The organism is Paenibacillus sp. SJS-P3 (assembly GCF_056711585.1).
In genome coordinates, this window is sequence record NZ_CM160043.1 from 742,672 (window position 1) to 799,889 (window position 57,218).

At 58.8% G+C, this 57,218-nt stretch carries 48 protein-coding genes and 2 pseudogenes; 33 read left to right on the plus strand and 17 right to left on the minus strand.

Going from position 1 to position 57,218, the window contains the following annotated elements:
• Window positions 1-158: 158 nt before the first annotated feature.
• Window positions 159-1,109 carry a DMT family transporter gene (locus tag AC06G8_RS03440; RefSeq protein ID WP_480284371.1) on the plus strand — a complete coding sequence of 317 codons (951 nt, stop codon included), beginning with the start codon at window positions 159-161 and terminating at the stop codon, window positions 1,107-1,109.
• Window positions 1,110-1,254: 145 nt separating this feature from the next.
• On the opposite strand, the gene AC06G8_RS03445 is transcribed toward AC06G8_RS03440, so the two are convergent.
• The gene (locus tag AC06G8_RS03445) at window positions 1,255-2,748 is read right to left on the minus strand and encodes a long-chain-fatty-acid--CoA ligase (RefSeq protein WP_480284372.1); all 1,494 of its coding nucleotides are present in this window, start codon (window positions 2,746-2,748) and stop codon (window positions 1,255-1,257) included.
• 350 nt (window positions 2,749-3,098) lie between these two features.
• Here AC06G8_RS03445 and AC06G8_RS03450 point away from each other — a divergent pair, with 350 nt between their 5' ends.
• From AC06G8_RS03450 to AC06G8_RS03475, 6 genes are all read left to right on the plus strand, one after another.
• Window positions 3,099-3,614 (plus strand): acyl-CoA thioesterase, encoded by a 516-nt coding sequence (locus AC06G8_RS03450; protein ID WP_480284373.1) that lies wholly within the window; start codon window positions 3,099-3,101, stop codon window positions 3,612-3,614.
• Between the two features lie 253 nt (window positions 3,615-3,867).
• A complete protein-coding gene (locus AC06G8_RS03455) occupies window positions 3,868-4,506 on the plus strand; it encodes an ABC transporter permease (RefSeq protein WP_447662312.1) in 639 nt (212 codons plus the stop codon).
• Between the two features lie 14 nt (window positions 4,507-4,520).
• Window positions 4,521-5,444 carry an ABC transporter substrate-binding protein gene (locus tag AC06G8_RS03460; protein WP_480284374.1) on the plus strand — a complete coding sequence of 308 codons (924 nt, stop codon included), beginning with the start codon at window positions 4,521-4,523 and terminating at the stop codon, window positions 5,442-5,444.
• A gap of 18 nt (window positions 5,445-5,462) precedes the next feature.
• Window positions 5,463-6,500 (plus strand): ABC transporter ATP-binding protein, encoded by a 1,038-nt coding sequence (locus AC06G8_RS03465; protein WP_480284375.1) that lies wholly within the window; start codon window positions 5,463-5,465, stop codon window positions 6,498-6,500.
• Window positions 6,472-7,104, plus strand: coding sequence for an ABC transporter permease (locus AC06G8_RS03470; protein ID WP_480284376.1), 633 nt, complete (start codon window positions 6,472-6,474; stop codon window positions 7,102-7,104). Before AC06G8_RS03465 ends, AC06G8_RS03470 begins: the two co-directional genes overlap by 29 nt.
• A 36-nt stretch (window positions 7,105-7,140) precedes the next feature.
• The gene (locus tag AC06G8_RS03475) at window positions 7,141-8,514 is read left to right on the plus strand and encodes a dihydrolipoyl dehydrogenase family protein (RefSeq protein ID WP_480284377.1); all 1,374 of its coding nucleotides are present in this window, start codon (window positions 7,141-7,143) and stop codon (window positions 8,512-8,514) included.
• Between the two features lie 393 nt (window positions 8,515-8,907).
• Here AC06G8_RS03475 and AC06G8_RS03480 read toward each other — a convergent pair whose 3' ends face one another.
• Complete coding sequence (locus AC06G8_RS03480; RefSeq protein WP_480284378.1) at window positions 8,908-9,441, minus strand: cysteine hydrolase family protein; 534 nt, start codon at window positions 9,439-9,441, stop codon at window positions 8,908-8,910.
• Window positions 9,442-9,762: 321 nt separating this feature from the next.
• Window positions 9,763-9,903, minus strand: coding sequence for a hypothetical protein (locus AC06G8_RS03485; protein ID WP_447662318.1), 141 nt, complete (start codon window positions 9,901-9,903; stop codon window positions 9,763-9,765).
• A gap of 84 nt (window positions 9,904-9,987) precedes the next feature.
• Between AC06G8_RS03485 and AC06G8_RS03490 the strand changes: the two genes are divergently transcribed.
• Window positions 9,988-10,587: a dienelactone hydrolase family protein gene (locus tag AC06G8_RS03490; RefSeq protein ID WP_480284379.1), complete on the plus strand. Its 600-nt coding sequence runs from the start codon at window positions 9,988-9,990 to the stop codon at window positions 10,585-10,587.
• A gap of 118 nt (window positions 10,588-10,705) precedes the next feature.
• Here AC06G8_RS03490 and AC06G8_RS03495 read toward each other — a convergent pair whose 3' ends face one another.
• A complete protein-coding gene (locus AC06G8_RS03495; protein ID WP_447662320.1) occupies window positions 10,706-11,344 on the minus strand; it encodes an NAD(P)-dependent oxidoreductase in 639 nt (212 codons plus the stop codon).
• Window positions 11,345-11,583: 239 nt separating this feature from the next.
• On the opposite strand from AC06G8_RS03495, the pseudogene AC06G8_RS03500 reads away from it, so the two are divergent.
• The 3 genes and pseudogenes from AC06G8_RS03500 to AC06G8_RS03510 form a co-directional block, all read left to right on the plus strand.
• A pseudogene (locus tag AC06G8_RS03500) lies at window positions 11,584-11,787 on the plus strand (SUMF1/EgtB/PvdO family nonheme iron enzyme); the annotation flags it as partial.
• Window positions 11,788-11,926: 139 nt separating this feature from the next.
• The gene (locus tag AC06G8_RS03505; protein ID WP_447662321.1) at window positions 11,927-12,622 is read left to right on the plus strand and encodes an RNA polymerase sigma factor; all 696 of its coding nucleotides are present in this window, start codon (window positions 11,927-11,929) and stop codon (window positions 12,620-12,622) included.
• Window positions 12,619-13,401, plus strand: a complete 783-nt coding sequence (locus tag AC06G8_RS03510; protein WP_480284380.1) for a DUF4367 domain-containing protein — start codon at window positions 12,619-12,621, stop codon at window positions 13,399-13,401. The genes AC06G8_RS03505 and AC06G8_RS03510 overlap by 4 nt, the downstream gene beginning before the upstream one ends.
• On the opposite strand, the gene AC06G8_RS03515 is transcribed toward AC06G8_RS03510, so the two are convergent.
• The 4 genes from AC06G8_RS03515 to AC06G8_RS03530 all read right to left on the minus strand — a co-directional run bounded on the left by AC06G8_RS03515 (window position 13,395) and on the right by AC06G8_RS03530 (window position 15,950).
• Window positions 13,395-13,700: a DUF1871 family protein gene (locus AC06G8_RS03515; protein WP_447662323.1), complete on the minus strand. Its 306-nt coding sequence runs from the start codon at window positions 13,698-13,700 to the stop codon at window positions 13,395-13,397. The two genes, AC06G8_RS03510 and AC06G8_RS03515, sit on opposite strands and share 7 nt — an antisense overlap.
• A 118-nt stretch (window positions 13,701-13,818) precedes the next feature.
• On the minus strand, window positions 13,819-14,298 hold the full coding sequence (locus AC06G8_RS03520) for a hypothetical protein (protein ID WP_447662324.1): 480 nt from the start codon (window positions 14,296-14,298) through the stop codon (window positions 13,819-13,821).
• Window positions 14,299-14,671: 373 nt separating this feature from the next.
• A complete protein-coding gene (locus tag AC06G8_RS03525; protein WP_480284381.1) occupies window positions 14,672-15,205 on the minus strand; it encodes an NUDIX domain-containing protein in 534 nt (177 codons plus the stop codon).
• A gap of 31 nt (window positions 15,206-15,236) precedes the next feature.
• Entirely contained in the window at window positions 15,237-15,950 is a 714-nt protein-coding gene (locus AC06G8_RS03530) for an MOSC domain-containing protein (protein WP_480284382.1), read from the minus strand.
• A gap of 480 nt (window positions 15,951-16,430) precedes the next feature.
• Here AC06G8_RS03530 and trpS point away from each other — a divergent pair, with 480 nt between their 5' ends.
• The 3 genes from trpS (at window position 16,431) to AC06G8_RS03545 (ending at window position 23,349) form a co-directional block, all read left to right on the plus strand.
• Window positions 16,431-17,417, plus strand: coding sequence for a tryptophan--tRNA ligase (gene trpS, locus AC06G8_RS03535; protein ID WP_480284383.1), 987 nt, complete (start codon window positions 16,431-16,433; stop codon window positions 17,415-17,417).
• Window positions 17,418-17,596: 179 nt separating this feature from the next.
• Window positions 17,597-18,544, plus strand: coding sequence for a ribose-phosphate diphosphokinase (locus tag AC06G8_RS03540; RefSeq protein WP_447662327.1), 948 nt, complete (start codon window positions 17,597-17,599; stop codon window positions 18,542-18,544).
• 1,586 nt (window positions 18,545-20,130) lie between these two features.
• Window positions 20,131-23,349 carry a glycosyl hydrolase family 18 protein gene (locus AC06G8_RS03545; RefSeq protein ID WP_480284384.1) on the plus strand — a complete coding sequence of 1,073 codons (3,219 nt, stop codon included), beginning with the start codon at window positions 20,131-20,133 and terminating at the stop codon, window positions 23,347-23,349.
• Between the two features lie 133 nt (window positions 23,350-23,482).
• Here AC06G8_RS03545 and AC06G8_RS03550 read toward each other — a convergent pair whose 3' ends face one another.
• Entirely contained in the window at window positions 23,483-23,758 is a 276-nt protein-coding gene (locus AC06G8_RS03550) for a YciI family protein (RefSeq protein ID WP_447662329.1), read from the minus strand.
• 135 nt (window positions 23,759-23,893) lie between these two features.
• On the opposite strand from AC06G8_RS03550, the gene AC06G8_RS03555 reads away from it, so the two are divergent.
• From AC06G8_RS03555 to AC06G8_RS03575, 5 genes and pseudogenes are all read left to right on the plus strand, one after another.
• Complete coding sequence (locus tag AC06G8_RS03555; protein ID WP_480284385.1) at window positions 23,894-24,919, plus strand: phosphotransferase enzyme family protein; 1,026 nt, start codon at window positions 23,894-23,896, stop codon at window positions 24,917-24,919.
• A 972-nt stretch (window positions 24,920-25,891) separates the two neighbouring features.
• The gene (locus tag AC06G8_RS03560; RefSeq protein ID WP_480284386.1) at window positions 25,892-27,655 is read left to right on the plus strand and encodes an ABC transporter ATP-binding protein; all 1,764 of its coding nucleotides are present in this window, start codon (window positions 25,892-25,894) and stop codon (window positions 27,653-27,655) included.
• Window positions 27,648-29,528, plus strand: a complete 1,881-nt coding sequence (locus AC06G8_RS03565) for an ABC transporter ATP-binding protein (protein ID WP_480284387.1) — start codon at window positions 27,648-27,650, stop codon at window positions 29,526-29,528. The genes AC06G8_RS03560 and AC06G8_RS03565 overlap by 8 nt, the downstream gene beginning before the upstream one ends.
• A gap of 189 nt (window positions 29,529-29,717) precedes the next feature.
• Window positions 29,718-29,869 (plus strand): annotated as a pseudogene (locus AC06G8_RS03570) (SDR family oxidoreductase); the annotation flags it as partial.
• A gap of 276 nt (window positions 29,870-30,145) precedes the next feature.
• Entirely contained in the window at window positions 30,146-30,427 is a 282-nt protein-coding gene (locus AC06G8_RS03575; protein WP_447662333.1) for a hypothetical protein, read from the plus strand.
• Window positions 30,428-30,580: 153 nt separating this feature from the next.
• Here the strand turns inward: AC06G8_RS03575 and AC06G8_RS03580 are convergent, their stop codons facing one another.
• Window positions 30,581-31,021, minus strand: coding sequence for a VOC family protein (locus tag AC06G8_RS03580; protein ID WP_447662732.1), 441 nt, complete (start codon window positions 31,019-31,021; stop codon window positions 30,581-30,583).
• 185 nt (window positions 31,022-31,206) lie between these two features.
• Here AC06G8_RS03580 and AC06G8_RS03585 point away from each other — a divergent pair, with 185 nt between their 5' ends.
• From AC06G8_RS03585 to AC06G8_RS03595, 3 genes are all read left to right on the plus strand, one after another.
• Window positions 31,207-31,593, plus strand: coding sequence for a VOC family protein (locus AC06G8_RS03585; protein ID WP_480284388.1), 387 nt, complete (start codon window positions 31,207-31,209; stop codon window positions 31,591-31,593).
• Between the two features lie 308 nt (window positions 31,594-31,901).
• The gene (locus AC06G8_RS03590; RefSeq protein WP_480285376.1) at window positions 31,902-35,330 is read left to right on the plus strand and encodes an OmpL47-type beta-barrel domain-containing protein; all 3,429 of its coding nucleotides are present in this window, start codon (window positions 31,902-31,904) and stop codon (window positions 35,328-35,330) included.
• Window positions 35,331-35,725: 395 nt separating this feature from the next.
• Window positions 35,726-36,121: an MmcQ/YjbR family DNA-binding protein gene (locus AC06G8_RS03595; RefSeq protein ID WP_447662336.1), complete on the plus strand. Its 396-nt coding sequence runs from the start codon at window positions 35,726-35,728 to the stop codon at window positions 36,119-36,121.
• A gap of 108 nt (window positions 36,122-36,229) precedes the next feature.
• Here the strand turns inward: AC06G8_RS03595 and AC06G8_RS03600 are convergent, their stop codons facing one another.
• Window positions 36,230-36,640 carry a VOC family protein gene (locus tag AC06G8_RS03600; protein WP_447662337.1) on the minus strand — a complete coding sequence of 137 codons (411 nt, stop codon included), beginning with the start codon at window positions 36,638-36,640 and terminating at the stop codon, window positions 36,230-36,232.
• A 231-nt stretch (window positions 36,641-36,871) separates the two neighbouring features.
• On the opposite strand from AC06G8_RS03600, the gene AC06G8_RS03605 reads away from it, so the two are divergent.
• From AC06G8_RS03605 to AC06G8_RS03620, 4 genes are all read left to right on the plus strand, one after another.
• The gene (locus AC06G8_RS03605; RefSeq protein ID WP_480284389.1) at window positions 36,872-38,701 is read left to right on the plus strand and encodes a LytS/YhcK type 5TM receptor domain-containing protein; all 1,830 of its coding nucleotides are present in this window, start codon (window positions 36,872-36,874) and stop codon (window positions 38,699-38,701) included.
• The gene (locus AC06G8_RS03610; protein WP_480284390.1) at window positions 38,698-39,684 is read left to right on the plus strand and encodes a LytR/AlgR family response regulator transcription factor; all 987 of its coding nucleotides are present in this window, start codon (window positions 38,698-38,700) and stop codon (window positions 39,682-39,684) included. Before AC06G8_RS03605 ends, AC06G8_RS03610 begins: the two co-directional genes overlap by 4 nt.
• A 315-nt stretch (window positions 39,685-39,999) precedes the next feature.
• Complete coding sequence (locus AC06G8_RS03615) at window positions 40,000-40,341, plus strand: DUF485 domain-containing protein (RefSeq protein ID WP_480284391.1); 342 nt, start codon at window positions 40,000-40,002, stop codon at window positions 40,339-40,341.
• A complete protein-coding gene (locus AC06G8_RS03620; RefSeq protein ID WP_447662341.1) occupies window positions 40,338-41,879 on the plus strand; it encodes a solute symporter family protein in 1,542 nt (513 codons plus the stop codon). The genes AC06G8_RS03615 and AC06G8_RS03620 overlap by 4 nt, the downstream gene beginning before the upstream one ends.
• A gap of 506 nt (window positions 41,880-42,385) precedes the next feature.
• Here AC06G8_RS03620 and AC06G8_RS03625 read toward each other — a convergent pair.
• Window positions 42,386-42,760, minus strand: a complete 375-nt coding sequence (locus AC06G8_RS03625) for a VOC family protein (protein ID WP_480284392.1) — start codon at window positions 42,758-42,760, stop codon at window positions 42,386-42,388.
• A 293-nt stretch (window positions 42,761-43,053) separates the two neighbouring features.
• Here AC06G8_RS03625 and AC06G8_RS03630 point away from each other — a divergent pair, with 293 nt between their 5' ends.
• From AC06G8_RS03630 to AC06G8_RS03650, 5 genes are all read left to right on the plus strand, one after another.
• The gene (locus AC06G8_RS03630) at window positions 43,054-44,031 is read left to right on the plus strand and encodes a C40 family peptidase (protein ID WP_480284393.1); all 978 of its coding nucleotides are present in this window, start codon (window positions 43,054-43,056) and stop codon (window positions 44,029-44,031) included.
• Window positions 44,032-44,916: 885 nt separating this feature from the next.
• Window positions 44,917-45,372: a MarR family winged helix-turn-helix transcriptional regulator gene (locus AC06G8_RS03635; RefSeq protein ID WP_480284394.1), complete on the plus strand. Its 456-nt coding sequence runs from the start codon at window positions 44,917-44,919 to the stop codon at window positions 45,370-45,372.
• A 97-nt stretch (window positions 45,373-45,469) separates the two neighbouring features.
• Window positions 45,470-46,414 (plus strand): VOC family protein, encoded by a 945-nt coding sequence (locus AC06G8_RS03640; RefSeq protein WP_480284395.1) that lies wholly within the window; start codon window positions 45,470-45,472, stop codon window positions 46,412-46,414.
• 8 nt (window positions 46,415-46,422) lie between these two features.
• On the plus strand, window positions 46,423-47,037 hold the full coding sequence (locus AC06G8_RS03645) for an alpha/beta hydrolase (RefSeq protein ID WP_480285377.1): 615 nt from the start codon (window positions 46,423-46,425) through the stop codon (window positions 47,035-47,037).
• 94 nt (window positions 47,038-47,131) lie between these two features.
• Window positions 47,132-48,109 carry a ring-cleaving dioxygenase gene (locus AC06G8_RS03650; protein ID WP_447662346.1) on the plus strand — a complete coding sequence of 326 codons (978 nt, stop codon included), beginning with the start codon at window positions 47,132-47,134 and terminating at the stop codon, window positions 48,107-48,109.
• Between the two features lie 71 nt (window positions 48,110-48,180).
• On the opposite strand, the gene AC06G8_RS03655 is transcribed toward AC06G8_RS03650, so the two are convergent.
• The 3 genes from AC06G8_RS03655 to AC06G8_RS03665 all read right to left on the minus strand — a co-directional run bounded on the left by AC06G8_RS03655 (window position 48,181) and on the right by AC06G8_RS03665 (window position 51,636).
• Window positions 48,181-49,167: an NAD(P)/FAD-dependent oxidoreductase gene (locus AC06G8_RS03655; RefSeq protein ID WP_480284396.1), complete on the minus strand. Its 987-nt coding sequence runs from the start codon at window positions 49,165-49,167 to the stop codon at window positions 48,181-48,183.
• A 101-nt stretch (window positions 49,168-49,268) separates the two neighbouring features.
• Window positions 49,269-49,733 (minus strand): RrF2 family transcriptional regulator, encoded by a 465-nt coding sequence (locus AC06G8_RS03660; RefSeq protein WP_447662348.1) that lies wholly within the window; start codon window positions 49,731-49,733, stop codon window positions 49,269-49,271.
• 1,192 nt (window positions 49,734-50,925) lie between these two features.
• Window positions 50,926-51,636 carry a FadR/GntR family transcriptional regulator gene (locus AC06G8_RS03665; RefSeq protein WP_480284397.1) on the minus strand — a complete coding sequence of 237 codons (711 nt, stop codon included), beginning with the start codon at window positions 51,634-51,636 and terminating at the stop codon, window positions 50,926-50,928.
• Window positions 51,637-51,797: 161 nt separating this feature from the next.
• Between AC06G8_RS03665 and AC06G8_RS03670 the strand changes: the two genes are divergently transcribed.
• On the plus strand, window positions 51,798-53,213 hold the full coding sequence (locus AC06G8_RS03670; protein ID WP_480284398.1) for an FAD-linked oxidase C-terminal domain-containing protein: 1,416 nt from the start codon (window positions 51,798-51,800) through the stop codon (window positions 53,211-53,213).
• Window positions 53,214-53,268: 55 nt separating this feature from the next.
• The gene (locus AC06G8_RS03675; protein ID WP_480285378.1) at window positions 53,269-54,633 is read left to right on the plus strand and encodes a (Fe-S)-binding protein; all 1,365 of its coding nucleotides are present in this window, start codon (window positions 53,269-53,271) and stop codon (window positions 54,631-54,633) included.
• Window positions 54,634-54,732: 99 nt separating this feature from the next.
• On the opposite strand, the gene AC06G8_RS03680 is transcribed toward AC06G8_RS03675, so the two are convergent.
• Window positions 54,733-54,828 (minus strand): putative holin-like toxin, encoded by a 96-nt coding sequence (locus AC06G8_RS03680; RefSeq protein WP_480284399.1) that lies wholly within the window; start codon window positions 54,826-54,828, stop codon window positions 54,733-54,735.
• Window positions 54,829-55,191: 363 nt separating this feature from the next.
• Window positions 55,192-56,964 carry a proline--tRNA ligase gene (locus AC06G8_RS03685; protein ID WP_480284400.1) on the minus strand — a complete coding sequence of 591 codons (1,773 nt, stop codon included), beginning with the start codon at window positions 56,962-56,964 and terminating at the stop codon, window positions 55,192-55,194.
• Window positions 56,965-57,218: the final 254 nt, after the last annotated feature.

Below are 57,218 nucleotides of genomic sequence, written 5' to 3' on the forward strand. Positions count from 1 at the left end.
CCTATGAAAGAGCAAGATAGCGAAAGAGAGGGCATGTTAGGATAGGAAAATATAATGCACGCCCATAATCAGTTCGCATTTACAAACGGTCCTCCAGCCCTTTTAATAGAAGGACCGTTCTATAGCCATACCGGAATTGCATTGCAGGGGGAGTTCATATGCCAAAATCGCTGTATGCCGCACTCGTCGCTCTGAGCCTGATCTGGGGAGGCTCCTTCTATTTCATCAAGCTTCTGCTCGAAGAGACGGGACCGTGGATGATCGCCTTCCTGCGTTCATCGTTCGGCTTCGTCACCATTACCGCCGTCATGCTGCTGCTGCGCAAGCCGTTCGGGCTTCGCTCCGTGCCCTGGATTCCCATGGCTGTCATGGCTCTCGTCAATACCGCCGTTCCATGGGCGCTCATCGGCTTCAGCGAAACGAGGCTTTCCAGCGGAATGGCGTCGGTTCTGAACGCGACGACCCCTCTGTGGACGATTATCGTCGGCACGCTCTTTTTCCGGAATGCGGCCGGAAGGCTGCAGTGGGCGGGAATGCTCGTGGCCCTCGCGGGGATGATGCTCCTGCTCGGCGTCAATCCATCCACGATCATCTCCGTCGACGGAATCGGCTTCGCCTGCATGCTGGCTGCGACGCTCTGCTACGGAATCGGCTCGCAGCTGTCCAGGCGCCTGAAAGGCTTGTCGATGTATCAGCTCACCTTCGGAACGCTGTTGTGCTCCGCTGCCGGGAGCGGAATCGCCGCCTTTTCCACAGAGCCTTTTCCGGCTGGAGCCTTCAGCTCAGGTTCGATCATCGGGGCTTTGGTCGGCATCGGCGTATTCGGCTCCGGCATCGCGTACATCATCTTCTACTACCTGATCCAGAAGGGGAGTCCGGAGTTCGCCACGATGGTCACCTATCTCGTGCCGGTCAGCGCCATCGTCTGGGGATACGCGCTGCTCAGCGAGCCTCTTCATTGGAATCTGCTCGCGGGGCTGGCCGTCATTCTCGGCGGCGTGTTCCTCGCTACCCGGGGCGGAAGGCAGAGAGGCGGCGGGAAAGCCCCCTCTGATGCCCGCAGGGAAGACGAATCAAATCCGTTGACGATTAGCCGCATGAATGATTGAATTCCTGCAAAATGAACGGCATCAAACGGTTGGCCCGCTTAATCGTCGGCATGAATATCCGCAAAAAACGGCAAATCCCGAGGATCTGCCGTTTTTTGCTTTTCATGAAGGGATTCTGCCGGAGCATCGAGCCGGGCACGAGGCGTTACTTTTCCCTCAGAGCCCGCCGGAGCGTTTTGCCGGAGCTGTTCTTCGGCAGCTCCGCCAGGAACTCGACGATCGTCGGAATCTTGTATTTAACAAGCCGCGACTGGCAGAACTCCAAGAGGCTGTCGACCGCAAGCGCATCATCGCTGCGGACGACGAACGCCTTGACCCTCTCGCCAAACACCTCGTCGGGCACGCCGACGACCGCCGCCTCGAATACGGCCGGATGCTGGTAGATGACTTCCTCCACCTCGCGCGGATAAACGTTGAAGCCGCCGACGTTGATCATGTCCTTCTTGCGGTCGACGATAAAGATGTAGCCATCATCGTCCATCCAGGCCATGTCGCCTGTGTAGAGCCAGCCGTCCCGGAGCGTCGCCGCCGTCGCTTCCGGCATGCCGAGATAGCCCTGCATGATGTTCGGGCCTTGCGCGATCAGCTCTCCGACCTCGCCGCGCGGCACCTCGCGCCCTTCCGAATCCACGACCTTGTTGATCACGTTCGGGATGTCCACCCCGATGGAGCCTGGCTTGCGGATGCCCCCGAGAGGGTTGAAGGCGGTGACCGGACTGGCTTCGGACAATCCGTACCCTTCATAGATGACGGTCTGGAACTTCTCCTCGAACTTGTTCAGCACTTCGAGCGGCAGCGAGGCGCCGCCGGAGGAGCAGAGCCGGATGCCTGCGAAGTCTGCGGCCGACGCTCCGGGGAATTGCAGCAGGAAGCTGTACATCGTCGGCACGCCGGAGAATATCGTCGCCCTGTCGTCGCGGATCGTGCGGATGACCTCGGCCGGCTGGAAGCGCGGCATGATGATGAGCGCTGCTCCGACCGCGAGCGGAGCGTTGACGCACACCGTCATGGAGTAGATGTGGAACATCGGCAGCACGACGACGGCGCGGTCCTCATGATCGATCTTGAACATGGAATGGACCGATTCCGCGTTGGTCGCCAAGTTCCGATGGGAGAGCATCGCCCCCTTCGGCTTGCCTGTCGTACCCGAGGTATAGAGGATGACCGCCGTATCGTCATCTTTGATGTAAGCGGATTCAAGATCGCCGCCGCCAGCGCTCAGAAGCTCATCCCAGGATGTGCCGGCTCCGGCGAAGACGACAAGCTTCAGCTCCGGAAGGCGGGGCCGCAGAGCATGGAAGACCGGCTCCAGAGGAGCGGCGGCAAAGACCGCGCGGGCACGGCTGTTGTCCAGCACGTAAGCGATCTCCTCCGGCGTGTAGGTCGGGTTGACCGGCACCGCGACGGCGCCGATGCGCAGGATGCCGTAATAGGCGATGACGAATTCGGGCGAATTGCCGAGGAGAAGCACGACCTTGTCTCCCTTGGCGATTCCGTGGGACGCAAGCCCGGACGCGCACTGCATCACTTGGTCCATCAGCTCGGAATAGCTTGTTTCCCGGCCGCCCCAGACGTAGGCGGGACGCGCGGGATAGCTTGCTGCGCTGTTCTCCAATATTTCGACCAGACTCCAACTCATGCGCATTCATCTCCTCTTTCAATCGGCTTGGAATGAGAACCGGTGATGTAGGCAAGGATGAATTTATTCAGCATTATATTCTTGAAAGCGATAACAAATCCCTGCCGGCGGCGATGAATTTATTTTCCATTTCATGGATCTCGTTATTGGACGGGAAGCGGCTTGAAATCGGAATGTGATGAAGGTGCATCGAGAAATCGTAGCGAACATGAACATGTATTTCTAATAATTCAACCGCTTTATACTATATTGCTAAAAAGTATAGATCTTTTCCGAACAAAGCGGGTACATTCTATTCAATAGAACCGAACAGCTGGGTCATCCAACCAGAGAGCAGGAGGAGAATATCCATGCAGCCATCCAAATTAGTACGCCAATCCCGCTGCTTCAAGACGGCACGCATCTTTCCGCCGGATATCAACAACCATCAGACGATGTTCGGCGGCAAGCTGATGGCCTATATCGACGATATCGCCTCCATCGCGGCGATGAAGCATTGCCGGATGCCGACCGTGACCGCATCGACGGATTCCGTCGACTTCCTCCATCCGATCCGCCCGACCGACAGCATCACGATGGAGGCCTATGTCGCCTGGTGCGGCCGGTCGTCGATGGAGGTGTTCGTGAAGATCGTCAAGGAGGATCTCATGAGCGGGGAGCGGATGGTCGCGGCGACGGCTTTCCTGACGTTCGTGGCCATGGGACCGGACAAGCGTCCGGCGCCGGTGCCCGATATCCTACCGGAGACGGAGGAGGAGAAGAAGCTGTTCGAGTCCGCTCCGGAGAGAGCGGAGATCCGCCGGCGGCGCCGGGAGGAATCCAAGCGTTTTGCCGATTTTCTCGGCGTGGATCATCCTTGGGAATAATTTTTAGTACAACAGACGGGGGAGCCGTTCTTTCCCTTGATTCCGTGCGCTCAAGCCGATGCTGTCGACCCGCAGACCTGTAAGCCGGGCCGGCGGATCCGCGGCATATTTTCACTTCTGTGAACAAAACCAGCCGACCTTCGGCTGGTTTTTTCGTTCGGCGCCGGAAAAAGTTGTCATCCGAGGTCTGATTGGAGGGCTGGTTGGATAGGGTATCTACTATAGATTGTCTTTTAGGGAAGGCGGGGAATCCATGGTTGCGGAAGCATATCGGTACATAACGGAAAACCGGGAGCGGTTCTGGGAAGCCGTGCAGACCCATGTGGCGATCAGCCTGTACGCGCTTCTGATCGCTGCTGCCATCTGCATTCCTCTCGGAATCCTCTGCGCCAAATACAGCCGGCTGACCGCGCCCGTCATGGGCTTGTTCAACTCGCTGCGGGTCATTCCGAGCCTGGCCGTTCTCGTCATCCTGCTCCCGATCCTGGGCACAGGCTTCACGCCTGCGCTCGCCGCGCTCACGCTGCTGGCCTGTCCGCCCATCCTCATCAACACTTATCTCGGCTTCCGCAAGGTCGAGCCCTCTGTGCTGGAGGCGGCGTCCGCCATGGGCATGGGAGCGGGCAGGCTGCTGCGCCGGGTGGAGCTGCCGCTGGCGGCTCCGCTGATGATCTCCGGGCTGAAGACAGCAGCCGTGGAAGTTGTCGCGAGCGCCACTCTCGCCGCGTTCATCGGAGGCGGCGGACTCGGGACGTTCATCATCAACGGGCTGGGCTTGTACAACTTCCCGATGCTGCTGGTCGGGGCTTTGCCGGTCGCGGCGCTGGCTGTCCTCATGGAGCTGGTCCTGTCCGGGCTGGAGCGTTACGCTTCGAGATTTCAACGAATATAGAAGGGGTGTCGGGAATGAATACGAACATGCAGAGGAACAGCCTGGCGAAGAGAGCTTGGATAGGAACGGGGATCGTTCTGATGGGCGCCATGCTGAGCGCCTGCGGCTCAAGCGGCAGCGGCAAGCCGGAGATCGCGGTCGGCTCCAAAAACTTCACGGAATCGCTCGTGCTGGGCGAGATGTACTCGCTGGCGCTGGAGCATGCGGGCTACAAGGTGGACCGCAAGCTGAATCTCGGCGGCACGCTCGTCGCGCATGAAGCGCTCAAGAAGGGCGATATCGACATGTATCCGGAATACACGGGAACGGGCCTCATCAACGTGCTGCAGCTGCCGCCGAAGACGGACGCGCAAGCGGTGTATGACGAGGTATCCAGAGGATACAAGGAGAAGTTCGATCTTGTCTGGCTGAAGCCGACAGAAGCCAACGACTCCCAGGGCCTGGTCACGACCAAGAAAGTCGCCGAGCAGTACAACCTGCATAAGATCTCCGATCTGCCCAAGCTCGCTCCGCAGCTGCGGATGGCTGCCGTTCCCGAGTTCGAGGAGCGGGAGGACGGCTTGAAGGGACTGAATGCCTTCTATGGCAAAATGGATTTCAAAAGCATCAAGCTGTTCGACTACGGCGTGAAGTACCGCGTTATCATGAACGGAGAAGCAGACCTGACGGTCGGCTTCACGACTGACGGAGACCTCACCAATCCCGATCTTGTGCTGCTTGAAGACGACAAGAAATTCTGGCCTCCGTACTTCGTCGCGCCGGTCGTGCGGGGCGAGGTTCTGGAGAAGAACCCCGATGTGGAGAAGGTGCTGGACGACGTCTCCGCCAAGCTGGACAACAAGACGGTGCAGGCGCTGAACGCGCAGGTGGACATCGACAAGAAGGAATACGCGGATGTGGCGAAGGACTTCCTGCAAAAGCAGGGATTGCTGGATTAAGCGGAGGAGGGAATCGCCATGAACGGACTGGCGCTTAGATTCGAAGGGGTGAGCAAGCTGTACCCCGGGGCCGCCGAGCCGGCGGTCCGGGACGTCTCGCTTGCCGTGGAGGAAGGCTCGTTCGTCACGCTGCTCGGCACATCCGGCTCAGGCAAGACGACGCTGCTGAAAATGGTGAACCGCATCATCGAGCCGACCTCGGGCAGCATCACGCTGTTCGGGCGGGATATCCGCGAGCGTCCGGCGACGGAGCTCAGGCGCGGCATCGGTTATGTCATCCAGCAGACCGGCCTGTTCCCGCATATGACGGTGGAGCAGAACATCTCGACCGTGCCGGACATTCTCGGCTGGGACAAATCGCGCGTCTCCGCCCGCGTATCGGAGCTCATGGAGCTCGTCCAGCTGCCGGAGGACATGCGCAAGCGATATCCGAGGCAGCTCTCCGGAGGCCAGCAGCAGCGCGTCGGCATCGCCCGGGCGATGGCCGGCGACCCCAAGGTGCTGCTCATGGATGAGCCGTTCGGAGCGCTCGATGCCATCACGCGCAGCTCGCTGCAGGATGAGCTGCTCGCCATCCAGCAGCGGCTCGGCCGCACCGTGCTGTTCGTCACGCATGACGTCAGCGAGGCGTTCAAGCTGGGAGACCGCGTCGTCGTCATGAACGGCGGCCGGATCGAGCAGTCCGGGACGCCGCTGGAGCTGCTGACCCGCCCGGCGACCGATTTCGTGCGCCAGCTGACGGGAGGAGACGATCTGTTCCAGCTGCTGGAGCTGCTGAAGGCGGAGGACCGGATGCTTCCTCTCTCCGCCGGACCGATGCTGCCGGAGTCGGCTCCGTCCGTCCAGCGCACCGACAGCTTGAAGTCGGCGCTGGAGAAGATGCTGAGGCATGGGGCTGTCGAAGCAACCGTGGCAGATGATCATGGAGCAGCGGTGGGCAGGCTGACGCTGGCTCAGCTTCAGCCCCAGTCCCTGGCCCAGACGGAGCTGCCTAGACCGCAGCCGCAGCCTCGGGAGGGGGAAGCCGATGTCGGAGTATTTGCTGAACCATTATGACGATCTGCTGAAAGGCCTCTGGGAGCATCTGCTGCTGTCGGCCTCGGCGCTGGCGATCGCGCTGCTGATCGCGCTGCCGGCAGGCTACTGGCTGTCCCGGCACGGCCGCATCGCTGTGCCGGTCTTGGCGGTGCTCGGAATCGTGTATGCCATCCCGAGCCTCGGCATGTTCGCTTTGCTGATTCCGCTGCTGGGGCTCGGCAAGCAGCCGGCGCTGGCCGCGCTTGTCCTGTACAGCCAGCTGGTGCTGATCCGCAATGTGATCTCGGGCTTCCGCTCCATCGAACCCGCAGTTCGCGAGTCGGCGGCCGGCGCGGGCTTCGGCCGCTGGCGGCTGTTCACGCGGATCGAGCTGCCGCTCGCGCTGCCCGTCATTTTGGGCGGGGTGCGGATCGCCTCGCTGTCGATCATCGGCATCGCGACGATCGCCGCCTGGATCAATGCGGGAGGGCTCGGCGTCATCTTGTTCGAGGGCCTGTATCAGAACTCCGTGCCCAAAATGGTTTGGGGAACCGTGCTTGTCGCGCTGCTGGCGATCTCAGTCAACCAGCTGCTGCTGGCTCTGGAGCGGAGATCGATCCGACGGGCGGCAGGAGAAGGTTGATTTTGCGCCGGGAGAAGCGAGGGGAGGAAGGAAATCATGAACACAGGCACGCATGAATACGATCTGGTCGTGGTCGGAAGCGGAACGGCTGGAGCTTCGGCTGCCCATCGCTGCCGGGAGGCGGGGTGGAAGGTCGCCCTCGTCGAGAACCGCCCTCTGGGAGGTACCTGCGCCCTGCGCGGCTGCGATCCGAAGAAGGTGCTGGCCGGCGCGGCGGAGCTGATCGATTGGAACCGCCGGATGAAAGGCAAGGGAGTAACGGGCGATGTCTCCATCTCTTGGCCGGAGCTGATGGCTTTCAAGAATCGCTTTATTGAAGGCGTGCCGGAATCCAGGGAGAAGGAATTCCGGGAAGCGGGCATCGAGGTGTGGCAGGGCACGGCGAAGTTCACGGCGGAGGACATGATCGAGGTCGGCCATGCCAAGCTGAAGGGCCGCCATATCCTTCTTGCAACGGGAGCGCGGCCAGCCCCGCTCGGAATCGAGGGCGAGGAGCTGCTCGCGACAAGCGACGATTTCCTGGAGCTTAAGGAGCTGCCCAAGGAGATCGTGTTCATCGGCGGCGGCTATATCTCGTTCGAGTTCGCCCATATGGCGGCCCGCGCCGGAGCGAAGGTCCATATCCTGCATCGGGGGAAGAGGCCGCTGACAGGCTTCGATCCGGATCTGGTCGATCGCCTCGTCCAAGCGACGGAGGCGCTCGGCGTCGACATCCATCTGGGAGCGGCGGTACAGTCGGTGACAAGGGAGCCGGGAGGCGGCCTGACGGTCCAAGCCATGAAGGACGGCAAGCTGCTCAAGCTTCCCTGCGGACTTGCCGTGCACGGAGCCGGCCGGGTCGCCAACGTGGATGATCTTGATCTGCGCCAAGGTTCCGTGGAGGGCGGCAGCGCCGGAATCAAGGTCCATCCTTGGCTGCAGAGCGTCAGCAATCCGCGCGTCTACGCGGCCGGCGACTGCGCGGATACCGCAGGTCCTCCGCTGACGCCGATATCCTCGGCGGAGTCTGCCGCCGCGGCCCGCAACATGCTGCAGGGCAGCCGCCAGGAGCCGAACTATAGCGAGGTCCCGACCGTCGTATTTACAGTGCCCAAGCTGGCGTCGGTGGGAATCTCGGAGAAGCAGGCGCAGGAGCGGGGCTTGAACGTGACCGTGAACAAGCTGGATGCGGCTTCATGGTACACGTACAAGCGGACCAACGAGCAAGCGGCGATGATGAAGGTCATCCTGGACGCGGATTCCGGCAAAGTGCTGGGCGCCCATCTGCTCGGAAGCACGGCGGACGAGCTGGTGAACCATTTCGCGACCGCGATCCGCTTCGGCTTGACGGGGGAGGACATTTCCTCGATCCTGTTCGCGTACCCGAGCGCGGCGTCGGATCTGACCTATCTCGTCCAAGGAAAAGAATAAGCGGCTCCTGCTGAATGGCAGCAGCCGCGTCGAAGCGTCCTTCGGGACGCTTTTTTGCTAGCCGGCAACATTCACGTCGGCCTTGACGGCCGCCGCAGCAGCGCCATTCAGCCTGCGCCGCTGGAGGATGAGCAGGAAAAGGCATCCTGAGAAGCGGAAGGCCGGCGTTGGCGCCGGCTGGAATGACCGGCCGGAAGGATCAGCCGGAAGGATCAGCCAGAAGGGCCAGCCAGAAGGACCAGTCTGAAGGAACAGCCAGAAGGACCAGCCTGAAGGGCCAGTCTGAAGGACCAGTCTGAAGGACCAGTCTGAAGGAACAGCCGGAGGCGGCTGGTCTTTTTTTGCAGCTGATTCCAGTTGCACTGCGGTGACTCTGTTGGGAGATCGGCTCCGCTATGCGGAGCGGAAATCGACCTCGGAGGCTTCGGGATTGCCCGCGAACGAACGAAACTCATCGTTGCAACGGCTGATGATCTGGATTGCGCTCTCCCCGCCCTGGCCCCAGGTGCTGTGCCCGTCCTTCACGACGGCCACCTCATAGCCCCGGTCATGGGCTCCCTTGGCCGTGGCCGCAATGCACATGTCGGTCTGGAGGCCGGCAATGACCAGACTCCCGACTCCAAGCCGCGTGAGCACCTCCTGCAGGTCCGTGTTCTGGAAAGCGTCGGGGACATGCTTCTGGATCGTCGGCTCCCCAGCTGTCGGCGCGATCCGAGGGTGGATGCCCCATCCGTGGCTGCCGGTCGCCAAAGGATAGCCTTCGTCTTCATTATGCTGGACATAGATGACAGGAGCATGGCTGGCTTTGGCTTTCTCGACGAGGTCTTGAATGCGCTCAAGCAGGCCGGGGCCGTCATGCATCGGTTCGGGCTCCTCGAACATGCCGTTTTGGACATCGATGACCAGCAGGGCTGTATTCGTACTCATGATCCCAACCTCTTTCTATATTTTGGTTTTTTGTCCCTTTCATTTTATAGGAACAAACGTTCTTTTTGCAACGGTGAAATTTAAGAGAGAGGATGGAGAAATCAGGTTCGCTTCCGCTCCGTCGCCTGCCATGGAGATCGTTTTCATTGGATTTAGTTGGAAGGCATGCTAATCTAGCTCTATCTCTATGGATAGCAATGCGTAAAAAAACTTGTTGCGGCTTTGCTCGTTGCGGCTGCGCTTGCCAACTGTTATTACATGTATATCGTCTTTCTCCATCCTCCGACAGAGATGGTGGACTTGGCGAAGCTCAAAGTCAACTCAGGCACAGCCATGCTCGTTTTCAGCGCTCTTCTTTTCATCCGTATGCGATTGAAATAAGTGGAAGCGCCGCCCGTCAAAGGGCAACGTTTTTTCTTTGCGGCAGGCCAAGAGCTTGCGGGAAAGCTGCTTGCCAAGCAAGCAGCTTTCCTTGATTCATAGTGCCGCTTCCCTGGGTCCCTGGTTCCTTGGTGAAGCGGCGATAAATGAAGGGGGAAAGAGCCATTGAACGGTAAAACCGTTGTCGTCGTCCTTCACGAAATCTACGGAGTAAACAGCCATATCAAGGAGACGGCCGCTTCGCTGCAGGCGCAAGGGTACATGACGCTGACGCCTGATCTTCTGAACGGACGGACATTTTCATATGCGGAAGACGAGGAAGCCTATCGCCATTACCATTCCACGGTCGGTGCCGCAGGCGCGCGGGATCGGCTTCTTCCCTTGCTGCGCAGGTTAAAGGAGCGGGGCGACCGCGTCCTGCTCGTCGGCTTCAGCGTCGGCGCGTCCGCCGCCTGGCTGTGTGCCGCTGTCGAAGGAGCGGCTGACGGAGCGGTCTGTTACTACGGCTCCCGGATCCGCGAGCACGCCGGCCTGGAGCCCCGTTGTCCCGTGCTCTTGCTGTGGGCGGGGCAGGAGCCGGGTTTCGACGTTCAGGAGCTCTGCGCGTCGATGGCGGGCATGAAGCAGGTGACCAGTCGCATCTTCAAAGCGGAGCATGGGTTCGCGGATCCCGGCTCCCCCCGGTACGACGGCGCCTCGGCATTTGAGGCGGACCGGGAAGCGAGGTCGTTTCTGAAGCAGGCGCCGATTTTTCCGGAGGGTTGAACGGAGAGAGGCGGCATGTTTCTGTCGCATAGTCAAAAAACAAGCCAGCCGGATGTTTCCGGCTGGCTTGGCTGCTGAGCGAGGCAACGCAGAATCCCCGCCGGCCGTCTCCGTTCCTTTACTCCGCTTCGCCGACGAGCGAGAAGCGCTCGCCGCGATGGGCTGGACTCTCGATCTCATCCACGAGCGCGATCGCGTAATCCGCATAGCTGATGTAGCTGTCGCCTTTGGCGTTGACCGTCAGGCGGTCGCGGCCTTTTCGATAGGAGCCCGTGCGTCTGCCTTCCGCATGGAAGAAGGCGGCCGGGCTGATGAACGTCCAGTCGACACCTTCCGACTGCTGAAGGTCGGTCAGATTCTTTCCTTGATTGGAGGCTGTCGCGTAATATTCCTTGGGGAACTCCGGCGTATCCATCAAGCGGGTCGCATGGGCTTCATCGACGAACAGGCTGCCTGCGCCGCCGACGACGATCAGCCGGGTATCGCTTCCTTTCAGCAGCTCGATCAGCTTTTTGCCTGCTTCGACGTGGAGATGTTCCTGACCGGGAGCGGCGCCGAATGCATTGACGACGACATCGAATGGGCGGAGGTCTTCCGGCTGCAGGTCAAATACTTCCTTTTCCAGCATCAGGAGCGAAAGGTTTTTGACTTTGGATGCGTCCCGCACGATCGCGGTCACCTGATGTCCCCTGTTGGCGGCTTCTTCCGCGATGAGGCTTCCTGCCTTGCCGCTGGCTCCGATAATACCGATTTTCATGCTTGTATCCTCCTCGAATAGGTTCGTATTCCATTATTCCCGACGCCGGATCGACCAAACGCGACCGCATGATGAGGGCGGAGCATGGCTCCTAAGTAGATGTAACCATCATGATTATAACAAGCTGCTTTTGTCCATTTTTTTGTGATCGGGAAAGGACAGGTGCCTCGGATTGAAGTATGATGAAGGCAATCAGGCTTGGGAAGGGGAGAGCAGAGATGGATTCATGCTGCTGCGCAGGAGATTGGTTCGCGCCCGATTACCATCGCCAGACGATGGAGGTCAATCCCTATGCGGAGGATACCGGCAAAAAATCCATCCGGGGCGGATCCTACCTATGCCACCGTTCCTACTGCAACCGGTACCGCGTAGCGGCCCGAAGCTCCAATACGCCGGACAGCTCCATGGGCAATGCCGGCTTCCCGGTGGCGGCGGATTCCTGAGCCGGCCTTCGTAAGCAGGGCTTCCGGCCGAGCCGAATGCCGGTTCCATCTGTACCATTTTAGAAAACCTGTCCATGCGGGCAGGGTTTTTTTGAGTTGGAGAGATTCCATTTCAACCGTCTCGGAAGGTATTCTGTTGATGGACATAGAAGGAAACAAACACGGAAAATGTCGAGATTTCAATTTATTATTCAATAAATCTGGAATTTTTTTCTTCATGGTCAGGCTGACTATTCTTACATGGGGGAACGTGGCAGTAATGGAAAGCAAACTCTTTTTCATCGCTACAGCCGATTTTGTTGCTTTGAACCCGGATCTCCAAAGAGAGATATATAGGGAATATTACAGACTTGTTTATTCTCCTATCATCTACATGGTCAAAGATCATGCGACAGCGGAGGACATCATCCAGATTTCCTTCCTCAAAGTGATCAAAAAAAGGCCGGAGGCGGAAAACGAAGCCAAGCTGAAGGCATGGATTCATGTTGTCGTAAAAAATACGGTTTATGATTTTTTCAAAAAATCCAAAAAAAATCGCAACGAAATGGATTCGGATCATGTTTACATTAACGAAAGCCCCGTTTACGCGACGGAAGCAGGCGACATCGAAAGCCAAATCGAGCTCAAGCTTATGATAGAGGCTCTGGAAAAGTATCTCGAGGATATCAAGCCCGAATACAAATCCTTGATCGAGCTTCGCTGGAAACGGGACCTCAGCTATAAGGAAATCGCCCTCAGGCTGGACACGACGGAAGAAACGGTGAAATACAAGCTTTTCCGGGTGAGAGAAGCGATGAGGAAGAAATTTTTGAAGGAATGGGGGGCAGAAAAATGAAAAGCGACGAAGAGTTCGACCTGTTGTTCGATCGGGCGATAGCCGAGGCCTCCGGCAAGCATGAATTCGTGCCCGATCCGGAGATATCCTGGATGAAGGTCAAGAAGCAGCTTGGACGCAGGGCAAAGAGGCGTTCCCGGATGAAGGTGCTTCCTTACATCGCGGCATCGTTTCTGGTTGGCGCGGTCCTGCTTGGCGGACCCGTCAAATCTCAGGCTTTCCCTTTCTTCCATGCGGTCAAATCCATTCAGGACGATGTCGTGAAGCTGATCTTCGGATCCGGCGGCGACAATGCGGTCGAACCGAAAACGGCGCCCCCTCCGGAGCATTCAGGGCCGGAGGGCAGCACCGATGAGCCGGGCGGCGCAACCGAGCAGCAAAGCTTCCACAGCCTGAAGGATGCGAGAGCCCATGCGGATATGGAGATCCCCGCGATGAACTATGTTCCCGAAGGGTACGAGTTGAAAGAAGCCATGATTCTGAACAGCCAGAAAGGCAAGTCGGAGAGCGCCATTCTGAACTACAGCAATGGCGAAGGGAAGATGCTTACGGTCATGGTACGGAAGGTCAGGGCCGGCGAACAGGTCACGACCGGCGGGGATCTCAACGGCAGGGCGGATTACAAGGAAATCAAGATCGGCGGCAGCAATGCGTATCTCTTTCATTCGGAAAAGGATGGTTTGTCGAGTCTGGAATACATGAAAAGCGAATTGTTCATCTCGATATACGGAGAATTGTCTCCAGAGGAGATCACAAGGATAGCGGAAGAAGCCTACTGAGAGGATAAAGGATTGAAGGTGGAGCCGGGACGAAGCCTGGGCAATAGGCCTTGATGCCTTAACCCTTCAATAATTTTTTGGGCGACGCGGAGAGTGCCTTTGCACTTTTCGTTTTCGCCAAAATGGTTGCTGAAAATGGCGCTGATGCGGAAGGAAAGCTCCTCGGCGGTGATGTTGTCGTGGATGTGGCATACGATCGCTCTCACCTCGTGCTTGTATTCGTCGGGAGGACAGCAATATGATCGCAACAGATTAAAGGGATCCCACTCGTTCACGACGTCTCTAATCAGTTCAAACATACGCAGTCAATCCCCTCTCGCATGGTAACGTTGTAGTCGAATCTTGAAGCGCAGCCTGAATAAGAAAAGCGGAGCCGTCCATTCGAGCTCCGCTTTTTGGTTATGAATAAATTAAACTTTAGCTGCAGAGGTGGTTAGCGGTATAGGCGGTCGTTTGCTCGGTTACGGAGCCGTTTTTGACGAAGTGCACGATCTTGCCCCGGAAGTAATACCCCGTATCTCCCGTGCGGAGGACGGAATTCTGGAACACGTTCGTGTCCTTGGAGCTCAGCGTCGTAAGGACGCCCGAATCGATCCATTGGGTTCCCGTCCACTTTTGCAGCTGGAAAGTAGCGCCTAATTCGGAAACAGTCGTTTTGGCCTGAGTTACTGCCGTTAAGGTGACCACGCCTTTTTCGGAATAGATGGATTCATTGCCGTAACCGAGATAAGTATAACCATCATAAAAGCCGTACGTGGAGAACATTGTGGGAGGTGCAGACGTTTTGGCGCCATCAGCCGAGGCTGCCGACAACGGCGAGCTCAAGGAACCGAATACCAAAGCCGCCGCGAATAAAATGCTCCAGAAAATACCGATGATCCTTGCGTTTCGATTCATACTAAATCAGCCTCCAATATGTAATGGTCCAACACTAGAATAACAACCGCAAACCGAGTGTGGTTGCAGCCTTAATAAAAAATATTTACGTGTATTAAAATAGTGATCATCGCCTGCAGCTGCCCTCTTGCGGTCTATGTTCATCCCGATAAGTTGAACGAAAATGGATTGCTCTTCCAGTTAGATAGCGCTTACAATAGTTCCGAAGAACCTAATTGTGAGAAGGGGGAACGCATCCGGGGGAACGGGTTGCGCGGGATTAGTCCTTTCGCCCAGTGGCTTCAGCCAGAGCCGGACGTTCCTTGATTGGGAAACCCATGGCCTGTGACAAAGGAGGTCCGCATGAGGCGGGGAACATTCAGTCAGCTGCTGCTCAGAACGGCAGCCCATCCCGGATCTGACGCTCGACAAGCTCCATGACAAGCGTCTCCCGCTCGATCGCAAAGCCGATATTGGCCCCCTTTCGCTCCATTATGGCGCGGTTGTGGGAGATGGCATCGGCGATTTCCACCCACTCCGGCCGCGAACCGTTGGCGATCTCGTGGGACTCCGGACGAATCCGGGAGAAATCCGTCTCTGCCCGGCACACATAGAAGCAAGAGGTCATTCTCATGTTGTCATATTCCGACTCCCGCGCGGGGCGGATTTCCTCCACGCGGCCGAGCTCCCGGACGACTTCAACGGAAGAGCAGCCTGCTTCTTCCTCCAGCTCGCGCCGGAGCCCTGAGAGCATGTCTTCTCCCGGCTCGATTCCGCCGCCGGGAATGCCGTAGTCGTCATAACGGGCGGTGTAGATCACCAGCATCCTGGTTCCATCGACGATGATGCCCCGGGCGGAACGGCGAACGAAGGCGGAACCGGCTGGATTAGCGACTTTCGGATGGACCAGATCATACAGCAGCTCCATATCTTCAGCTCCTTTATCCTTTTTGACGCGCTCAAACTTCGACGACCGTGTCGCCGACCCGGACGGTACCCGGCACTGCGACGGATGCATAGAGGCCGAAGTGGTTTCCGAATTGCCGGCTTACAGTCTTGTGCAGCGACGGATCGCGCTGCAGCGAGTCCGGTTCCAGGCCGATCATCGAGCAGCGGCCGCAGAACGAGTCCACTCGCAGTTCGGCGGTCCCTATGCGGACCCGTCTGCCGATCCACTGCGCATCGTCGAAGCCGGGATCATTCATCGCGAGCACCAGGTTAGGCCGGAAGCGGCGCATGTCCAGCTTCTTGCCCCAGGCGGCTTCGAGCTTGCGCCGTGAAGCGTCGGTCACGATGAGAACGGGAGCGGCGTCGACAGCCAGGAGACCCGGCTCCTCCAGGTGAGGCTCTTTGTACCCGGTCATCGACATCCCGATCTCCGTATGCCGCTGCATGTCTGCCAGCAGCTGCTCGTCCCAGCGGAAGGCTCGGCCTTCAGGAGAGATGACATGCAGGCCGTCTTCCGCTACGGATGCGCGGTAAGCCAGCATCTCCGGAAGCTGCCGGGCGGTGATATAGCTGTTCCATCCCTGCTTCGTTTCATCGCGGAATGCCCCGACGCGGTCGCCTGCGAGTCCTGTTGCTTCCATCTCGCAGGCATCCAGGCGCTCGCCCGCAAATGATTTGACCGGATACCTCGTAATGGAGGCGACTTTCCCTGAAGACGTTTCCATCCTTATTCCTCCTCGAATGAATCCTGCCTTAATTATAGGGGCAGGACCGGATTTTGCCCATCGGTTCAAAGCCGAACGTCGTACCATGGAAGAGGCTTCATAGGAGGAGAAAGGGAGCGGGATATTGACATGCTGGAATATTATGGTATGTTGGGTAGCAAGCAAATGAATCTATCAAAGCTAGGAATGGAAAGAGTACCCTGAAGGAGTTGTCTCAGCGAGCCGGCGACAGGTGGAAGGTCCGGCACAACGGATTCAGGCGAATGGCTCCATTCGCTTCGGCCCGAAAGCGGGCAGCCGTAAGGCAGCCGCCAGTAGGCTCCGACGGGAGGTCCCGCCGTTATCAAGGGAATCATGTTAGCCGTTTTGACATGACAAGAGGAGCGGCCCTTGGCCGAATTCGGGTGGTATCGCGGAGTATTCACACTTCGTCCCTTTCAGGGACGGGGTGTTTTTTTATGTTCAAGGAGGCGAAGGGATATGGGAAAACGAATCTTGTCGGGAATCAAGCCAAGCGGGGAGCTTAATATCGGAGGGTATGGAGGCGCTTTAAGCCAGTTCGTTGCGATGCAGGAGAATGCCGAATGCTACTTTTTCATTCCGGATCTTCATGCCGTAACCGTCAGGCAGGACCCGAGAGAACTGAGAGCGCGCTCGATGGAGACCGCCGCGCTTTATCTGGCTGCGGGAATCGATCCCAAGCGGTCCGTCGTGTTCTTGCAGTCCCAGGTTTCCGCTCATGCCGAGCTGGGATGGCTGATGGAGACGCTGGCGACCGTAGGCGAGCTGGGCCGCATGACCCAGTACAAGGAGAAGGCGGAGGGCAGGGAGTCGGCGAGCTCTGCCTTGTTCACTTATCCGGCTTATATGGCCGCAGATATACTTCTGTACCAAGCGACTCATGTTCCGGTAGGAGACGACCAGAAGCAGCATCTGGAGCTGGCACGCGATTTGGCGGTCCGCTTCAACAGTCGGTTCAGGAAGGGGCTCTTCTCCATCCCCGAGCCAATTATAGCGGGCATCGGGAGCCGCATCATGGGACTCGATGATCCGGCCAAAAAAATGAGCAAAAGCAATCCCAACCGCAACAGCTATGTGCTGCTCATGGATGAGCCGGATGAGATCCGCCGCAAATTCGCCAAGGCCGTTACGGATTCCGATGGTGTCGTCCGCTACGACTGGAGCGGCAAGCCCGAGATCAGCAACTTGATGGAAATCTATGCGGTGTTCAGCGGAATGACGATCAAGGACATCGAGCAGCGATACCAGGGCATCGGATACGGAAGCTTCAAAATGGATTTGGCCGAGGCCGTGAGCGGAAAGCTGGAGCTCCTTCAGAGAAACTTCCGTGAACTAGCAGGCTCCGAAGAGTTGGAGCGGGTGCTCAAGGAGGGCGCCATGCGGGCTGCGGAAGCAGCGGCGCCGACGCTGAAGGCCGTGAAGGAAGCGATGGGGTTCGTGGTATGACAGAGACAGACTGAACTCGCTGCGGCTGCAATGCAGAAGGGCCTGTTCCTTACATCGAGGTTTCTCCTTTGCAATGAGATGCCGCAGATCAATCCTCCTACGGGCTGTTGATTTGGCTCCGATAGGCTATAATGGTTAAAAAGGATGATAGCCGAAACGCGGGAGGGAAAGGGATCAATATGACGGATAAAGTGAAAATTTTCAGCGGATCTTCCAATATTCCGCTTGCGAAGAGCATCAGCGAGCAGCTGGGCATTCCTCTCGGAGAGGTGGAGCTGTCGCAATTCGGTAACGGAGAGCTGTACGTCTCCTACAAGGAGCCGATTCGGACCTGCCATATTTTCATCGTGCAGTCGCTGTCGGACCCGGTCAACGAGAATTTTATGGAGCTGCTCATCATGATCGACGCGGCCAAGCGGGCTTCGGCCAAGACGATCAACATCATCATGCCGTACTACGGCTATGCCCGCCAGGAGCGCAAGCGCCATCCGCGCGAGGCGATCTCCGCCAAGCTGGTCGCCGACCTGCTGGAGACGGCAGGCGCTTCCCGGATCATTCCGCTTGATCTGCATACGGCCGCAATTCAGGGCTTCTTCAACTTTCCGGTCGATCATCTCACGGCGCTCGACGAGCTGGCTGAATATATCCGCAGCAAGAACATCGAGAATCCGGTCATCGTGTCTCCCGATGCGGGGCGCGCCTCTACGGCGGAGAAGCTGGCGAACTACCTGCATGCCCCGTTCGCGATGGTCGTGACCAACCACGACAGCCACACGGGAGAAGAGAAGACGCATGTCATCGGCGAGGTGGCCGGCAAGACTCCGATCGTGATCGAAGATATCATCGATACGGGCAAAACCCTTCTCAATGTCGTGGACAAGCTCGTCGAGAAGGGCGGACGCGACATCATGGTCGCGGCGACCCACGGCCTGTTTTCCCAAAATGCGCTTGAGCGCCTGGAGCATGCGCATATCAAGGAAATCGTCGTTACGGACTCTATCCTGCAGCCTTCCGGGCATTCCGACAAGCTGACCGTCATCTCGATGGCAAGTCTGTTCACCGAAGCGATCCGCAGCAATATTTACGGCGGCTCGATTGCTACCATGTTCAAGAACAAAGGAATTTAATCGTCCGCGGAAGCAGCATCTTCGAACCGATCCAAAGAGGCCGGAAGCCATTTTCCGGCCTCTTTGCCGTTCTCTTCAAAACGGCAGGCGATTGCGAGCAGGCTTAGAGGGCAGTTTGCCGGTCTGGATGCGTCTCGGAAGCAGATGCAAGACATTTGCAGGCAAGACGTTTTATGGATAATGACAGGCTTATGCGCCTTTCGAGAAACATAGCCGGTTTACGTTACCGATGTAGCCCGGCTACTAATTGATAAATGCACATGTTGCACCGTTAATGGAACCCAGGCGCTCTCGGACATTCCATTACAAACACTGATGCGGATTATCTTGGAAGCACGCATTGCCGTTAAAGCACCCGTTGCCGTGGAAGCACCCGTTGCCGTGGAAGCACCAGTTGCCTTGAGAGCATCCGCTGCCTTGAATGTTCTTTTTACCTAGAATGCTTATCGGACATAGGATCCGTTATTTGCCTTACAGAGTGGAATTTGCGAAGTTATCGGACATTAGATCCGTTATTTGCCTCCACTCTATTGATATTAGGGTAATTTTTTGGAAATAGCGGAACGTATGTCCGATAGAATGCCAAAAGCCTCGAATTCGGCCAAATAGCGGAACGTATGTCCGATAGAATGCCAAAAGCCTCTAATTCGGCTAATTAGCGGAACGTATGTCCGATAAAATGCCAAAAGCATCGAATTCGGCTAAATAGCGGATCGTATGTCCGATAGAAAGCCAAAGGCACTCGAAATCGGCCATACGGAACGAATTTCCGAAATGCATGCTTCAAATCCAGGCCTGTCGGCGCTCTCGCCAAACAGATGTCTTTCACCTGCGGCGTCAGAAGCGCGACATCGTCTCTACACCGTTTCTACCAGTCTCTTTGTTGAGCCTTCGCACCGCTTTTCAACCGAGAGGAAATAAAGGCCCATACTTAGAGATGAATCGTTTCGAAAGTTATTATGATTATTAAAGACAATTTAGTGGTTGAAAAAATGATACTTTCGATCTTTTTGTGATGAATATCACGGATTATATAGATTTTGAAAAGGTGTTGGATCATTCCCAACGAATAGGGAAGTTTGATAGGCACAAAATTCGCCAGCGAGGTGGTAAGCACTCTCATTGATGCTTGATATCATTGACTTCACTTCTTTCGCCAAACCTTTCAGATCATTCCGCAAGTCAGATCATTCCGTAAGTCAGATCATTCCGCAAGTCAGCTCATTTCGTAAGTCAGCCCATTCCCTTTCGCAAGTCAGCTCATTCCGCAGGTCAGCTTTCCCGCAGTCAGTTCATTCCGTAAGTCAGCCCTTTCCCTTTCGCAAGTCAGCTCATACCACAGGTCAGCTTTTTCCAAGTCCGTTCTTTGCAGGTCAGCTCTTACCGCCAGACAGCTCAACTCTTTCGGTACTTCAGCTCTTTCCGCACTTCAATTCTTTCCGCACTTCAATTCTTTCCGCACTTCAATTCTTTCCGTACTTCAATTCTTTCCGCACTACCCCCCTTTTTCCTAAGTCAGCCGGTCCAGACAGAGGTCGAAAAGCCGTTCCATGATTCCCCAAATCATTATGGATGAGGTGACTTGATTGTCCACGCGACTGAAAAAGAACGTTTCTTCCACGCTTGCTTCCTTGCTCGCTTTGGCACTCCTGATCAGCATGTTCGGAGCTGCCGCTGTCCCCGCTGCCGCTGCGGAGGATCCCAACATCCCCCAGAATCTGGCCGTATCGGATGTAAAGGCAAAATCGATCACTCTGACTTGGGATGAAGTTCCCGGAATCGACCCTAACAACGGGTATCAGATCTACTACAAAATCGGAGACAGCACCCAGTGGAATTGGGCGGCCTGGGCCGGACTTTCCCCGAAAATCGTCGGCGGTCTGGAGCCGGAGACGACCTATTCCTTCTACGTCACTTCCGTTCCGGTGCTAGGCACCCAGAGCGAGAAGAGCAATGTGGTCACGGCAACGACCGTCGCCGAGGATCCCAATGCCTATCCGGAGCCGCCGCTGACGGCTCCCCAATACCTCCGCGTGACGGACGTCACCTCCAATTCGATCGAGCTTGGATGGACGACGAGCCCGCTCGCTACGGGATATGACGTGTATGTGGACAACAAATGGTTCGGGGGAGACTGGGCGGCCGCCGGCAAATTCTCCTACGAAATCGCCAAGCCGACGGTAGGCCAATCCGTTTACTTCCAGGTCGCCGCGCAGGATAAAGATCGCCGGGTATCCGGCAAGAGCAACGGCCTGCGCATCGTCTGGGGCCAGCTCGACGCTCCGCAGTCAGTGCAGGTCGTATCCGGAACCCGTACCGCGATCTCGCTAGGCTGGGCTCCGACAGCTGGTGCGACCGAGTATGAAATCTACCGCGACGGCGACCTCATCGGCACCAGCTCGGTTCCGCGTTATGCGGCGACGGGATTGACCGAGGGCCAAGCCTACGCCTTTACGGTCATCGCCAAGAACAGCCTGTGGCAATCGGAAGCGAGCGTACCGACAACGGCCGTACCGGGCCGCGAGTACAACATCGTCGCTTATTATGCCGCCTGGGCGCAGGGCGCCCGCCAGTTCAGTCCGGCTGATATCGACGGCTCGCAGATCACGCATATCAACTACGCTTTTGGCGATATTTGCTGGAAGGGAGCCGGCACGACCGGAGCCGAATGCCAGAACCCCGACATCGAGCTGCAAAAGGGATATGTGTTCAATGGAGGCGTCATTCAAGGCTATCCTGAATTCGATCCCCAAGGCTTCGAGGAGCTGAAGGAGCTCAAAGCCGACAATCCGAGCCTGAAGACGCTCATCTCTGTCGGCGGCTGGTCCTGGTCCAAAAACTTCTCGCTCGTCGCAGCGGATGAAATTTCCCGCAGGACGTTTGCCGGCTCCGCCGTCCAGTTCCTTCGCGCCTACGGCTTCGACGGCTTCGACATCGATTGGGAATACCCGGTCGAGGGCGGAGAGACGACCAACGCCAGAGGACCTCAGGACAAGGAAAATTTCACGCTTTTGGTGAAAACCGTCCGCGAGGCGCTTGACGCCGCCGGCCAGGAAGACGGCAAGTATTATCTGCTGACGATCGCCTCCGGCCAAGGCGACAATTTCACGGTAAATGCCGATTATGCCAACTCGGTCCAATACCTCGACTTCATCAACATCATGACCTACGATTACAACGGAACCTGGCAGACGGAAGCGGCCCACAACGCTCCGCTTTACTACGATCCGAACAACAAGACGGCCTCGGCCAAACGCTTCAATGCAGCCGGAGGGCTGCAAGGACATCTGAAAGGCGGAGTGCCGAATTACAAGCTGGTAGCCGGAATTCCGTATTACGGAACGGGCTGGGGCGGCTGCGCGAGCGGCGGCGAGTACCAGCAGTGCTCCAGTACGATCATCCCTGGAACATGGGGGGCTGATGCGAAGTTCGACATCGCCGATCTTGAAAACAACTACCTGACGAATCCGGACTTCAAGCGGGTGTTCAACAACTACGCCAAGGTTCCTTATTTGTACAATGAAAAGACCGGCGTGTTCATCTCTTATGACGATGAGGAGTCGACCGCCTACAAAACCGCTTATATCCGGTCGATCGATATCGCCGGCGCCATGAACTGGGAAATCAGCGCCGACCGCAACCATACGATGTCGGATCAGCTCGCAGCCGACCTCCCTGCGGGAGGCAGCTCTGCGGACAGCCTGCCGGCACCGGCAGCGCCGACTGCCGGCAAAGCGGAAGCCACTGAAATTCCGCTTCAATGGCAGGCCGTACCGGGAGCGACCGGCTACGACATCTTTGCCGATGGCCAATGGGCGGGGTACGCTGCCGGAACGGAATGGACGCTGAAATCCCTGGAGGCGGATACTTCGTATACGATTGAAATTGCCGCCATCCAAAAAGGAGGGGATGGAAAAGCGATCCGGGTTTCTATTTTCAGTTCCCCTCTGATGGCGAAAACAGCTCCGGCCTCTGATCCGACGCCGACACCGACAACAACGCCGACACCGACACCGACAACAAACCCGACGCCGACGCCGACAACAACGCCGACAACAACGCCGACAACAAACCCGACACCGACACCAATACCGACACCGACACCGACACCGACACCAATACCGACGCCGACACCATGGTACCCGTCCTATCCGGTAGCTACGCCGACGCCATCCGCAAGCCCGACGCCGTCCGTCACGCCTGCGCCGACAGCTTCGGCATTGCCTGAGCCTTCCGCAACGTCCGTGCCGGCCAAGCCGCTGCCGTTCAACGATGTCAGCTCCAAGCACTGGGCGAGCGATGCCATCGCTAGAGCTTCCGGGCTGAACATCATCATCGGGTTCGGAGACGGCAGCTTCCATCCGAATGGAAGCGTCACCCGCGCCGACTTCGTCACCATGCTGGGACGCGCGCTCGGTCTGGACAGCACCGGCGGCAGCCTGGACTTCAAGGACGCTTCCTCCGTTCCGGCTTACGCACGCGGGTATATCGCGCAGGCTCTGGAGGCGGGCTGGCTGAAAGGGTACGACGACGGCACGTTCGGGCCGAAAAAGACCATCACCCGCGCCGAGATCGCAGTGCTGGTCGCCAAAGCGCTCCGGCTTCCGGCCGCAGACTCCAAGCCGGCCTTCGCCGATGCCTCTTCCATCCCGGCATGGGCATCCAAGTATGCAGCCGCGCTGGAAATCGCCGGTCTTATCCAGGGCGACGAAAAGAACCGGTTCCATGGAGATCAGCCTCTGACACGGGCTCAAGCAGCGGTTCTGATCATCAACCTGATCGACCATGCCAAAAAGGCTTCGTAACGAAAACAAGCCCCTTCACCGTTCAGGTGAGGGGGCTTTTCGCTTGCTGAAGCGATGCTGTCGATGTCAAGAAACCGTAGACAGCAGAACTGATGGGCGAATTAGTTCCGGGGCTAGACCTTTTGTTCCGGAGCTAGACCTTCAGATGCAGGGAGGTCATTTCCCAAGGGTGAATCTCGTAATTGCGAGCCTGATGGAGGACATAGGGATCCTGTTCCACGAGCGTGGCGACCTCTTCGAGCGATTCTCCCGTGTAAATGACGAGGCCGCCCCATCCATCTGTGAATCTTCCTCTGGCGGCGATGCGGCCCTCTTGCTCCAGATTCTCCAGGTAAGCAAGATGCTCCGTCCGCAGCATTGCGCTCTTTTCTTCATCCAGCATCGGCAGCATGACCGCGTAAAATGCCATTGTCGACTCCTCCTCCATCGTATCGGGAATAGTTTCAGTATACATTTATTTGAGGGAACAAGCAGGAAATTAAGGGCCAGCCCCCTAAACCTAATCAGAGGACTAGAAACCTATATTCAGGCAAGGGGGATAAACATGGAGGCATCGGTAGAGAAGCTGTTCGGTACAGAACGGCTGGAGGATGCGGCGCTTCGTTTCGGACTGCAGGGAGATCCGAAGAAGCTGGGCGATTTTGAAAACTATATCTATGAAATGCAGACAGCGGAAGGCGTTTCCGTCATTCTGCGCCTGACCCACAGCAGCCATAGATCGCTGGAAGAAATCGAAGCCGAGCTTGATTTCCTTCAGCATCTTGAGACGGAGGGTTGCGGGAAGGATATCGCGTCGAGTCTGGCCTCGCCGTCCGGCAGCCGCATCGAGAAGATTATGGCCGCGGACGGATCGTGCTTCTATGCGAGCCTGTTCCGCAAAGCGCCGGGCGGAAGAGCGGTGCCGGACTCGGAGGCATGGAATCGGGAGCTGTTCGCCGAGTGGGGGGCGGTAACGGCCCGTTTCCACAACGCTTCCGCCAAGCTGGATCGGAATCTCGCCCGAAGACAGTGGAGCGAGGATGACCTGATCGCGAACGCCGCAGCCTATCTTCAGGGCGAAGACCCGAGGATTATCGCGCAGCTTGCATCCGTGCAGGAAAGGCTGCATGCTCTGCCTCGGCCGGAAGGGAGCTACGGCTTGCTTCACGGAGATATCCATAACGGCAACTTTTTTGTCCACGAAGGCCGCATCACGGTATTCGACTTCGACGACCTGGAATACAACTGGTACATCCATGATGTCGCCATTCCGCTCTATTATGCGCTCAGCTCCCGAATTCCAGATCGGTACGGCGCGGATCGGGACGCATATGCGGCGGACTTCTTCCTTAGCTTCCTGCAAGGCTATCGCAGCGAACGGGAGATGCGGGAGGAGTGGCTGGATGTGCTGGGGCTGTTTTTGGAGACGCGCGATCTCACTTTGTATACCGTCCTTACCAAGAAGCTCAGCCCGGAGGAACTGACGGAGGGCACCCGCACCTGGATGGGCCAAATAAAGGAAAGGATTGTTGCCGGGACTCCGATCGTCTCTCTCGATTTCAAGGGGCTGGCCGCTGCCGCGCTCAGCTAGATGCTTGACGAAAGCCGTCCGCTTGGACGGCTTTTGAATGCTAGGAGGGTCGCTGCAAGAAGTCTCGCTGTTTGGGCAGCGTATTGTGGCTATGTCTGCCAGCAGGATGGTTATGTCTGCCAGCAGGATGGCTATGTCTGCCAGCAGCGTTGCTATGTCCGCCAGCAGGATGGCTAAATCGCCAGCAGCGTTGCTATGTCTGCCAGCAGAATGGCAAAGTTGCTAGCAAGATTGCTAAGTCTACGAGCAGGTTTGCAAGTAAGCCAGCAGTGTTGATATGTCCGCAAGCAGGATGGCTCAGTCGCCAGCAGCGTTGCTATGTCCTCCAGCAGAATGGCTAAGTCGCTAGCAGGATGGCTAAGTCTACCGGCATGATGGCTAAGTTGCTAGCAGGATTGCTAAGTCTACGAGCAGGTTTGCAAGTATGCCAGCAGCGTTGCTATGTCCGCCAGCAGTGTCGCATCTCTGCTCTGCCAGCAGCGTTGCTATGTCTTCATGCAGCGGGGTAAGAATTCATTGTACGGGGACGGTAGCCGGAAAAACATCCATATTTGGAAGTCAGTAGTGGCATAGCTGCTGGAAATACCGGTTATCGGACATAGGATCCGTTATTTGCTCAATTATCCCGAAAATGCCTTTTTATCGGACATAGGATCCGTTATTTCAACGAGAATCGGTCCAGAAGAGCAAGAAAGCCAACAATAACGGATCTGATGTCCGTTAAATTTTTTTTAACGGTGCCGGAACCCGAAATAACGGATCGTATGTCCGATAGGGAGGGCGCGCCAGGCTCATTCTCCGTGTGCTGGCACTTCAAGAAGGCTTGCCTTACAGCCTTGCTATCAATCGATAAAGAAGGGCGGCCGCAAAAGCCGAGCCGGACGCCTGCCCGCCAGGATAGAGTCGGAGCCTTCCTTGGGAAATATAGGGTATAATGAACGCATACATAGCTTCGGAGGTGCATCACGGCATATGGAGAAAGTATTGTCATCGCTGTCCAAGTACCGCGTCTCGGCCGGGGTCGCCCTGCTGATGATGCTCGTCGAGCTGGCGGTGGAGCTGTCCCAGCCTTTTATCATCGCGAAGATCATCGATGAAGGCATCGCCCATAAAAATCTGGAGGTCGTCTGGCTGTGGGGAGGCGTGCTCGCTGGAGGGGCGCTGATCGCCTTCGCGGCGGGGATATGCAGCTCCTTCTACGCTTCGTACGCAAGCCAGGGATTCGGCTACGACCTGCGAGAGCGGCTGTACGGCAAAGTTCAGTCGTTCACCTACGAGGTGTTCAACCGGTTCGCGGCGTCGAGCCTGATCACCCGCCTGACGGGAGACGTCAGCCAGGTTCAGGATACGGTTTTCATGGCGCTCCGCTTCATGACGAGAATCCCGCTTGTGGTCGCGGGAAGCGTCCTGATGGCGCTCATCGTCAACTTCCGGCTGGGTCTTATGCTGGCGGCGACGCTGCCGCTGCTGCTGCTTTTCGTCGGCTGGATGATCGGCCGGGCTTCTTCCGTATTCCAGACGGTGCAGCGCCGTCTCGACAAGGTCAACGCAGTCATTCAGGAGAACTTGACCGGCATCCGGCTTATCCGCGTTTTTGTCCGCATGGGATATGAAGTCAAGCGCTTCGGGGAAGCCGGCGCCGAGCTGATGAAGGGCACCGTGCGCGCCTTGCGGCTGACGGAAACGACCCAGCCGTTCATCATGCTGATCGTCAACGCCGCCATCATCGCCATTCTCTGGTACGGCCGGCTCGATATCGCATCGGGATCGGCGACCGAGGGCCAGACGGTCGCGGTCATCAACTATGCGCTGCGGACGATCGGCGCGATGAGCATGCTGGCATGGATCGCCGCGATGTTCTCCCGGGCCGGCGCATCGTCCCGGCGCATCCGCGAAGTGCTGAACGCGGACGGCTCCGATGCGCAGGTTGCTTCCGGAGCGAAGCCGCTTGCGGGCTCCGATGCGCAGGTTGCTTCCGGAACGAAGCCGCTTGCGGGCTCGGATGTCGAATTCCGCTCGGTAGGCTTCACCTACCCGGAGAGCAGCATCTCGATCCTGGACAACATCAGCTTCCATGCGCGTGCGGGGCAGCGAGTCGCGATCATGGGGGCGACGGGATCCGGCAAGTCCTCGCTCGTGCAGCTGATTCTGCGCCTGTATGAGCCGACCGATGGCGTGATCGCGGTCGGAGGCACCGATCTTCGGGAGCTTGATGTCAAGGCGCTGCGCCGGGCGATCGGTTATGTCCCGCAGGACGTGACGCTGTTCTCCGGCACGGTCAGCGAAAATATATCCTGGGGCAACGAGCATGCGACGGAGGAGCAGATCGCGGCCGCAGCGAAAGCGGCCCAGCTGCATGAGACGATCATGCGCCTGCCGGACGGATACGGAACGATGCTCGGCCAGCGCGGCGTGAACCTCTCCGGCGGCCAGAAGCAGCGGCTTTCCATCGCCAGAGCGCTCGTCAGGGAACCGAAGATTCTTATTCTCGACGACAGCACCAGCGCTCTCGACTTGAAGACCGAAGCCCTCTTGCTGCAGGAGCTGGAAGCAATGAGCTGCACAACATTCCTGATTACACAGAAAATAAGCTCGACCGTATCAGCGGACCTGATCCTGCTGCTGGAGGACGGCCGTCTGACGGCGGCAGGGCGCCATGACCAGCTGATGGCGGATTCGGAGCTGTACCGGCGCATCTATGAATCGCAATACGGGGAGGAGACGCGGCATGCTTAAGCAATGGCTCGAACCGCTGAGAGTTCCGCGCCCCGAGCCGGATCCTTCGCTTCCGCCTGCGGGCGCCCGCGGCGGCAAGCCGAAGGCGAAGGCCAAGGACTGGACCGGCACGCTGAGGCGGGTGTGGGGATATCTGGCGAAGCGCAAAGTGAAGCTGACGATCGTGCTCGTGCTTGTAGCGGTCAGCTCCGCGCTTGCCTTGCTCGGCCCGTACATGATCGGGCGCGCCGTCGACCTTTATCTCAAAGAAGGCAGCGACGCAGGCGGATGGGGCTTATTCCTCGCCGGGCTCGGCACGGTATACCTGCTTGCTTCCGCAACTTCCTGGACCCACAACGTGTGGATGATCACGATCGCCCAGGAGACGGTGTACCGGTTGCGCAGCGATCTGTTCGCCCACCTGCACCGGCTGCCCATTCCGTTCTACGGGAAGCGTCAGCAGGGCGAGATCATGAGCCGCCTGACGAACGATATCGAAAATGTCAGCTCCACGCTCAACAGCTCCGCGATCCAGATCTTCTCCAGCGTGCTGACGCTGGTCGGAACAGTGAGCGTCATGCTGTGGCTCAGTCCGCTGCTGACGCTGCTGACCTTTGTCGTCGTGCCGCTGATGGCGGTCGGCATGCGCTGGATCACGAGGCGGACCGGCCCGCTGTTCAAGGCCCGCCAGCGCAATCTCGGAGAGCTGAACGGCTACATCGAGGAGACGCTGTCCGGCCAGCGCGTCATTACGGCCTTCTCCCGCGAGGAGCAGGTCAAGGAGGCGTTCCGCGAGCGCAACGAGCGGATCCGGCTGTCCGGATTCTGGGCGCAGACGATCTCGGGCTTCATCCCCAAGGTCATGAACAGCCTGAACAACCTGAGCTTCGCCATCGTGGCGGGAGTGGGCGGAATTCTGGCTGTACGCGGCGCCATTACGGTCGGCACGATCATCGTGTTCGCCGAGTATGCGCGCCAGTTCACCCGTCCGCTGAATGACTTGGCGAACCAGTGGAATACGCTGCTGTCGGCCATCGCAGGAGCCGAGCGGGTCTTCGAGGTGCTCGACGAGGAGCCGGAGGAGCGGGAGGACAGCAAGGCCGAGCGGCTGGACAAGGTCGAAGGAGCGGTGCGCTTCGAGCATGTATCCTTCGGCTACGAGGAAGGCCGCGAGACGCTGACTGGCATCGACTTCGAAGCCCGTCCCGGCGAGATGATCGCCCTTGTCGGTCCTACGGGAGCGGGCAAAACGACGGTCATCAGCCTGCTCTCCCGCTTCTACGAGCCGACCTCCGGCCGGATTACGCTCGACGGCAAGGATTTGGCCGGCATCCGCCGGGACAGCCTGCGCTCCCGCATGGCTTTCGTGCTGCAGGACTCGTTCCTGTTCGCAGGGACGATACGGGAGAACATCCGCTACGGAAGGCTTGACGCGACCGATGAGGAAGTGGAGGAGGCGGCCAAGCTTGCCAATGCGCATTCCTTCATCATGCGGCTCAAGGACGGCTACGGCAAAATGCTGAGCGCGGACGGCAGCGGCATCAGCAGCGGCCAGAAGCAGCTGCTCGCGATCGCAAGGGCAATTCTCGCCGATCCTTCCATGCTCGTGCTCGACGAAGCGACGAGCAGCATCGATACCGTGACCGAGATCAAAATCCAGGAGGGGCTGCAGCGGCTGATGAAGGGCAGGACGAGCTTCGTCATCGCCCATCGGCTCGGAACGATCCGCAGCGCGGACAAGATCCTGGTGCTGAGGGACGGCAGGCTGGAGGAGCAGGGCACCCATGAGGAGCTGCTGCGCCGCGGCGGCTTCTACAGCGAGCTTTACGGCTCCGGCAAAGGCGTTCCAGGAGGCGCTCAGGAGAATCCTGTGGCTGCCTTGCAGCAGCGCTGACAAGCCATGAAACTCAAGTCGCAAATCACGCAGGTTCAGAAGGTGAAATTGCGCCCCTTGACCGAAGATATGGAGCAGCCGATTTAAACGACCATCGTCTTCAGGGACGGGTTGAAACACGAATATTCCGCCAAAATGAGTGCCCTGAAGGGTGCTCATTTTTAGTTTGAAATCATGCGTGCCAATACTGCGGGTACTTTGCAAGATTCCAGCGGACAGAAATCTGCTGCTGGCCTCTCAACCTTAAAAAGGTGGGGGAGCCGGAAGATGTTGCGGATATCGCCGCCTTTCTTGCCTCATCGGACAGCCGGTGGGTAACCGGCCAATTGATCGATGCAAGTCGGCAGAGCGCCGGCAAATGGGGCTTGGGCTTTTCCTCGTCGATTTCATCAAAAGGCATCACGGGGACGAGTCTTGCGTTCGGAATTGAAAGGCTGATGATCGGCAAGAAAGAGACGGAAATGAGATGAGGAGAGACGAGAATGAGACAAGAAAGAGACGGGGACGAGACGAGAAGGAGGAAATCCAGCCTTTAGAATGGACAAATAGAAAAAATATAGGAACCTTTGCTGCAAACCGGTGTTGGAGGGGTAAGGAGAAAGAGGAGGCGAGCAGCGATGCGTGAATACAGACTATTGGACGACAGCATTCTGATGACCGACGGCCGAAGCTTATGGTTGAAGAGGCTGGGCAGGGAGCCGGAGCCGGTGACGGCGGAGGCTATCATGCCGGATCTGCTTGAGCTGCTGGAAGCGCAAAGGGTCACCAAGGTGGCCAAGCTGCAGATGGAGCTGGCTCACGCTCTGGACGAATCGATGAAGCTCGGAGCGGAAGAGGAAGCGAAGACGGTTCTGGAAGCCTACCGGCCGGTCCTGGAGGAACGGGGTTCGATTCAATAACCTTTTTTCAAACGATGAAAAGACGATCCGGGAAAAGAGAAAGTCCCGGACCGTCTTTTTCTATGCGGATAAGAGGAAGCTTGCGCCTTGGTCCGAATCGCGATTCATCCAGAATGGCGTTATTCCAAGACGCTGCAGCCGTCCATGCTTCGCTTAGGCGGTCGGTTCGGCTTGCTGGCCCTGCTCAGCCATGGCGGCCATATCCATATGGAATACTTCCCATAGATGTCCGTCGACATCCTCGAAGCTACGGGTATACATGAAGCCAAGATCGGAGGCATCGACCGTCGCTTTGGCGCCGGCTTTCAGGGCGGTCTCGAAAATCTCGTCCACCTTGTCCCGGCTGTCCGCCGTTATGGCGATGATCGCCTCTGCGGTGCGGGAAGCATCCGCGATCTCTTTGTTGACGAACTTGCCGAAGAAGGGCTCGGTCAGCAGCATGACGAAAATCTGCTCGCTTACGATCATGCAGGCGGCGTCGCTGTTCGTCATGTCCAGGTTGAAGCCGAAGCCGACTTCACGGAAGAATGCCATTGACTTGTCCAGGTCTTTTACGGGAAGATTGACGAAGATCATGCTCGATGTAAGAGACATCATTGATCACCTCATCCTTGGATTTGACTCCAGTATATCCTCTTTGCCTAAGTGCTGTTTCTCATGGATTGCTATGATTTCCGCATGCGGCGGTCCGTGGGGTCCAGCTGCGCGGCGGTTGAAACGGGAGACGGTTGAATGAGCGGAGATGAGCATCCAATCCTTTTAGAAAGCTGGGCGAGACCATGCTGCACCATTTGGAATTGTATGTATCCGATCTGGAGGCTTCGGCCGGATTTTGGGGCTGGCTGCTGGGAGAGCTCGGTTACGAGCCCCATCAGCGCTGGGAGCAGGGACGAAGCTGGAAAAAAGACAGGTTCTACCTCGTTCTGGTGCAGGTGGAGGAGAAGCACCGCGACCGGGCCTACCACAGGCGCAAGGTAGGAATGAACCATTTGGCCTTCCACGCCTCTTCCCGCGAACAGGTCGACCGCCTTGCGGCAGAGCTGGCTGCCAGGGGGACGGTCATGCTCTATGGAGACCGCTATCCTTATGGCGGAGGAGAAGGGCATTACGCCTTGTTCTGCGAGGACCCGGACCGGATCAAGGTCGAGGTCGTGGCTCCGGACTAACGGGGGCAAGGGGAGCCGGCGTCTGATCCGCACGATTGGGCCTGATCTACAAGACGGAGTCTAATTTTTACGTCATATAATCTCCGCTGGATGGCTGAACCGCTCGGGAGAGCGGTTTTTTTGCTGTCTGCAATAAAGGCGGAAAAGGAGCCATGCTAAACGATGCTTATTCAAATGTTTACAGAAATTTATCTAAGTAACAATAAAATTTACCTGACAAATGACTATCCGAAAACATCTTCCTGATATATTCTATTTCTGCCGGGAGATTAACAGAATATTCCGGCTTAACCGGAAAGGGGATCATGATGAGGACGAATTCGGTATGGAAGAAAAGATTGCTGCATGCGGCGCTTGCCGCCGCTGTGCTGGCGCCGACCCAGCTGACCGCTTGGGGAGGAGGCCAGGCGCATGCCGAGGGGCCCGCCGATCCAGCGCCGTTCATCAAGGCCAAGGTCGTCAACGGCAACGCAGGGAAGAAAGTGCTGTTCGACAATTCGCATGCCCAGACGGCCGGCGCGGCGGACTGGGTCATCGACGGAGGCTTCTCGGACTTCGGCAACGCGCTCGCCACAGCCGGCTTCGATGTCCAGGAGCTCCGCAAGTCCACCCCGATCACCCTGGCGGATTTAAGCCCTTATAATGTCTTCGTTACCGCCGAGGCCAACGTTCCGTTCAAAACGAGCGAGCAGTCGGCCATGGCCCAGTACGTGCAGAACGGCGGCAGCATCTTCTTCATCGGCGACCACTACAACGCCGACCGCAACAAGAACCGCTGGGACGGCAGCGAGTCGTTCAACGGCTACCGCCGCGGAGCGTGGGACAACCCTGCGAAGGGAATGAGCGCCGAGGAAGCCGCATCCGCAGCGATGCAGGGCGTGCAGAGCTCCGACTGGCTGGCGGACAACTTCGGCGTGCGCTTCCGCTACAACGCTCTCGGAGACATCAACGCGAACAATATCGTAGCGCCGGACCAGGCACTCGGAATCACCCAAGGAGTGTCCTCGGTAGCGATGCATGCCGGCTCCACGCTGGCGATCATCGACCCGGCGAAAGCCAAAGGCATCGTCTATCTGCCCAAAACGAGCGCCAAATGGAGCAGCGCCGTCGACCAGGGCGTCTACAACGGCGGAGGCGTCGAAGAAGGCCCTTATGTGGCGGTCTCCAAAAAAGGCGCTGGCAAAGCCGCGTTCATCGGCGACTCCTCGCCGGTCGAGGACGCGACGCCGAAATATGTGAGAGAGGATACGGGAGCGAAGAAAACGACCTACGACGGCTTCAAGGAAGTGGATGACGGCAAGCTGCTCGTCAACCTCGTGAACTGGCTTGCCGCTTCCGAAAGCTATACGAGCTTGTCCCAGGTATCCGGCCTGACGCTGGACAACCCGACGCCGCTGCTCGCCTTCGAGAATCCGGCGACCTCCACGGAGCCGCAGGCCGAGCCGTGGGCAGCTCCGAACGCCGGCTACAAATGGTATGATTCCAGCACGTTCCGCGCCGGGTCCTACGGAGTGAAGAGCAGCCCGACGCCAACGCCGACGTCGACCGTATCCCCGACACCGACGCCGAGCGCGACGCCTGCGCCTACTCCGGCGCCCGGCACGGTCGGCTACGAATTCGTCTCGCAGGCGACGCTGCCGAACAACGGCAGCGAATTCCAGATCCGCGTGAATGCGAGCGGCCTGACGCCGGGCAGCACGCTCAGCGGTTATTCGCTGGGCATCTATCTGACGGCCAACGGCACGCAGATCGCCCAGGTGCAGAACGATGACGGCACCTGGCCGAGCGCGTATGCGTACAGCTCCGCGTTCAGCCTGACTGCGGACAGCGCGGGCAGCGCCACCAAAGTGCTCAGCGTCCGCATCAAGTCCGGCTCCACAGGGGCGGCGAATCTGCGCTTGCGCCAGAACAGCACCAATCTCAAGACCGTCGCGGTCACGCTCGGGAATGTCCAGCCCGAGCCGCTGCCGACGCCGACTCCGGCGCCGACAGCGACTCCGGCGCCGACCAAGACGCCAACCCCGACCGCAACGCCGACTCCCAAGCCGGCTAAAGTAACGCTGTCGGACGCAAGGACGCTGCCATCCGGCAGTGTCGTTTCCGTTCAAGGCGTCATCGTCAGCGAGCCGGGCATTTACGGCGGCGAATCCTTCTATTTGCAGGATGGCACGGCGGGCATCTACGTGTTCCAGAGCGAGCCCGGCTTCCATGCCGGAGACGTCGTGGAGCTGACGGCCGAGACGGCCGTCTACAACAGCGAGCTGGAGCTGGCCAACCCTGAATCCATCGTGAAGACAGGAACGCAGGAGCTGCCTTCGGCTGCCTCGGCCGACACCGTGACGGCAGCCAACCAGGGAACGCTGATCTCTATCGGCGAAGCGACGATCGCCAATCTGGCTGCCGCCGCACCTACGGGCTCGTTTGAATTCGATGCCGTGAAGGACGGGGCTTCCGTACGCGTGCGGGCTGATGTCCGCACCGGCCTCAGCCAGGACAGCTTCCTGTATCATGACGGCGACCGGGTTCAGCTGCAAGGCATCTCCTCCGTGTTCAAGGGCACCTACCAGCTGAAGCTGCGCGGAGCTCAGGATATCGCCCTTCCGGCCGATACGGCCGCGCCGGCGACGACCGCTTCGCTTTCCGGCGAGCCGAATGCCGCAGGCTGGCATCAGGGAGACGTGACGGTCGTTCTCAAAGCGGCGGATGACCGTGCCGGCAGCCTGAAGACGTTCTACAGCCTCAATGGAGGCGGCGAGACCGCCTATGGAGCTCCTGTCCTGCTTTCGAGCGAAGGCACGATTACACTGCGTTATTATTCCATAGACGCCGCCGGCAACAGGGAATCGGCCCGGGAGCTGACGGTCCGCATCGACAAGACCGTTCCGGACGCCGTTCTTACGCAATCTGGAGGTCCTGTCGCCGATGCGGCCTTCACGGATACGCTGAAGTTCGAGCTGCAGGCATCGGATGCCCTCTCCGGCATCGTCTCCTCCGAGCTGCTGCTGGACGGACAAGCGCTGGCCAGCGGAACGCAGCTGCTCGCAGCCGATCTGGGCCTCGGCGCGCATTCCGTACGTTATATCGTGACGGACGCCGCCGGCAATACGGCCGAGCAGACGACCGCCTTCAACGTGACCGAGGGCGCAGCTTCCGCCAAGGGGGCTCCGGGAACTCCGGTGCTCAGCGACAACAACGGGCATGTCAACGGCTTGCGCGACGGCAGCTACAAGGTCACGATGAACATGTGGTGGGGCAACAACGGCAGCATCTACAAGCTGTACGAAAACGGCAAGCTGATCCGTACCGTCGTGCTGACCGATGCAACGCCTTCCGCCCAATCGTCCGCGGCGGAGATCTCGGGAAAAACCAACGGCACGTATGTGTACACTGCCGAGCTGATCAATGCCAAGGGAACGGCGCGCAGCGCTCCGCTGACCGTCCAGGTGACCGACGCGAATCCCGGCAAGCCGGTGCTTTCCCATGACAATTGGGACGGCGACGGAGCCTACCGCGTTACCGCCAATATGTGGTGGGGAACGAACGCAGCCGAGTACCGCCTGTATGAGAACGGCACGCTGATCGACACCCAGGCGCTGAAAGCGGCGACGCCGGCGGCTCAGTCCGCCTTCACGGACATTTCCGGACGCGCCAAAGGCACGTATGTATACCGGGCGGAGTTCGTCAACGCGGCGGGAGCCGCTTCCAGCGAGACGATCACCGTAAAGGTCAACAGGTGACGATTGCCGCTTCGGCCGGTTTCCATGCACTAGGATTTCTCCAGATCCCTTCGGGGATCTTTTTTTTGTTTCGAGGCTACCCGAGACTATCCGTGGACAATGCTTCCGCCAAGGGGACTCCGGGGATTCCGGTGCTCAGCGGCAGCAGGCGGGCATGTCACGCCGCATGCAGTCCGGGGAAATCCAGCGGCTATTGGAGCGGAGCATGGCTGCGCTTATAATGAAGCAAATGGCAGCCAACGGCTCCGGCTCGAGAGCTGCCGGCGAGGAGGCCAGGTTAGGAAGGGGTGATCCGAAGTGGAAGTCAACCCGGTGGGAGACTTGCTCAGCCGCGGCGAGGGCGATCTGTATGAACAAATGAACGCGAGAACGACCGGACAGGAGAGGAACGCGCAGTGAACCATGAAAAGCTGATCAAGCTTGGCCTCGGCTACCCGGGAACCAGCGTGAAAACCCCTTTCGACCCTGATATGCAGGTGCTGTACGTGAAGGACAAGATGTTCGCCCTCTTCGGACGGCATGCCGAATGGGAGAGCGTGAACCTGAAGGCCGATCCGGACGAAGCCTGGCTGCAGCGGGAGAGCTACCCGGATTCGGTTCTTCCGGGATACCATATGAACAAGCGGCACTGGAACACGGTCGTGCTGAATGGACAAGTTCCCGGCGATATCGTCCGGCAGATGCTCCAGGAGAGCTATCAGCTCGTAGTGGCCAAGTTCCCCAAGCGGGTGCGGGCGGAGCTGGCCGGAAGCATGAAGCGGGGCATGCCGGGCGGCGGGCAGGAAAGCTGACTTGCCAGCATCATAGGCAGCCGCGCAAGCGATCCATAGGATCAAAAGGCCGAAACAAGCGGAAAAAGCCCGGGAATCCCGGGCTTTTTTGGATAAGCTCCGTATGAATCAGCCCGCAGGAGGGGCTTCGGTCGTAATCATCCAGAGAACGCCGTATTTGTCCGTCACCTGCCCGAAGAGCGTTCCCCAGAATGCCGGTTCCAGCGCATGGCCGATCGTTCCGCCTTCCGCCAGCTTGGCGAAGGCTTCGCGCGCCTCTTCCTCGTCGGCGAATTCAAGCGACAGATTGAGATTGGTGCCGGGATGGACGGGACGGAACGAGTCCGATATGAAGATCGTCACGCCTGCGGCGACGAGCGCCAGATGGAGAACCTTGTCCTTGAGGCTGTCGTCGTCCTTTGCCCCCGGCATTTCGCCGTAAGTCATGACGGACAGGATTTCGCCTCCAAGAGCCTCCGTATAGAATTCCGCCTGCGCTCTTGCGTCCTCTGAATGCAGGTAAGGGTACAGCTTGGCCATTCCGCTCATCCTCTCTCGTGCTGGATATTTTGCTCATGAATACAGTGTACCTGAACGGCTTCGTTCCGGTTTCTCACGGATTGCTATAGATAGGATTCCACTCCTTGTCTTCGTCAACCTCCATGCACAAAATAACTAGGCAAATGATTGCGGGGCGGGATAAAATGGACTCAACTCCCAATTTTAGCTTTGATAGCGCTGTCAAATTTGCCGGAGCGAAGGAGTGGAGCCATGGAGCCCTATACCCGGGTGCTCATCGAGCGGATGGGCATGCTGCTGATTGTGATGTTCATCATGACTCGGCTTCCGCTCTTCCGCATGCTGCTGGATCGCGCGGTGACGATCCGGACAGGCCTGCTGTTCACGCTGATGTTCGGACTTATCGGCATTGCCGGCACGTACTCCGGCGTTGTCGCCGGAACCGATGGCATGCAGGCCGCCTTCTGGATCAGCCGGCTTGAGCCCGGCCAGCTGCTGGCCCACTCGGCTCTGATCGGCGTCGTGCTGGCCGGCCTGCTCGGCGGCGCATACGTCGGCGCCGGAGCGGGGCTGATCGCCGGGCTGCATGCTGCGGCACTCGGAGGGCTGGCTGGCGGCGCTTACCTGGTCTCCACGCCGCTGATCGGCCTGCTGGCGGGGCTTGTCGCCCGTTTCTTCTACGAAGAGAGGATCATCGCTCCGATAAAAGCCTTTTTCATCGGCGTATTCGCACCCATCCTGCAGATGGGCGTCATCCTCATCTATACGACCTCCTCGCCCGAGGCGATCGCTCTCGTCAACAGCATCGGCATGCCGATGGTGCTGTCCAGCAGCCTTGGCATCGCCCTCTTCGTCGCGATGATCCAAGTCGCGCTGAAGGAGCAGGAGCGGTCAGGCGCGCTGGAGACGCAGCGCGCGCTCGCCGTGGCGGGAACGGTGCTGCCTCATCTGGAGCAGGAGCTCACGGTGGAGAGGGCGTCTGCCGCTGCCCGCGTGCTTGCGCTGGCGCTGCCGGCCGATGCCGTCGCCGTGGCGGATACGGCTTCGATTCTTGCTTACACCGGTTCCGGCTCCCGCAGGTTCGAACCGCTGCATCCGACCGGCTCGCCGTTATGCGTGCAGGCCATCCGCACAGGGGGCACGGTCGTCGCCGAGCTGCGTCAGGAGGAGGACGAATCCACCTTGCAGGCGATGGCATCGAAGCGAGGGAGAGCGGTCATTCCGGGCTCCCGCCGCAAGGACGGATTGAAGCTTCGCGCTGCCCGCGAGCCTGGCGCCGTCATCCTGATCCCTTATCAGCAGTCGGGGCGGACGGTCGGCATGCTGCAGCTGTATTACCGCAACCGTCGTCTCATCCGCAGGGTGGAGGAGGAGTTCGCCGCGGGACTCAGCCGGCTGATCTCAAGCCAGCTGACGCTGGCGCGGGCGGCAGAGCTGGAGGTGCTGACGAAGGAAGCGGAGCTGCGTGCTCTGCAGGCGCAGATCCATCCCCATTTCCTCTTCAACACGCTGAATTCGATCGTCACGCTCATCCGCACGCAGCCGGAAGCGGCCAAGGGGCTCACCTACCAGCTGGCCCAATTCATGAGAGCGAGCCTGCGGACGGCACAATCGCCGCTGATTCCGCTGGAGCAGGAGCTTGAGCAGCTTGGAATCTACCTCAATATATTGCGGGTTCGATTCGGGGACCAGATGAGGCTGGAATGCGACGCCTGCCCGGATGAGGCCGGAATCCAGATTCCGCCTTCGACGCTGCAGCCGCTCGTGGAGAACAGCATCCAGCACGGATTGCGCAGCGTCAGAAGCGGCGGAATCGTCAAGGTGACGCTTCGGCGGGAGCCGGGCTGCCTGTCCATTGCCGTGGAGGACAACGGCAGCGGCATCGACGGGACGGCGCTGTCCAAGCTCGGCGCGGCCCCTTTGCAGACCGCCGATCCGAGGGGCAACGGCCTTGGCGTCTACAACGTGAATCAGAGGCTGATCCGGCTGTTCGGAGCCGAATCCGCCCTTGTCTATGAGAATTTGCCTGCGGGCGGATGCCGGGTGGCCTTCCGGTTGCCGCTGGAGAGGAGAATCGGATGAAGCTGACCGTGCTGATCGCCGAGGATGAGAGGCTGGCCCGCGAGGAGCTTGTCTATATGTTGTCCAAGGAGCCTGATCTGGAGCTGCTGGAGCCGGCCTGCAGCGGCAAGGAAGCGATGGAGGCCGTCCTTGCCCGGCGGCCGGATGCCGTCTTCCTCGATGTGGAGATGCCGGAAATGACCGGTCTGCAGGCGGCTCGCGCCCTGATGGAGGCGGGCAATCCGCCGCTTTTCGTCTTCACGACGGCATACGACCACTATGCGGTCGATGCGTTCGGAGTGGAGGCGGTGGATTATTTGTTGAAGCCCTACGATGAGGAGAGGCTTCGGCAGGCGCTGCGGCGGCTGCGCGAGCGCAAGCAGAATGGCTTGCTCGAGCAGCCGGCGGGAGGGGGAGAGGGCGGCGCATCCTTAGCGGAAGCGGGACATGCAGCCGTTCCCGCTGCGGAAGCGGGAAGCAAGCTGGCCGCGGCTGCTGCCGCCTTTCCTGCGGCGGGAGCGGACGTCAGGCGTGGCGGAACAGGCCCGGCCTCCGGTCCCGCCGGAGCGGAGACCGGGCAGGCAGGGGCAGGAAATGCTGCCGGGACACCGTCTGCAGCAACGTCTCTGCCGCTTCCGGTTTCCGCTGGTCCTGCTGCCGCGCGGCGGATCCGTCTGCTGATCGAGGATGGGGGGAAGATGGTCGTGCTCGACGGCCGCTCCCTGCTGTTCGCCGTCAAGGAAGAGAAGCTGACCCGGATCCGGATGGCCGACGGAAACGAATATACGGCGCGCCAGACGCTGCAGGAGCTGGAGGAGCGCCTAGGCGCGGGTTATTTTCGGCCGCACCGGAGCTACCTCGTCAACCTGGATTACATCCGGGAAATCCAGCCTTGGTTCAACGGAGCCTACAACGCGGTGCTCAAGCATGCGGAGGAAATCCGCATCCCGGTGTCCCGTTCCGCCGCCAAGGAAATGCTGCGGCTGCTGGAGGAAGGCGGATGAGCGCGTCTGAGCATTCGGCCTGGAACGGGCCGGGCGATGACGGGAAGGGGACTTCCATTCCAGCAAGGCCTGTGCTCTGCTTCCACATCGGAAGCAGAGCTTTTTCTTTTTGTTCGATTTAATGAAGGTTCGTCGGTCCAGGCTGCCCGAGCGGGACTGCGGCTGCCCATCGCTGACTGCGGCTTCCGACCGTTCGCAACCGCATTTCCTCCATTCAGGAAGCGGAATCAACATTTCGCGACGCAAACGTTCCGGAGGCGGAGACTTGGCGTGTATAGTAGAAAATAAAGCGTTTTCATTAGAGGAGGATGCCAAGTGGCCAAAGCTCCGCTGACCTACAGCGACGTAGCCCGTTCGGATTCGTTTCGTGCCTTGTTGCGGAAGAAAAAGCAATTCCTGCTCCCGATGACCCTCTTTTTCCTCGCTTTCTACTTTACCCTGCCCATCCTGACCTCCTACTCCAAGGTGCTCAACGAGCCCGCGCTCGGACCGGTCTCCTGGGCATGGCTGCTCGGCACGGCGCAGTTCATCATGACCTGGACGCTCTGCACCGTCTACAGCCGCAAGGCGGCCAAGTTCGACGAGATGGTCGAAGGTATCAAGGCCGAGGTCGCGCGCAGCGGCCCAGCCCATGAGAAAGGGCGGAAAACTTCATGAACACGGCGTTTCTGCTTTTCCTGCTCATTGTGCTCGGCACCCTGGTCATCACTTATTACGCATCCAAAAAATCCAAGACCGCGAGCGAATTCTACACTGCCGGCGGCGGCTTGACCGGCTGGCAGAACGGACTGGCCATCGCCGGCGACTACATGTCGGCCGCTTCCTTCCTCGGCATCGCCGGCATGATCGCGCTGTTCGGCTTCGACGGCTTCTTCTACAGCATCGGCTTCCTTGTCGCCTATCTGGTCGTGCTCTATCTCGTCGCGGAGCCTTTGCGCAACCTAGGCCGTTATACGATGGCCGACATGATCGCCGCGCGCTTCAATCAGCCGCAGATCCGCGGCGTGGCGGCGCTGAACTCCATCGTCATCTCGATCTTCTACATGATCGCCCAGCTCGTAGGCGCAGGCGGCCTGATCGCCCTGCTGATTCCGAGCCTGGATTACACCACCTCGGTCCTGATCGTCGGCGTGCTGATGACGGTATACGTCGTCTTCGGCGGCATGACCGCCACGAGCTGGGTGCAGATCATCAAATGCGTTCTGCTCATGGCAGGAACGCTGATCATCTCCCTGATCGTATTCGCCAAATTCGACTTCAACATCGGCCATATGTTCACGGAGATGAAGAGCGCTACGGGCCTGAAGGAAGCGTTCCTGAATCCCGGCAACAAATTCAAGAACGGCCTCGACACGATCTCGCTCAACCTGGCGCTCGTGCTCGGCACAGCCGGCCTGCCGCATATCCTGATCCGCTTCTTCACGGTCAAGGACGCCCCGACCGCGCGCAAGTCCGTCGTGACGGCGACGTGGATCATCGGCATCTTCTACATCATGACGCTGTTCCTCGGCTTCGGAGCCGCTGCCTTCGTCGGCGAGGAGACCATCGTGAAGGCCAACGCCGCCGGCAACATGGCCGCGCCGCTGCTGGCCAAGGCGCTTGGAGGAGAGTTCCTGTTCGCCTTCATTTCCGCTGTCGCATTCGCCACTATTCTAGCGGTTGTGGCTGGGCTGGTCCTGTCGGCCGCATCGGCCTTCTCCCATGACTTCTACAACCATATCCTGCGCAAAGGGCAGGCCAAGGAAAAGGATCAGGTGCGCATGGCGAAGCTTGCCTCCGTCGGCGTCGCCGTCATCTCCATCATCCTGGCTCTTTTTGCCCAGAAGCTGAATGTCGCCTTCCTCGTCTCGCTGGCCTTCGCCGTCGCGGCAAGCGCGAATCTTCCCGTCATCCTGTTCACGGTATTCTGGAAGAGATTCAATACGTCCGGCGCCATCACAGGCATGCTGACCGGCCTCATCTCGGCCTTGTTCCTGGTCATGATCAGTCCGAATGTCTGGAACCCTGTCGCAGGCAAAGCCATTCTCGTCGGCACGCCGCTCATCGACCTGACGAACCCGGGCATCATCTCCATTCCGCTCGGCTTCATCGGCGCGTTCCTCGGAACGTTCCTCTCGTCCAAAACGAATGCAGCCAAGTACGACGAGGTGCTGGTCAAAGCCAATACAGGCATATCGGATCTTCCGACTTCGTAGGCTTCGAAAGCGAAGCAAGCCGCCTTCTCCATCAAGGATGGGGGAGGCGGCTTTTTCATTGGGCGGGCTGGATGTGATTGGAGGACGGACAGGCAAAAGGTCCGTCCTCGCTTGAGAATGGCGGATTGCGGCCGTTTTAAGGCATGGGCGTAAACGAGCGGAGGAAGTTGGCAAGCCAGCTGCAGACGAAGACGCCTGACAGCACGATGGATAAGCCGATCGAAGCCGCTTTGGGTATTCTAGGAATGTTTCCGAGCAGCTTGGCCGCGGCGACGGTGCATGATGCCGTTCCCATAACACAAAGGAGAAGCAGCAGTCCCAGGAGCCTTTCACCTCGATCCTAAATGAAGTTCTTAGTAGATAGGACGGTTTCCAGGCTCCTAATATATCAAGCAAGCCCGAATCTTGCTCCGTTCCTTCCAGCTTGAAGCACGAGCCGTCCTCGGGAGATGGCCAAGGCGATCAGAGCCTTGGCATGAACTCCAGCCGGGAGATGGCAAAGGTGATCAGAGCCTTTCCATGAACTCCAGCCTATTGCCGAAGGGATCGCTGCAATAAAAGCGTGCGATTCCTTCTTCGGCACGCGTCTCGTCCTCTTGGACGGCGATTCCGCTTGCCACCAACCGAAGCCGCAAGGCATCCAGCCCGTTCACGCCGAAGGCGGGATGGGCTTTCGCGGCAGGAACGAAATCCTTTTGCACGCCGAAATGGACCTGATGCGGTCCGCATTGGAGCCAGACGCCGCCTCGGCTCTGCAGGGCAGCGGGCTTGGGCAGCTCGGGCCAGCCCAGCACATCCCCGAAAAAGGCGCGTGCTTCGGCTTCTCTGCCGGCTGGAGCGGCCAGCTGCACATGATCAATGCCGTGAAATGAGTACCCCATGAAAGGTTGGCCTCCTTAACACGTGAATGGTGCGAATTGAAATGAATGAGAAAGCGGGGTTCCAGCTTGATTAGAGAATTTTAGTTTCAATTAATGAAACTATGTTTTAAAAATCTATTTTAGCATACCTCTATTTCATAAAAATTCCATCCCTCCGCGTATAATTCCAACTTCCGAATCCACTCTAAGAACAGATCGGAGCTGCAGCGTTGCGACCGGATCGGCGATCAGAGCTGCGGCTGCATCGGCGGTCAGAGCTGCAGTTGCATTCCAGAGCATAGGGAGTGGACAATATGGCACAAAGAAAATGGCTGCGGAACAGCTTGAAGCCGGCATTCGTGTTGGCTGCGGCGGCCAGCTTGGCAGGAGGCTGCGGCACGGCTGGAGAGAGGCCTTACAACGATTTGAACATGCGCATGCAGAATATGCAGCAGAAGATGGGCGCCGGTACGATCAAGGTCGGCAAGCAAAGCGCCTATCAAGTTCCGATGACGGAAGCGGACGGCAAGGTATGGATTCCGCTGGAGCATGCCGCACGCGCAGTCAATATGAAGGTGCATTCCATGCGCGACGGTTATGCGATCGGAGATACGGACGCGGCCTACAAGATTCGGATGGGCGACGTCAACGCAGTATCCGGCAGCCGGACGGTCGATTTGCCGGATGCCCCGCGTTCCATCGGCGGCCAGCCCTGCATTTCATCGGATTCGCTGACAACGCTGCTCGAGACGCCGGTCCGCTGGAACGCCAAGACGAGAGAACTGACCGTCTCGCCGCTTCGCGATTCTCCGCAAGCCAATACTCAAAGAGGCATCACGATGCAGATGACGGATCCGACCGGCCTGCGCAGCGGCGGCACGATGCAGCCGTTTTCCACGGGAAGCGCGCAGGAGCTGCTGCAGCTGGCCAAGCGTTTTCTCGGTACTCCGTATGATTTTGGTGCTGGCAGCTATACTTCTACGAAGAAGTTCGACTGCTCTTCCTTTACCCAATACGTCTATGACAAGTTCGGCGTCAAGCTGCCCCGCACATCGCGGGAACAATCCCAAGTGGGGCGGACCGTCAGCGAGTCCGAGCTTCAGCCTGGAGACCTGATGTTCTTTTATACGCCTGGTCGCTACGACAGCAACAAGGTGGTCGGGCATGTCGGCATCTATGCAGGCAATGACAAGATCGTTCAAACGTACGGGGATCCGGGCGTCGTTGTGAGCGACTTCAACGAATACTGGAAAGGGCGGTTCCTGTTCGGCAAGCGCGTGTTAAGCAGCTAGACATTAGAACCGGGCCGTGACGCCGCCTGCGGCTGATTCCGGGAGGCAGCGCTGATCGGGTTTCAGGCTTCGAAAACAAACACGGAACTGTGCCATCTTCCGTCGCGGTTCCATTTTTGTTGGAACGCCTTGTTATAGGAGGAAGTCACTCGTCCCCAGAATTCGTAGGCGTTCCGGTTATTATGCTCGGTCTGCCTTCGGTACTCGATTCTCGATTTTGGATTCTCGGAAATGGGTACTCGATAATCGGTAATCGGTAATTAATGTTATCGGGGATACGCGGCGTCTTGGCATCAAAAACCAGCTCTAAAGCTTGCTTTCGGACATACGATCCGTTATTTCATTGGAAATCGGCTATTTTCTTTGCTATCGGACATACGATCCGCTATTCTCCTCTCAGCTGCCGCTATCCCGATAAAAAACCGAGAATAACGGATCTAATGTCCGATAAATGACGGGGAAACGCTTTTTAGACTAAATAACGGATCCTATGTCCGATAACTACTGCCCGTTGATCGTTTCATCGTATCCCTTCCTCAAAGTAGATCGGTATAAATAATGGCGGAACAGCCTTTGAGCCCGAATAACGAGCCTGCATCAAGTAGCGAGCGGAGCATGCGGGTTTCGGCATATAAAAGCAGCGGTTCCATATTCAATTGCGGGTTGGCAGACAGTCTGAAGCAAGCCCGGAACCCGCGCGAGGTGCATGGCACATCGATACGTGTCGGCGATCGGAGTCGCCACAATTGCTGAAAGCCAATCCCGGCTGTGTTGCAGCAGCCATTGTACAAAAGAAGTCCGCTGAACGTGTTGACAACGGACGCAAAATCATTTATCTTTAATTTAAGATAATTAAATTTAAGATATTCGGGAGGGCGATGACCAATGACGGAAGCGACGAGGAAACCAGATGATCAGGCATCATCGCTCAAGCTGTTCGTCGTCCTGTCCAAGGCCTACCGGACGATCATGGATCTGGCGATCAAGGATATGAAGAAATACGGCTTGTCTCCATCCGAATTCACCGTGCTGGAAGTGTTGTACACGAAGGGCCGGGTGCCGCTGCAGCAGATCGGGGAGAAGATTCTCGTGACGAGCGGCAGCGTGACCTACAACATCGACAAGCTGGAAAAGAAGGAGCTGCTGAAGCGCATCCCATGCGAGGATGACCGAAGAGTGACGTTCGCCGAGCTGACCGAGCAGGGACGGCGGCTGTTCGATTCCATTTTTCCTCAGCATGCTTCACTGATCCACTCGCTGACGGCCGGACTCGATCCGGAGGAGAAGGAGCTGGCGGCATCGCTGCTGAAGAAGCTCGGGCGCGGGGCGGAGAAGGGATAGAATCCCGCCGCCCTCCGGCACAATTGCCTTTAACTTTGAATAAACAGCCTTCGCACGTCAAACACTTTAACTTTAAGATAATAGGGAGGAATTTACGATGACACTCGCAACCAAGGGCATCCACCATATCACCGCTTTCGCTACCGATCCGCAAGGGATCGTGGACTTCTACGCCGGCGTGCTCGGCCTTCGCATGGTCAAAAAAACGATCAACTTCGACGCTCCTGAAGTGTACCACCTCTACTTCGGCGACGAGCATGGCAGCCCCGGCACGATCCTGACCTTCTTCCCTCACCCGGGCTCGCGCAAAGGCCGCGTCGGCGGCGGCCAGGTCGGCATCACGACTTTGGCGGTGCCTCCCGGCTCGATGGCGTTCTGGGAAGAGCGGCTGGCCCGCTTCGGCGTCGAGACGGCGAAGGCCGTCCGCTTCGGAGAAGAGCTGCTGCAATTCGCGGACCGCGAAGGCATGCTGCTGGAAATCGCCGAGCGCGAGCAAGGACCCGAAAACAGCTGGAGCTTTGGCGGCGTGCCGTCGGACAAAGCCGTAAAGGGCTTTGGCGGAGCGCTCCTGTACAGCACGAATTCGGCCGCGACGCGCCGGGCTCTGACCGACACGCTTGGCCTCAAGGCTGCCGGAGAGTCGGACGGCTTCGCCCGCTTCATCGGCGAAGGCGAGCTCGGCAACGTCGTCGACGTGCCGCTCGAGGATGTCGAATATGGCAGCGGCGGCGCGGGAACGGTGCATCATATCGCCTGGCGCGCGAAGGACTTCGCTGAGCACGAGCAGTGGAGAGTGGCTGCTGCGGCCGGAGGCTTCCAGCCGACGCCGGTCATCGACCGCCAGTATTTCAACGCGGTGTACTTCAGGGAAAGAGGCGGCATCCTGTTCGAGATCGCAACCGATCCGCCGGGATTCGCAGTGGACGAGGCGGAGGACCAGCTCGGCGCCAAGCTGATGCTGCCGGACTGGTACGAGCCGCACCGGGGACAGATCGAAGCCGGCTTGCTGCCGATCACGGTACGCAGCCTGGGGGAGGAATAATCATGAGCATGGTCCATTTATACAAGGAAGGCCGCAGCAAAGACACCCCGACGCTGGTATTGTTCCATGGAACAGGAGGCACGGAGCATGATCTGCTGCCGCTGGCGGAGATGATCTCTCCGGAATCGGCCGTGCTGTCGGTTCGCGGCAGCGTGCTGGAGAACGGGATGCCCCGCTTCTTCCGGCGGCTGGCGGAGGGCATCTTCGACGAGGAGGATCTTGTGCGCCGCACGGGTGAGCTGAGGGATTTCCTGGATGAGGCAGCCGCCAAATACGGACTCGACCGCTCCAATATGATTGCCGTAGGCTATTCCAACGGAGCGAATATCGCAGCCAGCCTGATCTTCCATGAGGCCGTTTCCTTCCGCGGAGCGGCGCTCCATCATCCCATGGTTCCGCGCCGCGGCCTGCAGCTGCCGGAGCTGAAAGGGCTGCCGGTGTTCATCGGAGCCGGCATGAACGACCGGATCTGCCCGCCGCATGAGACGGAGGAGCTGAAGTCGCTGCTCGCCGGAGCCGGATCTGACGTCGACCTTCACTGGGAGAATTACGGTCACCAACTGACGGGGACCGAGGTTGAAGCGGCTGCGGCATGGTTCTCCAAGCATTTCCGCCAAGGCTGAGCTGGAGCAGATCAATTATTCCTGTGGCTGAATCCTTTTCGGTGTTCCGAACGGATGAGGATCGGTTTGGTTTCCATAGAAGGAGGCAACAACGATGACTGCAGCATTGAAAGGCCTGCATCATTTTTCCGCTTTTACCGCCAAGGCGTCGCTGAACTATGATTTTTATACTCGAGTGCTTGGCATGAGGCTGGTCAAGAAGACCGTCAACCAAGACGACACCAGCATGTACCATCTGTTCTACGGGGATGAAAAGGGGAATCCGGGAACGGAGCTGACGTTCTTCGAGATGCCGATGGCAGGCAGGAACCGTCCCGGCACGAGCAGCATCTCGTCCTTGTCGCTGCGGGTGCGCAGCGACGAGGCGCTGGAGTACTGGACGAAGCGCCTCGATGAGCATGGCGTCGACCGCGACGAGGTGCGGGATCGCGCCGGCCGCGCCACGCTGGCGTTCCGCGACCCGGAAGGGCAGCGGCTGGTGCTCGTCTCCGACGAGCACGGAGCCGGAGTCGCCGCAGGCACGCCGTGGGAGCTGAGCCCCGTTCCGCAGGAATACGGCATTACCGGGCTCGGCCCGGTGCAGCTCACGGTCGCCAACGCGCAGCCGACCGTCGCCGTGCTGACGGAGCTGATGGGCTTCCGCCGCAAAGGCGCTTTCCCTGCTTACGAGGAAGGCCAGCCTGACGTCATCGTGCTGGAGACGGGCGAGGGCGGCAGCGGGGCGGAGGTGCATGTGGAGGAGCGCTATGACCTGGAGCGCGAGCGGCTTGGCCGCGGCGGCGTTCACCACGTCGCTTTCCGCGTCGAGGACGAGGAGGAGCTGCGGGCTTGGGTGGGCCGCATCCAGAGCGCGGGCTTCTCGAACTCCGGCTTCGTGGACCGCTTCTACTTCCGCTCGCTCTACTTCCGTGAGCCGAACGGAATCCTGTTCGAGCTGGCGACGGACGGACCGGGCTTCGACACCGACGAGGAGCTGTCCGAGCTCGGCGAAACGCTGGCGCTGCCTCCGTTCCTGGAGGCGCGGCGAGAGCAGATCGAGGCGCATTTGAAGCCGATCGATACGAGACGGTAACGTGCAAGGAAAAACAGCATAGGGTTCCCGAAGCAGATTTCTGCCCGGGAACCCTTTTTGGCTTTGTCCGACTATGAGAGGCGCTGGTTGTTCCTATTCATCAACGATTTTTCGCCGATAAGCGGCGAAGTCGGTTGGCTCGCTTGGATCCGGCTTGCCCAGTCTTCTTCAGCCAGCTCGGAGACGATGCCTGCAGCTGCGGCGGAGCCCATGGAGGCGGCGATAATAGCTTGATTCATCGGCGTGGCAGCGTCTCCGGCCCCGAATACGCCCGGCAAGTTTGTTTTGCCCAGTATGTCCACGTCCAGCACTCCCTGCTCATTGATGATGCAGCCAAGCGCGGCGGGCAGATCGGATCCGGGCGCGAGCTTGGAACCGAAGAAGATTCCGCTGCATGGCACGGAAATGCCGTCCTCCAGAAGGACTTTCGTGACGATGCCCTCGCTGGATTCAATTTGCTGGATAGGGGAAGTATACAAAGGAATTCCACGCTCTGCCAGCTGCTCCCGCTGTTCATCGGCCAGCTCATCCGGTCCATTCGTGCAGATGGCGATATGGCGCGACCAGCCGGACACGAGCTTGGCGAAGTGGAACGCTTGAGGGCCATTGACGATCAGCGCAAGCGGCTTGTCCCGCAGCTCCCAGCCGTCGCAGAAGGGGCAGACGAAGGCGCTGCGGCCGTATACATCATCAAGCCCGGGGATATTCATAGGGAGATCCTTCTTGCCTGAGGCGAACAGCAGTTTTTTACTCCGGTAGCTGTCGCCATGGAGAGTCTTCAACCGGAAGTCGCCGTCGCTGCCCGTAATTTCAACCGCTTGATCGCGGATGAAGCGGACCGACGGGTAAGCCGCGATCTGCTCTCTTGCGACCTTCCTGAACTCTCCGGGACTGATGCCGTCGCGCGTCAGAAATCCGTTGGTTGCATGGGTGACCCGGTTGCGCGGGCGCTCTTCGTCGATCACGAGCACATTTCTGCGGGCTCTGCCCAGGACGAGAGCGGCGCTCATGCCTGCCGGTCCGCCTCCGATAATAATGCTGTCCAACTGTGCTGTCATGCCCATCCCAACCTTTCTGGATCTTTTATATCCATAATAACAACGCAAGAAGCCTCGCGGCTTGATGCCCGGTCAGCCTCCATCATGAACCCTCTGCATCCTCATGCTCCGTGGTTGGCGCCGCAAGGGAAAGAGGCTGCATCCAGCACTCCCTGGATCGTATGCTGCTTCAGATAGTCCAACATCTGGCGCTCGGCTCCGTCCATGACCTTCTTCACGAGGCATTCGCGGCCTGGTCCGGACGCATCGGCTTCGGCAAACAGCTCATGCTGATGGGTGTTGGAGGAATGGCATTCATACATCTGCTGCCGGCCTTCCACCACGCGAATGACATCGAAGAACGTGATCTCGTTCCCGGGGCGCGCGAGCTCGTAGCCGCCGCTTGCTCCCGTAACGGCGCGGACGATGCCGTCCTGGCGAAGCTTGGACATGATCTTGGACAGGTAGCTTTCCGGAACTCCAAGCTTGGAGGACAGCTCCTTGATGCCTACATACCGGCCGCGTTCCGCCTGGGCCAAGTGGATGAGAGTATGGAGGGCGTACCCTGTGCTTTTGGAAAATTGCATGCGCGGTGTCTCCTTGCGTGATCTGTTCCTTATTATGGACATCTTATGTCTATAATAGAGGAAAGCGGACTGAGATGCAAGCGAGCTATGCGGATAAGCCAGGCGATAATAGAAGATGGCACAGCTCAGAACGATCGAACGATGGGGCGGAGCCCAATCAGGTCAAGGTGATTGACGAAAGTTTCCATGGAAGCGGCCGAGGGGGAATTCGTCGCCATTGTCGTCAGCTCAGGCATCGGCAAGCCGACGCTGCTCAACATGCTCGGGGCTTGGACATCCATTTTATGCCGGCATCGCAGGCATCGTCCTGCTTGTCATGGTCAGCGGTCAACTTCTCATTAATGTGCTGTATGTGTCCGTATCGATGGCAGGAAAGGAAAAGGAAAGGGAAAGGGAAAGGAAATGAAAGGAAAGGAATGGATCCGATCGCTCTAGGGAAGCAGCATGGATTCTTCCGCCGAGGGAGCCGCTAGCCAATCGCAGATGGGGCGTCTAGCAGCATGGAGCGATGTACGGACCATCCGCAACCTATCTGACAGCGGCCCGGAAAAAGACAATGCCAGCGCGACCGGCGGCAGGACGGTTCAACATCACTAAAGACTGACTTGGAAGTCATTCCATCCAGGTTTAACAACAAAACCAGCGCTTCCGGGAGCACGACGAGCCCGGCTGCGCTCGTTTTTATGCTGTTTATACGGCGAATCTCTATAATCGCCTATATCAACATGTGTATCGGACATAGGATCCGCTATTTGAGGGAATTCGTAGGATCTGGTTGATTATCGGACATAGGATCCGCTATTTGTGAATTATTATTGGGATCCAAATATTGCAGAGGGGAATAACGGAACGTATGTCCGATAAATGTGAAATTGGCTTCACGGCGGCAAAATAGCGGATCGTATGTCCGATAGCAGCTACATAGTGGTGCAGTTCAATTATTTCTTACTGAATAAATGCCAGCTTATCGTAGAAGGGCGGGGCCGAACGAGCCGCAGCGGCTAAATGCAGGGCGGTCCGCGCCAGACAGTGTCTTATCGTAGAAGGGCGGGGCCGGACGAGCCGCAGCGGCAAAATGCAGGGCGGTCCGCGCCAGACAGCTTCATGGAGACATGGGCTCAAGCTTCCATAGTTACAGAGCTGCTGATTCCCGGGCTGGCTGCCTGAAAAGCAAATGCCGGAGCTGTCAGTCTCAGAGCCGGCCCTTGATGCCCTGCAGCACATCGATCACCTTGTTCAGATGCTCGCCGAGCACATGCTCCGCAAGCTTGGCGTCTCCGGCCTCGATGGCATCATAGATGCGCCGGTGCTCGCCGAGCAGTCGCTGGGCGGTGCCCCTCTCGCGGTAGAACCACAGCTCGCGGGTCTGGGAGATGGAGGAGGCGAAGCGCTCGGCGAGGGATTCCATCATCTGCGCGAGCAGCGAATTGCCCGAGGCGGCTACGATCGCCATGTGGAACTCGGTGTCGGCCCGCTCTCCGGCCTCGGTGTCGCTGGCCTCGAGGCTGCTTTCCATGGAGGCGAGAATCTGGCGCAGCCGCGCCAAATCGTCCGGGGCGCGCCTTGCGGCGGCAAGCGACACAGCCCCGATCTCCAGCACCTTGCGAACTTCCAACAGCTCGGTCAAGGAGCTCGCATTGTGGAACATCTGGTCTGCGCCTTGCTTAGGATCACTTGGTAATACCGCCTTGACGAAGGTGCCGCCGCCCTGGCGCACATCCAGCCATCCCGTCGCCTTGAGCGCGCTGGCCGCCTCGCGGATCGTGGAGCGGCCGACGCCGTACGATTCGGCCAGCTCCACGACGGAGGGCAGCCGCTGACCGGGCTGCCAGGCACCCGAGCGGATCTGTTCCAGCATATGTTCGGCTACAAGCTCATGGCCTTTGGCTTGGATGATTTTCATCGCGACCTCCCGGGGCATCCCAAAACGTTCTATACAATAAAATCAGTATAGCATATAATGATTTCCAAAGTCATCAGATGACCTGATGATACAAGGGCGTATTCACATGTCCGCGCGACGGTTGAACGCTAAACTTTTTACAAATGGAAGGGGAAATGAACATGCTGGATCCGGCCATGGCGAGACGGCTGCGGGATATCGTAGGAGAGAAGCATTTCAGGGACGATCCGGAGGCGAGGGTCGCCCATTCCTATGACGGCACGCCTATGCTCCAGAGCTTGCCGGACGGCGTCATCTACCCGGACTCGACGGCTCAGGTGTCCGAGATCATGAAGGTCCTTGCGGAGTACCGCGTGCCGGTCGTGTCCCGCGGCTCCGGCTCCAACCTATGCGGGGGGACGGTCCCTGTGCAGGGAGGCGTCGTCATGGTCATGCACCGGATGAACCGGCTGCTGGAGGTCGACATGGACAATCTGACGGCGACGGTGCAGCCGGGCATGATCACCGCCGCGTTCACCGAGCATATCGAATCGCTAGGGCTCTTCTACCCGCCCGATCCGAGCAGCATGAAGATCTCGACGATCGGAGGCAACATCAGCGAGTGCTCGGGCGGCCTGCGCGGACTGAAATACGGAACGACCAAGGATTACGTGCTCGGCCTCGAGGCCGTTCTGGCAAATGGGGAAGTTCTTCGCACCGGCGGCAAGCTCATGAAGGATGTGGCCGGCTACGACCTCACCAAGCTGCTCGTCGGCTCGGAAGGCACGCTGGCCATTATTACGGAAGCGACCTTGAAGCTCGTGCCCCCGCCCGCCGGCAAAAAGACGATGCTCGCGATGTACAAGGACCTGTACGGCGCGGCCCGGACCGTCTCGCGGATCATCGAGAACAAGATCATTCCGGCCACGCTGGAAATTCTCGACAACCCGACGATCCGGGTCGTAGACGATTTCGCCCATCTGGGCCTGCCGCGGGATATGGAAGCGATCCTGCTGATCGAGCAGGACGGCGATCCCGAGGCGGTCGAGCGGGATATGGAAGCCATCAGGCTCATCTGCGAAGCCGAAAAGGCCGACCGGGTCGAAGTCGCCCGGACGCGCGAGGAGGCCGAGAAGCTGATTGCGGCGAGGCGCAGCGCGTTCACGGCGCTGGCGAGGCTGCGGCCGACGACGATTCTCGAGGATGCGACGGTTCCCCGCTCCCGCATCGCGGACATGGTGCTGCGCATCCGGGAAATCGCGGACAAGTACGGCGTCTCGATCGCTACCTTCGGGCATGCGGGAGACGGCAACCTGCATCCGACCGCGACGACAGACGCTAGGGATGTGGAGGAGGTCCACCGGGTCGAGCAGGCTTTCGCGGAAATATTCGAGGCGGCGATCGAGCTTGGCGGCACCATTACCGGCGAGCACGGGGTCGGCGTCGTGAAGGCGCCGTTCCTGGAATGGAAGGTCGGGGCGAGCGGCATCGCCGTCATGAAAGGCATCAAGGATGCGTTCGACCCGCATCATCTGCTCAATCCCGGGAAGATGTTGGCCGGGGAAACTCGCAAAAGGGTGGTGATCGATCGTGGCTAATGGAACGAATAAGGGCCTCGGATTAGCGGTACAGCCGCATTCGGGACCCGGAAGCCTGCTCGGCAAGCCGGATGTGCAGCATGCCAACCCGGTGTCGAGAACGGTGCTGGCCAAGCTGGACTACGACCAACTGACCAACTGCATGCGCTGCGGCTTCTGCCTGCCGGCCTGCCCGACATTCCGGGAGACGGGGCTGGAGCCGGAATCGCCGCGCGGCCGGATCGCGCTCATGAAGGCCGTCGCCGACGGCATCATGGAGCCCGACAAGGCGTTCGCCGAGCAGATGAACCATTGTCTCGGCTGCCGGGCCTGCGAGCCCGCCTGTCCTGCCGACGTCAAATACGGGCAGCTGCTGGAGCAGGCCAGGGACGCAATCGAGGATCATGCGGATCACAGCCTGCCGGCAAAGGGAGTGCGGAGGCTCTTCTTCAAGGATGTGCTGCCGCATCGCTCCCGCCTGAAGTGGCTCGGCCGATCGTTGTCCTTTTACCAAAAATCAGGTCTTCGGCAGGTCGCGCGCGGTACGGGCATCATGAAGCTGTTCCCGGCGGCCATGCGGGAAATGGAGCAGATTCTCCCCGAGGCTTCGGGAAAGGGCGTCGTAGACCGCATCGGCACGGTCGTTCCCGCCAAGGGAGAGCCGATCGCACGCGTCGCCCTGTTCCGGGGCTGCATCATGGACGTGCTGTTCAGCGAGACGAACGTCCGCACGGCGGAGCTGCTGGCGGAGGCCGGCTTCGAGGTCGTCATCCCGGACAATCAGGTGTGCTGCGGCGCCCTGCATGCTCACAGCGGGGAGCTGGATCAGGCGCGAGGGCTCGCCCGGTCCAACCTGGACGCCTTCTGGAATGCGGGCATCCAGCATATCGTCTCCAACGCCGGCGGCTGCGGCGCGCAGCTGGCGGAATACGGCCATCTGATGCATGGAGACGAAGAGTATGCGGAGCTGGCCGTCGAGTTCGCTGCCCGCGTCGTCGATGTCAGCCAGCTGCTGCTCAGCAGCGGAAGACTGCCGGCCTTCTCGGAGCAGAGCGGCGGCGTACGTGTCACTTACCAGGACTCCTGCCATCTCCGCAACGGCATGAGAAGCTCGGGAGCGCCGAGGCAGCTGATCCGCCAGGTGGCGGGCGCCTCGTTCGTCGAGATGAAGGAAGCCGACCGCTGCTGCGGCTCCGCGGGCATATACAACGTCACACAGCCGGAAATGGCGGGGCAGATTCTGGAGCACAAGATGGAGCATGCCAACGCCACCGAAGCGGCCTACCTGCTCACGAGCAATCCCGGCTGCCTGCTGCAGATGAAGCTCGGGGTGCAGAAGCACGGAGACCCGGCCGCGATGAAGGTCATGCATGTCGTCGATTTCCTGCACGAGCGCATGGGAGAGCCGGCGAGCCTTTCCTCGGCAGGGAAGACCGTTTGACTTTCAAGACGGGAGGCAGATTCGTTTAGAGGCGGATTTGCATAGAGGAATTAACGACGGACAGCCCGTTTCCGACTGCTCGGAAGCGGGCTTGTTTGGTTACTCAAATGAAAATCGTTTATCGATGTAGGTCAGAGTCGCCAGCAGAAAAGAACCGAACGCGATCAATGTCATGATCGACTGGAAAGTATCCATAGGCATGCCTCCTTTCCGGAGGGTGCCTTACACCATAAGCCATTTGTAAAAATATAGCATATCAGACAGAGTCTACCAATCGTAGGCTCTTTTCTTATCGGAAATATCCCAGCTAACAGAACCAAGCTGTCGCAGAGAGCCGGCTGAAACCAGGAATTGCTGTAGCGGTTGCACAGGGACGGAGAACCAAGTACAGTCTCGCAGCTGCAAGAGTCAGATCTTCATCTTCATGGTGGTTAAAATGCTGCAGGCATAGCAAAAAGGCAGCTCTCGATGGCTGCCTTTTTTTGTTTTTCTAATTCGGAATAGAGCCGGCTAAAATGCCTGTCATTCCGCCAACCCGGAAGCGGCCCGTTCCGGGAACTAGCTTCCAGTCCGCAGGGCTTGCACCATCTCCAGCACCTGCCGCGCCGCTTCTTCCGCGGTCAGCCTCGCCTTGTCCGCGCTGCCTCGCCGGACGAACTCCACCTTGCCGTCCGCCGCATCGCGGCCGACGACGATGCGTGCCGGAATGCCGATGAGGTCGGCATCCTTGAACTTGACGCCCGGCCGCTCGTCGCGGTCGTCGACCAGCACCTCCGCGCCGGCTTGCTCCAGCTGGAGGCGCAGCTTGTCCGCGAGAGCCATCTGGACATCGTCCTTGACCGACACCGGAATGACATGGACGTGGAACGGAGCCAGCGCCGCCGGCCACACAATGCCGTTCTCGTCATGGGATTGCTCCACGGCTGCGGACAGAAGGCGGGAGACGCCGATGCCGTAGCAGCCCATGATCATCGGATGTGTTTTGCCCTCAGCGTCGAGGAAGGTGGCCCCCAGCTTCTCGCTGTATTTCGTGCCGAGCTTGAATACCTGGCCGATCTCGATGCCGCGATGGAACGCAAGCGTGCCTTCCTGGCACTTCGGACAAAGGTCGCCAACCAGCGCATTGCGGAAATCGCCGACAACCGCAGCCCCTAGATGGTTTCCCGCATGAACGCCCCGGATATGGAAGTCCTCTTCGTTCGCTCCGGCGACTCCGTCCGTTACGGCAGCCGCGTCATGATCGACATAGACGGGAATATCCAGCCCGACAGGACCGGCGAATCCTGCGGGAGCGCCTGTCGCCTTCATGACCGCGCCAGCCTCGGCAAGCGAGACGGAATCCGCTCCAAGGAAATTCTTGACCTTGAGCTCGTTGATCTCATGGTCGCCGCGGACGACGACGGCCACGATGCTTCCGTCGGCCTCGAACAACACGGTTTTGAGAATCTGCGAGGAAGGCAGCTCCAGAAACGCGGTCAGCTGCCCGATTGTACGGACGCCGGGCGTATGGATTTTTGCAGGCTCCGATGCCGGGGAGGCGGGTGCCGGTTCATCCGCGGGGCTATTGTTCCCGAATAGACGGCCCGATCGGGCATCGTTCGCAAATATCCGTCCCGCCTCGGCTTTCTCGAGATTGGCGGCATACCCGCAGCAGGTGCAGGAAGCGATCGTATCCTCTCCGATCGAGGCAAGCGCCATGAATTCATGCGTGCCTCCGTCGCCGCCGATCGTTCCGGCATCGGCTTCGACGGGGCGGAAGTTCAAGCCGAGACGGCTGAAGATCCGGTTATACGCCTCGAACATCGTTTGATAGGAATGGTCCAGCCCCTCTTGCGTCGTGTCGAAGGAATAGGCATCCTTCATCAGGAACTCCCTCCCGCGCAGCAGTCCGAACCGGGGGCGGCGCTCGTCCCGGAACTTGGTCTGAATCTGATAGACAGTCAGCGGAAGCCTCCGGTACGAGGATACCTCGTCCCGGACGAGAGAGGTGACGACCTCCTCATGCGTCGGGCCGAGCGCGAACTCCCGGTCGTGGCGGTCGCGCATGCGCATCAGCTCCGGACCGTAAGCGTCATAGCGGCCGGACTCCCGCCACAGCTCCGCAGGCTGCAGCGCGGGCAGAAGAACCTCCTGGGCGCCGGCCTCCTCCATTTCCTCACGGATGATTTGCTCGGCCTTGCGGAGAACTTTGCGTCCCAGCGGCAAATAAGAGTAGATGCCGGCGGCCGTCTGGCGGATGAAGCCCGCCCGCAGCAGCAGCCGGTGGCTGGCAGCCTCGGCTTCGCCGGGGGTGTCGCGCAGGGTGGATAGAAGCAGCTTGCTTTGAAGCATGAAAGGTCCCTCCTTGTGTGATGTCGGCGGATGAATGGGCCGCAAACAAAAAAGACCCATTCGTCAACGGATGAATGGGCCGCATAAAACAAAAAAGACCCATTCGACAACGGATGAATGGGCCGCAAACAAAAAAGACCCATTCGTCAACGGATGAATGGGCCGCATAAAACAAAAAAGACCCATTCGTCCAGGGACGAATGCGTCGCGGTACCACCCTGAGTTCGGCTCCGGCCGGACTGGCGGCAGGAAGC

What these genes read in the sequence shown, in the direction of transcription:
- AC06G8_RS03440 (WP_480284371.1), top strand. Translation starts at nt 159, where the DNA reads ATGCCAAAATCGCTGTATGCCGCACTCGTCGCTCTGAGCCTGATCTGG.
- AC06G8_RS03445 (WP_480284372.1), bottom strand. Translation starts at nt 2,748, where the DNA reads ATGAGTTGGAGTCTGGTCGAAATATTGGAGAACAGCGCAGCAAGCTAT.
- AC06G8_RS03450 (WP_480284373.1), top strand. Translation starts at nt 3,099, where the DNA reads ATGCAGCCATCCAAATTAGTACGCCAATCCCGCTGCTTCAAGACGGCA.
- AC06G8_RS03455 (WP_447662312.1), top strand. Translation starts at nt 3,868, where the DNA reads ATGGTTGCGGAAGCATATCGGTACATAACGGAAAACCGGGAGCGGTTC.
- AC06G8_RS03460 (WP_480284374.1), top strand. Translation starts at nt 4,521, where the DNA reads ATGAATACGAACATGCAGAGGAACAGCCTGGCGAAGAGAGCTTGGATA.
- AC06G8_RS03465 (WP_480284375.1), top strand. Translation starts at nt 5,463, where the DNA reads ATGAACGGACTGGCGCTTAGATTCGAAGGGGTGAGCAAGCTGTACCCC.
- AC06G8_RS03470 (WP_480284376.1), top strand. Translation starts at nt 6,472, where the DNA reads ATGTCGGAGTATTTGCTGAACCATTATGACGATCTGCTGAAAGGCCTC.
- AC06G8_RS03475 (WP_480284377.1), top strand. Translation starts at nt 7,141, where the DNA reads ATGAACACAGGCACGCATGAATACGATCTGGTCGTGGTCGGAAGCGGA.
- AC06G8_RS03480 (WP_480284378.1), bottom strand. Translation starts at nt 9,441, where the DNA reads ATGAGTACGAATACAGCCCTGCTGGTCATCGATGTCCAAAACGGCATG.
- AC06G8_RS03495 (WP_447662320.1), bottom strand. Translation starts at nt 11,344, where the DNA reads ATGAAAATCGGTATTATCGGAGCCAGCGGCAAGGCAGGAAGCCTCATC.
- AC06G8_RS03505 (WP_447662321.1), top strand. Translation starts at nt 11,927, where the DNA reads ATGGACATAGAAGGAAACAAACACGGAAAATGTCGAGATTTCAATTTA.
- AC06G8_RS03510 (WP_480284380.1), top strand. Translation starts at nt 12,619, where the DNA reads ATGAAAAGCGACGAAGAGTTCGACCTGTTGTTCGATCGGGCGATAGCC.
- AC06G8_RS03515 (WP_447662323.1), bottom strand. Translation starts at nt 13,700, where the DNA reads ATGTTTGAACTGATTAGAGACGTCGTGAACGAGTGGGATCCCTTTAAT.
- AC06G8_RS03520 (WP_447662324.1), bottom strand. Translation starts at nt 14,298, where the DNA reads ATGAATCGAAACGCAAGGATCATCGGTATTTTCTGGAGCATTTTATTC.
- AC06G8_RS03525 (WP_480284381.1), bottom strand. Translation starts at nt 15,205, where the DNA reads ATGGAGCTGCTGTATGATCTGGTCCATCCGAAAGTCGCTAATCCAGCC.
- AC06G8_RS03530 (WP_480284382.1), bottom strand. Translation starts at nt 15,950, where the DNA reads ATGGAAACGTCTTCAGGGAAAGTCGCCTCCATTACGAGGTATCCGGTC.
- trpS (WP_480284383.1), top strand. Translation starts at nt 16,431, where the DNA reads ATGGGAAAACGAATCTTGTCGGGAATCAAGCCAAGCGGGGAGCTTAAT.
- AC06G8_RS03540 (WP_447662327.1), top strand. Translation starts at nt 17,597, where the DNA reads ATGACGGATAAAGTGAAAATTTTCAGCGGATCTTCCAATATTCCGCTT.
- AC06G8_RS03550 (WP_447662329.1), bottom strand. Translation starts at nt 23,758, where the DNA reads ATGGCATTTTACGCGGTCATGCTGCCGATGCTGGATGAAGAAAAGAGC.
- AC06G8_RS03555 (WP_480284385.1), top strand. Translation starts at nt 23,894, where the DNA reads ATGGAGGCATCGGTAGAGAAGCTGTTCGGTACAGAACGGCTGGAGGAT.
- AC06G8_RS03560 (WP_480284386.1), top strand. Translation starts at nt 25,892, where the DNA reads ATGGAGAAAGTATTGTCATCGCTGTCCAAGTACCGCGTCTCGGCCGGG.
- AC06G8_RS03565 (WP_480284387.1), top strand. Translation starts at nt 27,648, where the DNA reads ATGCTTAAGCAATGGCTCGAACCGCTGAGAGTTCCGCGCCCCGAGCCG.
- AC06G8_RS03575 (WP_447662333.1), top strand. Translation starts at nt 30,146, where the DNA reads ATGCGTGAATACAGACTATTGGACGACAGCATTCTGATGACCGACGGC.
- AC06G8_RS03580 (WP_447662732.1), bottom strand. Translation starts at nt 31,021, where the DNA reads ATGTCTCTTACATCGAGCATGATCTTCGTCAATCTTCCCGTAAAAGAC.
- AC06G8_RS03585 (WP_480284388.1), top strand. Translation starts at nt 31,207, where the DNA reads ATGCTGCACCATTTGGAATTGTATGTATCCGATCTGGAGGCTTCGGCC.
- AC06G8_RS03590 (WP_480285376.1), top strand. Translation starts at nt 31,902, where the DNA reads ATGAGGACGAATTCGGTATGGAAGAAAAGATTGCTGCATGCGGCGCTT.
- AC06G8_RS03600 (WP_447662337.1), bottom strand. Translation starts at nt 36,640, where the DNA reads ATGGCCAAGCTGTACCCTTACCTGCATTCAGAGGACGCAAGAGCGCAG.
- AC06G8_RS03605 (WP_480284389.1), top strand. Translation starts at nt 36,872, where the DNA reads ATGGAGCCCTATACCCGGGTGCTCATCGAGCGGATGGGCATGCTGCTG.
- AC06G8_RS03610 (WP_480284390.1), top strand. Translation starts at nt 38,698, where the DNA reads ATGAAGCTGACCGTGCTGATCGCCGAGGATGAGAGGCTGGCCCGCGAG.
- AC06G8_RS03620 (WP_447662341.1), top strand. Translation starts at nt 40,338, where the DNA reads ATGAACACGGCGTTTCTGCTTTTCCTGCTCATTGTGCTCGGCACCCTG.
- AC06G8_RS03625 (WP_480284392.1), bottom strand. Translation starts at nt 42,760, where the DNA reads ATGGGGTACTCATTTCACGGCATTGATCATGTGCAGCTGGCCGCTCCA.
- AC06G8_RS03630 (WP_480284393.1), top strand. Translation starts at nt 43,054, where the DNA reads ATGGCACAAAGAAAATGGCTGCGGAACAGCTTGAAGCCGGCATTCGTG.
- AC06G8_RS03635 (WP_480284394.1), top strand. Translation starts at nt 44,917, where the DNA reads ATGACGGAAGCGACGAGGAAACCAGATGATCAGGCATCATCGCTCAAG.
- AC06G8_RS03640 (WP_480284395.1), top strand. Translation starts at nt 45,470, where the DNA reads ATGACACTCGCAACCAAGGGCATCCACCATATCACCGCTTTCGCTACC.
- AC06G8_RS03645 (WP_480285377.1), top strand. Translation starts at nt 46,423, where the DNA reads ATGGTCCATTTATACAAGGAAGGCCGCAGCAAAGACACCCCGACGCTG.
- AC06G8_RS03650 (WP_447662346.1), top strand. Translation starts at nt 47,132, where the DNA reads ATGACTGCAGCATTGAAAGGCCTGCATCATTTTTCCGCTTTTACCGCC.
- AC06G8_RS03655 (WP_480284396.1), bottom strand. Translation starts at nt 49,167, where the DNA reads ATGACAGCACAGTTGGACAGCATTATTATCGGAGGCGGACCGGCAGGC.
- AC06G8_RS03660 (WP_447662348.1), bottom strand. Translation starts at nt 49,733, where the DNA reads ATGCAATTTTCCAAAAGCACAGGGTACGCCCTCCATACTCTCATCCAC.
- AC06G8_RS03665 (WP_480284397.1), bottom strand. Translation starts at nt 51,636, where the DNA reads ATGAAAATCATCCAAGCCAAAGGCCATGAGCTTGTAGCCGAACATATG.
- AC06G8_RS03670 (WP_480284398.1), top strand. Translation starts at nt 51,798, where the DNA reads ATGCTGGATCCGGCCATGGCGAGACGGCTGCGGGATATCGTAGGAGAG.
- AC06G8_RS03680 (WP_480284399.1), bottom strand. Translation starts at nt 54,828, where the DNA reads ATGGATACTTTCCAGTCGATCATGACATTGATCGCGTTCGGTTCTTTT.
- AC06G8_RS03685 (WP_480284400.1), bottom strand. Translation starts at nt 56,964, where the DNA reads ATGCTTCAAAGCAAGCTGCTTCTATCCACCCTGCGCGACACCCCCGGC.